The following is a 57,671-nucleotide window of genomic DNA, read 5'->3' on the forward strand; positions in this document are numbered from 1 at the left end:
CCGTCGATCTCGCATGTCTGCCGCAAGCTCGGGATCAATCGCCAGCAGTTCAACAAATATCTCTCGGGGCGCATCGTGCCTTCCGTGCACGTGCTCAAGCGCACGTCCGATTTCTTCGGCATCGACATCGACGAGATGTTCCTGTCGCCTGCCGAGTTGCGCAAGATCGTGGAAGGCCGGCAGGAAGGTAGCGACCGGCGCAGCGAAGCGAGCGGCCGAAATCCGCTCGACACCATCCTTGCCCTCGCCCGCTCGGACATCGGCCTGCTGAAGAAATATGAAGGCTATTATTTCCGCTACAACTACAGCTTCGACGGGTCCGGGCGTGTCATCCGCAGCCTGTTCTCCATCTATGAGCGGGACGGCGTTTTCTTCACCAAGCTGCTGGAGCGCATCCAGCACAGGTCCAACGGCTCGCAACGCCTCACCACGCTGAAATATGACGGCGTGATGATCGCGCTCTCCGGATGCCTCTTCAACGTCGAATATGAGCGCATCATGAAGGGCTGCGTCGGCCATGCCGCGTTTTCATGCCAGCGCCGGCCGGGTCAGCGCTTCCTGACCGGGATACAGAGTTCCTACAGCACGTCGAGCGGCAAGCCGACCGCCTCGCGGGTCGTGCTGGAGCGCATCACGCGCGAGATGCCGTTTCGCGAAATGATCTCCAGATGCGGCACCTTCCTCGTCGGCGACGGCGAGATCGAGCAGGACATCCTACCCCTGATCGGCAACCAGATCGGCGCCGCCGAAAGCGTGCTGACCGATTTCACTTTCTAGATCGCTTCAACGATCCGTCCATTTGTTTTTTTTCGAACAGGAACCGGTTGCCAATTCTCGATCCGTCCATGGTTGCGGGGGAGGGTGAAAGCCTGTGCCCATTGAAAAGAGAAGAATTAAATGCAGGATTACCGCAATATTTTTGCACTGACCTCGGTGCCGACATCCAATGGACATTGATCGCGCGCGAACATTCCTGGAGATCGTCCATACCGGCAGCTTCCTGAACGCAGCCGACCGGTTGCACGTCACCCAGACCACGGTGAGCGCCCGTGTGCGCACATTGGAAGAGGAGTTGGGCCGGCAGCTCTTCATCCGCAATCGCAACGGGGCGCAGCTCACCGCCGCCGGACGCGAGTTCGAGCGTTTCGCGCAATCCTTCGTGCAAATCTGGGAACGGGCGCGCCAGCAGCTCGCCATTCCTTCCGGGCACACCAGCGTCGTGGCCCTGGGAGGAGAGCTGAGCCTCTGGAACCCGCTTCTGCTCGACTGGCTGGTATGGATGCGCAGGTCGAAACCGGAAATCGCCATTCATGCGCGGGTCGGGGTTCCGGACCAGCTTGTCGACCAGTTGCGCACCGGCGTTCTCGACATCGCCGTGCTTTACGCGCCGACGCTGCTTCCCGGCTTCCGCGTCGAGCTTCTGCAAGAAGAACAGCTCGTGCTGGTGAGGACGCCCGGCAAGCGGGACGAGACGCAGACCGCTCCGGACTACGTCCATGTCGATTGGGGGCCTGTTTTTGCCGCCCAACAGGGCACGGCGCAGGTCGCGGCGGGCGCGGCCGGGCTGACGGTCGGTCTCGGGCCACTCGGCCTCAGCTACATCCTGCGGGCCGGCGGCATGGGTTACTTCCGCAAAGGCGCCGTCGCCCCCCACATAGAAGCGGGAGAGCTGGAACTCGTGGCGGGCGCGCCGGAATTCACCTATCCCGCCTATGCTGTCTATGCTGAAGCGGACCAGGGCCGCGCCGACGTGCAGAATGCCCTGGCCGGTCTCAAGCACGTCGTGAAATGATGGAGCGGGCCTCGGAACCGGCGCTCGTCACCCCTTCACTCTTCTCGCTTCGGGATCGTAGAACGGCTCAAGCCGGATGCGGGCCGGCGTGCGCTCGGTAGCCACGACCAGTTCGTAGTCGCCGCCGGCGAGGAAGTCGTCGGTCACCCCGTCGGCCTTGCGCACATAGCCGTAGCCGATGCTCTTGCCGAGCGTGTAGCCGTAGCCACCGCTGGTGAGATAGCCGACGGGTTCGCCGTTGCGCAATATGGTCTCGCGGCCGAGCAGCACGATGTCGGGATCGTCCACGGTGAAGCCGGCAAAGCGCTTCGCGGGCAAGGCCCCATTGGCCTTTTCCAGCGCGCGGCGGCCGAGGAAATCGACGTTCGTGCACAGCTTCACCGCCCAGCCTAGGCCGGCTTCCAGCGGCGTGTCGTTGGGCGTGATGTCGGAGCCCCAGGCGCGGTAGCCTTTCTCGAGCCTGAGCGATTCCAGCGCGCGATAGCCCACAGGACGAATGCCGAAAGGCACGCCCGCCGCCATCAGCGCGTCGAAGACGTCGCCTGCCGCCGCGATCGGCATGTGCAGTTCCCAGCCCAGTTCGCCGACATAGGTGACGCGCAGCGCGCGCACGACATGGCCGGCAATGACGATCTCGCGCGCATGGCCGAAGGGGAAGCCGGCATTGGACACGTCCGCATCCGTGACGGCGGCCAGCACGTCGCGTGCGCGCGGGCCCATCAGCGACAGCGTTCCGAAATCCTCCGTCACGTCGGCGAGCGTGGCGTCCAGCCCCGCCGCGACATGGTCGCGGATCCAGGAAAGATCGTGCGTGCGGAAGCCGGTGCCGGTGACGATATAGAATTTTTCGTCGGCCAGCCGCGCCACCGTCAGGTCGGCCTCGATGCCGCCGCGCGTGTTCAGAAGCTGGGTGTAGGTCAGCCGGCCGACCGGCTTGTTGACGTCGTTGGCGCAAATCCAGTCCAGCGCGCGCACCGCGTCCGGCCCGCTCATCTCGTATTTGGCGAAGGAGGACTGGTCGAACAGGCCGACCGCCTCGCGCACGTGGGCGTGCTCCGCGCCCACCGCCTCGAACCAGTTCTGCCGGCCCATGGAATAGCGGTCGCGAGCCTCCGCGCCTTCGGGCGCAAACCAGTTCGGCCGCTCCCAGCCGAGCTTGGAACCGAACACGGCGCGGTGCTTCTTCAGCCGCTCGTAGAGCGGCGAGACGATGCGCGGGCGGCCGCTCTCATACTCCTCGTGCGGAAAAGCCACGGTGTAGTGCTTGCCATAGGCTTCCAGCGTGCGGTCGCACACCCATTTGCGGTCGTGGTGCAGATCGGAGAAGCGGCGGATGTCCACCGTCCACAGATCGAGCGGCGCCTCGCCCTTCACCACCCATTCGGCCAGCACCCAGCCGGCGCCGCCGCCGGAGGCTATGCCGAAGGCGTTGAAGCCTGCGCCGACGAACATGTTCTCGCATTCCGGCGCGGCGCCGAGGATGAAATTGCCGTCGGGCGTGAAGCTCTCGGGACCGTTGATCATGCGCTTGACCCCGGCGTGCTCCAGCGCCGGCACGCGCGCGATCGCCTGGTTCATATGCTGCTCGAAATGGTCGAAATCGTCGTCGAACAGGCGGAACTCCCATTCGTCGGGTACATCATGACCAGGCGTATCCGGGAACCAGGCCTGCGGGTTCGGTTCGTAGCCGCCCATGACGAGGCCGCCGACCTCCTCCTTGAAATAGGTGCGCCGGTCGGGATCGCGGATGGTCGGCGCGTCGGCGGCGAGCCCGTCGATCTTCTCGGTGATGATGTACTGGTGCTTGACCGGTTGCAGCGGCACGCTGACGCCGGCAAGGGCGCCCACCTGCCTCGCCCATTGGCCGGCGCAGTTCACCACCTTCTCGCAGACTATGACGCCACGGTCGGTGCGCACGGCGACGATGCGGCCGTCCTTCATGTCGAAGCCGGTGACGCGCACGTTCTCGAACAGCTTCGCGCCGTGCATGCGTGCGCCCCTGGCCAGCGACTGGGTGATGTCTGAGGGGCTGGCCTGTCCGTCGGTCGGCAGCCAGCTCGCGCCGACAAGGTCGCCCACCTCCATCAGCGGCCACATGCGCTTGACCTCTTGGGGCGAGATCAGGTGCATTTCCATGCCGAAGCTGCGGGCGGTGGTGGCCAGGCGCTTGAACTCGGTCCAGCGGTCCTCATTGGTGGCGAGCCGCAGGCACCCGGTCATCTTCCAGCCCGTGGCAAGACCCGTCTCGGCTTCCAGTCCCTTGTAGAGCTCGACCGAGTATTTCAGCACGCGCGTGATCGACGCGGACGAACGCAACTGCCCCACCAGCCCAGCCGCATGCCATGTCGAACCGGAGGTGATGGCGCCCTGCTCCAGCAGCACCACGTCGGCCTTGTGGTCGCGCGCCAGATGATAGGCAGTGGAGCAGCCGATGATGCCGCCGCCGATGACGACGACCGTGGCATGGGTGGGCAGGGTCATGATGCCGTTGTCCCGTATTTCGTCCTGTAGCGCTCCAGCGCCTCGCCGAGCCGCGAAAGGTTCTCGGCGGTGTAGGCCACATAGTCGGCCCCCGGAGCCTTGAGATGCAGTTCGGAAATCATGCTCCACATGGCTTCGCGCAGCAGCGAGGCGCATTGCATGGCGGCGTGCGAGCGGCGGATCTGGTCATCCGGCGCGAAACCCAGATAGGCGCCCAGCAGCCGCTGCGATTCGTCCTCCGACATGCCGGCGTTGGAGGCGACGCCGGCAAGATCGAACATGGAGGTGTTGAAGCCGGCATATTCGAAGTCGATCAGCCAGAGCTTGTCGCCGTCGTCGATGAAATTGGCCGGCAGCAGGTCGTTATGGCCGAAGACGATGGGCAGCAGCGCCTGCGCCCGCTCCAGTTCGTCGGCGAGCGCCAGGTAGCGCGGAAGCTCCGCAATCATGCGGCTGCCGCATGCCTCCAATGTGCGGGCATAATCGCGGATGACGTGGAACACCCAGAACATGAAGCCGGGGCCCGAGACATGGTTCGGCATCTCGCGGTGGAAGGCGCGCATCAGATGCGCAATGCGCTCGATATTGGCGCGCACATCCGATCCGGCGAAGGTCCTGCCGTCGATGAACGCACCCACGGTGATGCCCGGCTCGGCATATTCCACCGCCGGACCGAAACCGGCGGCATGGGCTGCGCGCGCCGTCATCAGTTCCCGTTCGCGGAAGACATGATGGAAGGGAAAATCCCTGCCGATCCGCACCACATGCGAGCCGGCGGCGTCCCTGACCAGGAAATTCTCGTTGCTCAGACCGCCGTTCAGCGGCGCTATGTCGATGCCGCCGTTCCAGCACGGCAGCGCGCGGATGCGATCACAGGACGTCATGGTGTTTCGCCTCCGAGGCAACCCGCAAGCTCCGTGGCGGGGCAAAGGTGAACCGGAGCAAAGCCGGCCAGCATTCAGGAGACCTTGCGGCGGGACAGATGACGATTCCGCCGTTCCAAAAGAGCATAATCCGCGTAGGCATGGAAGCTGTCTTCACCCACAACCGCTGGCGGCCGAATGCACGGTTCGAGTTCTCCCGCGCAATCCCCCGAGGCCTGCGATGTGCTGGTGCGAAATCTCAAACGCTGCCAGGAGGCCGGGCAGCGCGTCCTTGTTGAACTGCGGATTGGCCCTCGACATCGGAACTCCCTGCACGCAACAGCCCGCGAACACCTCAATACGTCTTTCCAGACGAGGGCCACATTCTAGGCGACCGCTTTTCGATGATGCAAGCGAGGTCGCCTCATGTGCTATCGGATCAGCGCTGTGCCTGGACTTCTTCTATGCCGCGCTTGAAGGGGGTGGCCTTGCGCGGTTCCGGCGGGATGGAGGAAATCAGCCGCGACACTTCCAGGAGTTGCGGCGCCAGTTCCTGCTCCATGCGCGGCAGGCTCCACCGGCTGCTCGGCGCGGACATGTTGATGACGGCGGCCGGCTGGCCGTGGTGGTCGCGGATGGCGATGCCGATGCCGAGATCGCCCTGATAATATTCGCCATTGGCAGTGGCGTAGCCGTCCTGCCGCGCCTTCTCCACTAGGTCGAGCAGTTCCTGCCTGTCCACCACCGTGGTCGGGGTGAATTTCTCCAGTTGCGAGCGATCGATCATCTCGGCGGCCTGCTCCTGTGACAGGGCAGCGAGATAGGCGCGCCCGGCGGAGGTGCAGAACATGGGCAGCCTGCGGCCGATCGGCATATAGACGGGCATGTAGTGGAAGCCGGGGAAGCGGCCGACATAGACCATGTCCGTGTCGTCCGGCTCGGAGATGTTGATGTTCTCGCCGCACTTGCGGTTGAGTTCCAGCAGATAGGGGCTGGCGCGCTCCAGGATCGGATCGATCAGCAGATAGCGATAGCCCAGCTCGATGACCTTCGGGGTCAGGGAGTAGCGCTTACTATCCGGATCTTTGCGCAGATAGCCGAGCGTCTCCAGCGTGAAGGCGAAGCGCTGCACCGCGCTTTTGCTCATACCGGTCTCTGCGGCCAGCTCCGGAAGATTCATCTCCCTGCGGCCGGGCCTGAAGGCCAGGATAACCGCCAGCCCCTTGGCGAAGGACTGAATATAGAGACGGCTTTGCTGGTCTTCTTCTTTGGACGTCACCTTGGAATCCATTTGCTCTCTCGAAGGCTTCCGCAGGGTAGCTCCGAACTACAAAGCCTGCATTTGACTAGCCAAGATGATTGTCGCCGACGGTCGGTTTTTTGACCGTTCTTGAATCATCTAACGAGCTTGACATTGCGCTGTCAACGATTTAACCATCTCTAAATGCGATTTAGATAAATCGCTATGCGATATACAAAAGGCGAAAATGCAATCTGAGGGAGGAATCAGTGCACTATTCGCGCAGGAGTTTTCTGGCACAGGCCGCCGGCCTGGCCACGGCCCTCACTTTGCAGAAGATGGCGTCGGCGCAGGCCGCCACTGGTGGCGTTCTGAACATCGGCAGCCAGAGCATGCGTACGCTCAACCCCGCGATCCAGCCCGGCAACGCCACCGGCGTGCCCGGCACGCAGCTTTTCGCCGGCCTCGTCCAGCTTGACCGCGCCTTCGCGCCCGTTCCCTATCTGGCCAAGAGCTGGGAGGTCTCGAAGGACGGCCTGGAGTACCGGTTCAACCTGGTGGACAACGCCGTCTTCCACGACGGCAAGCCGATCAAGGCGAGCGACGTCGTCTTTTCGCTGGAAACAGTGAAGGCCTCGCACCCGCTGATGTCGGTCACCTACGGCGCGATCCTGGAAAGCGTGAAGGCACTGGACGACCATACTATCTCGATCCGTGTCAAGAAGCCCTTCGTCGGTCTGTTCGGCCTGCTGACGCCCGCCCTCACCCCCATCATGCCCGAACACGTCTTCGGCAAGAATGCCGGCGCCATCCAGACCAATCCGGCCAACAACGCGCCGATCGGCTCCGGCCCCTACAAATTCGTGGAATGGCGTCAGGGCGAGCATCTGATCCTCGAGCGCCATGCCGAATTCTTCCGTTCTGGTCAGCCGCATTTCGACCGGTTGGTGTTCAAGCTGATCGAGGACTCGCTGACCAAGGCGCTTTCCATGGAAAAGGGCGACATCGACTACCTGCCCTTCTCGTTCCTGCGGGTGAACGACCTCAAACGGCTGTCGGAGAACGAGGCGCTTGTCGTCACAAGCAAGGGTTATGAAGCGCTGGGGCCGGTCAATTATCTGGAACTGAACCTGCGCGAGGCACCGTTCAACGACATACGCGTACGCCAGGCCATCGCGCATGCCATCGACAAGGACTTCATCTCCAAGACGTTGCACAAGGGCATGTCGCGGCCGCTCGACGGTCCGCTCCACAGCGGCAGCGCCTATTTCGCAAGAGATGCGCTGACCCGCTATCCGTTCGATCTCAACAAGGCCAACCAGCTTCTCGACGAGGCGGGGCTCGTGCGCAAGAGCGGCGACATCCGTATCCAGCTCACGCTCGACGTGCCGACGTTCGAGCCGGACTCCATGCAACTGGTGGCGGACTACCTGAAGTCGCAGCTGCGCCGGGTCGGCATCGACGTGCAGATCCGCAAGAGCACCGACCTTGCCGACTGGTCGAGCAAGGTCGGCCAGTGGAACTACCAGATGACCATGAATTCGACCTGGAACTGGTCCGATCCGGTGGTCGGGGTCAATCGCTCCTTCCTGTCCTCCAACATCAAGAAGCAGACCTGGACGAACACCGAAGGCTATTCGAACCCGAAGGTGGACGAACTGCTGACGAAGGCCGCGACCGAGAACGACCCGGCACGGCGCAAGGAGATGTATGCCGAGTTCCAGAAGATCGTCAGCGAGGATCTGGCCTTCATCTGGACGAACGAGGGCATCTACACGACCGTCTACAACAAGAAGCTCGCCAACGTTTCGCTGAGCGTGTTCGGCGCCCTGGCGCCGTTCGACGAGATCCGCCTCGCCTGACGCGCAGGCGGAAAACGAACTTTTCGCCCGCCGCCTCAACCGGCGGCGGGATCGAAGAAACATGCAGACCAACCGCCCCATAGCGAGCTTCCAATGATCTCTCTTTCCGCAGACGTCGGCGGCACCTTCACGGACGTCGTGCTTGCCGACAGCGCCAGCGGCAGGACTTTCGCCGACAAGGTGCTCACCACGCCCGGCACAAGCGACGCGATCGTCGCCGGCATATTGCGGCTCACCGGGTGGGCCGGCGTGAAACCGTCGGACATCGACATCTTCGTGCATGGCTTCACCATCGCCACCAACGTCTGGCTGACGCGCAGCGGCGCGCGCGTGGTGCTGGCTGTCACGCAAGGCTTCCGCGACGTGCTCGAGATAGCTACCCAGCGTCGCGGCCTGCCCTATTCGCTGACCCAGACACGCACCATGCCGCTGGTTCCGCGATCGCGCGTCATCGAGGTCGATGAACGACTGGACGCCTTCGGCGGCGTCGCTGCGGCGCTTTCGGAGCAGGAAGCGGAGCGCACGGTGGAGGCGATCCTGGCGCTGAAGCCAGAGGCGGTCGCGATCAGCCTGCTGTTCAGCCACCTGAACCCAGCCCACGAACAGCTTCTCGCCCGCGCGCTGAAGAGCAGGGCCCCCGACCTGCCGGTCTATTGCAGCTCGGTCATCAACCCCCAGATCGAGGAATATCCGCGCACCAACACCACCGTCACGGCGGCTTATGTCGGCCCGGCGGTGGACGAGTACATCCGCAAGCTGGAGACCGCTCTACCCGCCATTGGCATGATGGCACCGGTGCTCCTGATGCGCAGCGACGGCGGGGTCTCGACCATCCAGGCGGCGCGCGACAACCCCGCCACCATGCTCCTGTCCGGCCCGGCCGGCGGCGTCGTCGCCGGTTGCGCCATCAGTCGCGACCACGCGACGCCCAACATCATCACCTTCGACATGGGCGGCACCTCGGCCGACTTCTCGCTGATTGCCGAAGGCGCTGCCGTGACCGCCAACGAACGCCTAATCAACGGCGAGGTGCTGAGGCTGACGACGCTGGACATCCCGACCATCTCGGCCGGCGGCGGTTCGATCGGTTCGGTCGATCTCGGCGGTGCGATCCGCGTCGGGCCGGCTTCGGCGGGCTCGGTGCCGGGTCCGGCCTGCTATGGACGCGGCGGCACGCTACCAACCCTGACCGATGCGGCGCTGGTTCTCGGCTTGCTCGACGCCGACGAATATCTCGGTGGCGAAATGCGGCTAGACACCGGCAAGGCAAAGCATGCCATCAAAGCTGCCATCGCCGACCGGCTCTCGATCAGCGTGGAGGATGCGGCCTATGCGATGATCACCATTGCCAATGCGCAGATGGCGCAGGCCATCCGCAGCCTTTCGGTCGAACGCGGCCACGATCTGCGCGAATTTTCCCTGCTCGCCTTCGGCGGCGCGGGATCGATTTTCGCGCCTTTCCTGGCCGAGGACCTCGAAATGCGCGACATCGTAATTCCTTCGCGGCCCGGCGTCTTCTCGGCCTCCGGCCTGCTGCTCAGCGATATCCGCTATACTTTCCAGACCCCTTTCCTGGCGCAACTCGACGCCGTCGATCACGACGCCCTCGACAGCGCCGGCAGCGGTATGCGCGAACTGGCCCGGCAGGCGTTCGAGCGGGACGGCGTGGCGGCGCAGGACCGCCAGATCCGCTATCTCGCAGACCTGCGCTATGTCGGCCAGGTGCACGAACTGACCTTGCCCATCGAACATGATAACGGCGCGATCCGCTGGAACGCGGGACAACTCGCAGAGCAATTCAGCCGGGCGCATGAGCGAGCCTACGGTTTCGCCGACGGTTCGATCCCTTGCGAGGTGGTCAATCTCAGGCTGGAAGGCGTCGGCAACGTCGCGAAGCCGAAAACCGAGAACTCCCTGTCTGAGGTGCGCGAGACTCCCGTGAAGCCCGGCCGGCGCAGCGTCTATCTGGGACCGGCGCTCGGCTACCGCGAGGTAAACGTGTATCGCCGCAACAGCCTTCACGAAGGCGACCGGCTGACGGGACCGGCCGTCATCAACCAGCCGGACACCACCATCTTCGTGCTTCCGACACAGGAGGCGCAAGTGGGCCGCGACGGCGTGCTGCGCATCATCGCGATAGCGGAGGAGAACTGAAATGTCCAAAGTCGCCGACATCATCGACCGCGACGTCTTCCAGTACCAGTTGGCGGCCATTGCCGAAGAAATGTCGGCCGCGCTGCGGCGCTCCGCCTTCTCGCCGATCATCTGGGACATGCTCGACTATTCCTGCGCGCTCGTCGTTCCGCATGGCGAGATGCTGGCACAGGCCGACACCATTCCGGCCCAGCTTGGCATCCTGACCTACGCGCTCCGGGGCATCGTCAAGGAGATCCCGCTGGAGAGCTGGCGACCCGGTGACGTGCTGGTCTGCAACGATCCGTATCGCGGCTGCACCCACACTCCGGACATCGTATTGCTGAGTCCCGTCTTCCACGGCGACGAGTTGATCGCCATTACCGCGACGGTCGCCCATCATGTCGATATCGGCGGCAAGCTGCCCAGCACCACCGCGCCCGACAATCTCGAATTGTTCGCAGAAGGTTTGATCTTCCCGCCGATGCATCTGGTGCGCGAGGGCGTGCAGAACGAAACCGCGTTCCGGTTCATTTCCGCCAACGTGCGCAACCCGCGCGCCTGCACAGGCGACATCAGGGCACAGATTGCCGGCTGCCGCACGGGCGAACGCCGCGTCGCCAAGCTGCTGGAACGCTACGGCGTCGAACGTTTCAAGGCGCTCGCGAGCGAATGCCTCGCCTATGGCGAGCGCTTCATGCGCAACGCCATCGCCGCGATCCCGGACGTGACGCGTTCCGCCGAGATATGGATCGAGGACGACGTGTCCAGCAAGGCGCCGGTCAGGCTGGCGGTGACGGTCGCCATCCGTGGAGACGAGATCGAGGTCGATTTTTCCGGAACGGACATGCAGCGCCGCAACGCCCTGAACTGTCCCGCCGCCTCCACCTGCTCGATGACGCTCTATGCCATCCGCTGCGTGATCGGCATGGAGACGCTGAGCAATGGCGGCTGCAACCGGCCGATCTCGATCAAGGTGCCGGCCGGCAGCTTCCTCAACCCGCACCGGCCCGCAGCAGTCGGCAACCGCCACTATGCGCAGCAGGCCGTAGCCGACGTGGTGCTGAAGGCACTGGCCGACCTGGTTCCGGAGCGCTCTGCCGCCGGCTGCCACATCTCCTTTCCGTCATTCCGTGCCGGCGGCTTCGACACCCGCAAGGAGGTGGCCGAACGCTACGGCGAAGCGCGCTATTTCATCGTGCACGACATCATCGGCGGCGGCATGGGCGGTCACGCCAGCGGCGACGGGCTGCAGGCCGTCGACACACATGGCGGCAATTGCGGCCTGCTATCGGCAGAAGTGTTCGAGACCACCAGCCCCGTCCGCATCCGTCGCTCGGAACTGATCGAAACGTCCGGGGGAACCGGCGAACACCGGGGCGGACTCGCCATGCGGCGCGACTACGAGTTGCTTGCCGACGATCTGATGGTCAGCGTGTTCTTCCAGCAGGGTAACGACCGGACCGCGCCCTGGGGCTTCGAGGGCGGCGGCCCCGGGCGGCCGGCCGGCGCCGTGTTGAACCCCGGCGCGGCAAGCGAACGGCGCCTGACGTCTAAGGAAATCGGCCTGCCGCTCCGTGCCGGCGACGTCGTGCGGCTGGAAAGCGCCGGCGGCGGTGGCTGGGGCGAGCCCGCGCGGCGCGACCCGAGCCTCGCCGCCCGGGACGCAGACGAACGTTACGCCTGACGAGTAGAAGACGATGAGCATCAATCCGCCGGTCTTCGAAAATCCCGCGAGGGACAGTTTCGAAACCTCGCTCTGGCACCAGACAGCAATCGTCGCGCCACGATATCCAACCTTGCGGGGTGCGCACAAGGCCGGCGTCGTCATCGTCGGCAGCGGCTATACAGGCCTTTCGGCGGCGATCGACCTTGCCGGGCAAGGCAGCGACGTCGTCGTTCTGGATGCCCGCGAGCCAGGATTTGGCGCCTCGGGCCGCAATGGTGGCCAGGTGATCCCGGCGTTCAAATACGACCCCGACGGCATCGCCAAGGTCTATGGCGACGAGTTGGGGGAGACCGTGCTGGATATGGTTTCCAAAACCGCCGACGTGGTCTTCGACCTTGTGCGCCGGTTCGACATCGCCTGCGATCTCCGGCAGACGGGCTGGATCCAAGCCGCCCACGGCGAAAGCGGCTGCGACACCATAAGGTCGCGCCAGCGCCAGTGGCAGAGCCGCGGCGCGCCGGTCGAGCTTCTCGAAACCGATGCGCTAAAACGTCTGGCCGGCACCGGCCTCTATCCGCTCGGCCTGCTGTTCCGTAACGGCGGCACGGTCCAGCCACTCAGCTACGCGCGCGGCATGGCGATCGCGGCCGCGTCGCTCGGGGCTCGGGTATTCTCCGATTCACAGGTGCGGTCGATCAAGCGTGACGCGTCCGGCTGGAAAGTGGCCACGAAAGACGGCTCGGTTCTGGCCAACAAGGTGGTTATCGCAACGAACGGCTACAACACGCCCATCTGGCCGGGGCTGCGGCAATCGGTGGTGCCGCTCTATTCGATGCAGATCGCCTCGAAGCCGTTACCGGAAGAGCTGCGCCGCCAGGTGCTGCCCGTGGTGGAATCCATGGCCGACACGCGCCGGCTGGTGTGGTATTTTCGCAAGGACCGCGACCATCGCTTCATCATCGGCTCCCGCGGCCCGTTTAAAGCGCTTCCCAGCGAACGCGATGTCCAGTCGTTGGTCGAGGCCGCCTGCACGCTGTTTCCGATGCTGCGCGGCACGCAGTTCCCCTATCGCTGGGCCGGGCGCGTCGCCATGACCACCGACCAAATCCCGCATCTGCATCAGCTCGCGCCCGGCGTCTTCAGCGCTCTGGGCTGCAACGGGCGCGGCGTCGGCATGGGAACGATGATGGGCAAGATCCTGGCCGCCGCTTGCCTCGGTGCGGACAGCCGCTCGTTGCCCTACCCCGTTTCGGACCTTCACCCGATCCCCTTTCACGCCTTCCACCGTGTCGGCGTGCACGCGATGATCACCTATTACCGCATGCTGGACCAGTTCTCCTGAACTGTTCGGAGAGTTCATTCGAGGAAGCCATGACAAGCGCCGCCGCCCACAGAACAGCCGATCCCCGCACAGGCCGCAGCCTCGAACTCAAGGATCCCGCGTTGCTTCGAGACCGCTGCTTCATCGGCGGGGATTGGGTGAAGGCGGATGGCGGAAAGCGTTTCGACGTGCGCGACCCCTTCAACGGCGATCTGGTGAGCACGGTGCCGGACGTCGGCCGACGGCAGGTGCAGCAGGCCATCGAGGCGGCCCAGGCCGCATGGCCGGCGTGGCGTGTCCTTACGGGTAAGCAGCGCGCCGCGACCTTGAAGAAATGGGCCGACCTGATGCAGGAAAACCGCGAGGATCTGGCGCGCCTGCTCACCGCCGAACAGGGCAAGCCGCTGAAGGAGGCGCGCGGCGAGATCGACTATGCGGCGTCCTTCCTCGAATGGTTCTCCGAGGAGGCCAAGCGCGTCTATGGCGACACCATCCCCGCCCCGCATGCCGGCCAGCGCATCGTCGTCATCAAGCAGCCGATCGGTGTCTGCGCCGCCATCACGCCCTGGAACTTTCCGTCGGCCATGATCACGCGCAAGGCCGGAGCCGCTCTGGCCGGCGGCAGTCCGATGGTCGTGAAGCCGGCTGAGCAGACGCCGCTTTCGGCGCTGGCGCTCGCCGTTTTGGCTGAACGGGCAGGCGTGCCCGCCGGCATCTTCAGCGTCGTCACCTCCTCGGACCCGAAGGAGGTGGGTGCCGAACTCACCGGCAATCCCATCGTGCGCAAGCTGTCCTTCACCGGGTCCACCGAGGTCGGCAAGATCCTGATGCGGCAGTGCTCCGATACGGTCAAGCGCGTGTCGCTGGAGCTGGGCGGCAACGCGCCCTTCATCGTCTTCGACGATGCCGACCTCGACGCCGCGGTCGAGGGCCTGATGGCATCAAAGTTCCGCAATGCCGGCCAGACCTGCGTGTGCGCCAACCGCGTCTACGTGCAAAGCAGTGTCTACGCCGACTTCGCCGGCAGGCTGGCCAAGCGGGTCCGGGAACTGCGGGTCGGCGCCGGCACAGATCCGGATGTCGATCAGGGTCCGCTGATAGACGAGGCCGCCGTGGCCAAGGTCGAAGCGCATCTCGGCGACGCCCAGGCCAAGGGAGCGACGATTGCCACGGGCGGCAAGCGTCATGCGCTGGGCGGCACGTTCTTCGAACCGACCATACTCACCGGCGCTACGGATGAAATGCTGGTCTCGTCGGAAGAGACGTTCGGCCCGGTGGCACCGCTGTTCTCCTTCGAGGACGAGGCTGAAGTGATCGGCCGGGCGAACGCTACGCCGTTCGGGCTCTGCGGCTATTTCTACGGGCGCGATATCGGACGCGTCTGGCGGGTCGCCGAGGCGCTGGAATCCGGCATCGTTGGCGTCAACACCGGCATCATTTCCACCGATGTTGCGCCTTTCGGGGGCGTCAAGGAATCGGGCCTCGGCCGAGAAGGCTCGAAATACGGCGTCGAGGACTATCTCGAGGTCAAATATATCTGCCTCGCCGGGATCGGGAACTGATCTCCGAGACCCGGACACACGGCAGGGAGGAGCTGTGCATGTCGAGAACGCTGATGGCTGTTGCCGGTAGGATCGCAGGCGCGTGCCTGCTGATCCTGGCCGTGGTGACGCTGAACTTCACGCTCATCAAGCTTGCGCCCGGCGATCCGGTCGAAGCCATCGCCGGCGCGGCCGGGGGCATGAGCGAGGAGTTGCGGGCGCAAATCCGTGCTACCTACGGGCTGGACCGGAGTTTCCTCGAGCAGCTTGTGGCCTACCTGAAGCAGATATTCTCCGGCAATCTGGGCTTTTCCTACTACTTCAACCAGCCTGTGTCGGAACTCATCCTCCAGCGGTTGCCCGCGACCATGCTGTTGGTGTTCAGCGCGCTGGTCATCTCCGTCGTGCTCGGGGTCCTGCTCGGCGTGCTGGCAGCGCGCAAGCCGGACGGACTTCTCAGCCAGTCGGTCACGGTGCTTTCGCTCGTGGGCTACGCGGCGCCGGTATTCTGGACGGGCATCCTGCTGACCATATTGTTCGCCTCCACGATCCCGATCTTTCCGATCTCGGGCATGCGCGACGCCGGCATGGAGGGCGGCATGCTGGATTCGACGCTCGACGTGCTGTGGCATCTCGTGCTGCCGGCAATCACACTCGGTATCGTTTATCTTGCCCAGTACAGCCGGCTGACGCGGGCCAGCATGCTGGAGGTTCTCGGCGCGGACTATATCCGCACCGCCCGCGCCAAGGGCGTCGGCGAGTTCGCGCTCCTGTCCCGCCATGCGCTGCGCAACGCCATGCTTCCGGTCGTGACCATGATCGGCATGCAGTTCGGCAACATGATCGCGGGTGCCGTGCTGGTGGAGACCGTGTTCAACTGGCCGGGACTCGGGCGGCTGGCGTTCGATTCCATCCTGCGGCGCGACTATCCAACGATCCTGGCAATACTCGCCTGCTCGGCGGCGCTGACCATCGTGGCGAACGCTCTCACCGATCTTCTCTATCAGCGCATCGATCCGCGCATGAAGGAAGGAAGATGACGCAGTTTATCCAACAGGAGAGCGCACTGGCCGCGCCCTTGCAAGCGGCGGCCGGGGAAACGAAGGCGATCCATCCGTTCCGCGAGACGCTGATCCTTTTCGTCTCGAACCCTTCGGCGCTGGTCGGGACGGTGATCCTGGCGTTCATCCTGGCCGTTTCGCTGATCGGCCCGCTGGTGATGAACGCCGACCCCTTCGCCATGGCCGGCGCGCCGATGGAGCCGCCAGACCTGTTCGGCGACTATCCTTTCGGCACGGACTATCTCGGGCATGACGTGCTGACCGGCATCGTCTATGGCGGGCGTCCTACGCTTGCGGTCGGCGCCATCGCGGCCGGCTTGAGCCTTGTCATAGGCATCGGCATCGGCGCGCTGGCCGGCTATTTCGGCGGCATGGTCGACCGCCTTCTGATGAAGGTCACGGAATTCTTCCAGGTGCTTCCGGCGCTGCTGTTCGCCATGGTGCTGGTCACGCTGTTCTCCTCGTCGCTGTGGACGGTGGCCTTGGCCATCGGCCTGGCGAGCTGGCCTTCGGTCGCGCGGCTGACGCGCGCAGAATTCAAGCGCATCCGGAAACTGGATTATGTGACGGCCGACCGCGCCATCGGCGCGACCGACAGCCGGCTGATTTGGCTGGTGGTCCTGCCGAACGCCATGCCGCCGCTGATCGTCTCGGCGGCGCTCAGCATCGGCATTGCCATCCTGCTCTCTGCCGGTCTCAATTTCCTCGGCCTCGGCGACGCCAACACCATGACCTGGGGCCTGATGATCGGCACCAGCCGCGACTACATCCTGGACGCCTGGTGGTCCGTGACGATCCCCGGCGCGGCGATCTTCCTCACCGTTCTGGCCATCAGCCTGATCGGCGACGGCCTCAACGACGCTCTCAACCCCAAGCTCAGGGAAAGGTGAGGCAACATGCAGAACCATTCCAAGCAGGCACCGACAGACACCACATTGGACGTGTGCAACCTGAACGTCGCGCTGAAGGGACGCTACGGCACGATTAGGGTGCTCAACGATGTCAGCTTCTCGATCGGCAAGGGAGGCACGCTGGGCGTGGTCGGCGAATCCGGCTGCGGCAAGAGCATGACCTTGCTGGCCATCATGCGGCTGTTGCCATCGCAGGCTGCTATCTCGTCGGGCTCGATACGCTTCGACGGAGAGGATATTGCGACGGCCTCCGAGGCGCGCATGCGGCAAATCCGCGGCAACCGCGTGTCGATGATCTTCCAGGAGCCTATGACGGCGCTCAATCCGGTGTTCACCGTGGGCGAGCAGATCGGCGAAGCGCTCAGACTGCACCTCGACATTTCCCGCAGGGCCGCCCGCGACCGAGCGATCGAGCTGCTGGACGCCGTGCGCATACCCGCCCCGCACCGCTGTATCGACGACTATCCGCATCAGTTCTCGGGCGGCATGCGCCAGCGCGTCGTCATCGCCATGGCCATCGCCTGCGAGCCGGCGCTCATCCTTGCCGACGAACCCACGACCGCGCTGGACGTGACGGTTCAGGCCCAGATCTTCTACCAGTTGCAGGAATTGCAGCGGCGGCTGGACGCTTCGATGGTTCTGGTCACGCACGACATGGGCGTGATCAACGAGATGACCCAGCGCGTGGTCGTGATGTATGGCGGCATGTCGATCGAAGCCGGCGACACCGCCGAGATCATGCAGAACCCGGCCCATCCCTACACGCAGGGCCTTATCGCCTGTCTTCCCGAACTCGGACGCACGTCGAAGCAGTCCGCAAAGGTCTTGCCTGAGATCGCCGGCGTGGTGCCGCCGCTGCACGAACTCGGCGCCGGATGTCCGTTCGCTGCCCGTTGCGGGAAAGCCATGCCGCACTGCTTCACGCGCACGCCCCCGGCTACCCGCCTCGGCGAGGCGCATGATGTGGCCTGCTGGCTCTATTCACCGCTGGAGGCCGCGGCATGAGCCCGTTGCTACGAGTCCGCGACCTGAACGTCCATTTCACGCGCAGGCGCCTCAACCCGTTCGTACCGCCGTTGAAGGTACCCGCCGTCAATGGCGTTTCCTTCGACATCGAGCGCGGCCGCACGCTCGGTCTGGTCGGCGAGAGCGGCTCGGGCAAATCCACGACGGCCCTGGCGGTGATGCGGTTGGTGGAAGCCACTTCCGGCTCGATCCGCCTGGACGGACAGGATATCGCAGCACTGAAGGGCGACGCGTTGCGGCGCAGTCGGGCCGACTACCAGATCATCTTCCAGGATCCCTATTCGTCGCTCAATCCGCGCATGCGCATGGGCGACATCGTGCGCGCGCCGCTCGACCGGCTGGGCCGGGGAACGCCCGCGGAGCGGGACGAGAAGGTGAGCGCGCTTCTGAAAGGCGTCGGCCTGCGTCCGGACCAGCGGCTCCTGTTCCCGCACCAGTTCTCCGGCGGGCAGCGGCAGCGCATCAACATCGCCCGGGCGCTGGCCAGCGAGCCGAAGTTGATAGTGTGCGACGAACCGGTCTCAGCGCTCGACGTCGCGGTGCGCGCGCAGACGCTCAACCTGTTGCGCCGACTGCAGGACGAGTTGGCGCTGACCTATCTGTTCATCTCGCACGACATGGCTGTGGTCGAATATATGTGTGACGACATAGCAGTGATGTATCTGGGCAAGATCGTGGAGCAGGCGCCGGCCGAAGCGTTTTTCGCCGAACCGCTGCATCCCTATAGCTGGGCACTGATGTCGGCGGTGCCGCGCATGGCCGCGGGCACGACGCGACAGGCGCGCACGGTGGTGCTTCAGGGAGACCCGCCGGATCCCGCCAATCCGCCGGCGGGCTGCCATTTCTCCGCCCGATGCCCCTTTGCCGAGCCGAGATGCCGGCAGCAGGAGCCGGCCATGCGCAGCGTCGGCCCGCAGGGCAGGCTTGTCGCCTGCCATCTGGTCAGCGGTTCCGGCACGCCGCCGCAGGCCATGGCCCGACCGATCAACGAGGCTCTTAAAACATGACCGCAACGATTGGAGACACCGCCATTCCGGCGCTCGGGTTCGGCACCTGGACGCTGAAGGGCGACGATTGCGCCGAGCTGGTCGAGCAGGCGCTTAGGACCGGCTATCGTTCGATCGACACGGCCGCGAAATACGGAAACGAGGAGGCTGTGGGGGCAGGACTGAAAGCCTCCGGCGTCGGCCGTGACGAGATGTTTGTCACCACCAAGGTGTGGTGGACGGATCTGGCGCCCGCCGCTCTGGAGCGCTCGGCCGAAGCCAGCCTGAAACGGCTCGACCTCGATCATGTCGATCTGTTGCTGATCCATTGGCCCAATCCGAGGATCGCGCTGAAAGACACTGTAGAAGCGCTGAACACGGTGCTGCGCCGCGGATTGACGCGCCATATCGGGCTTGCCAACTTCACCACCGGCCTCATGCGGCAGGCGCTGGCGTTTTCGGAAGCGCCCCTGATCTGCAATCAGGTCGAGTATCATCCCTATCTCGACCAGAGGAAGGTGCATGACGCCTGCCGGGCGGCCGGCATAGCGATGGTTTCCTATTGCCCTCTCTATCGCGGCGGCCCCCTGTTCGAGGAAAGGGCCGTCATCGAGGCTGCCACCCGTCATGGCAGGACACCGGCGCAAATCGTGCTCCGCTGGCACGTCCAGCAGGACGGCGTCGGCGCCATCCCGCGCACCAGCCGCAGGGAGCGGCTGGCAGAGAACGCGCAGATCTTCGATTTTTCCCTTTCGGAAGCCGAAATGGCGACGATCGGCGCGCTCCGGACGCAAAACCAGCGCCTCTGCGATTTCGATTTCGCGCCTGACTGGGACAGGCCCTGAAAGCGGTTGCCGCCCGTGCAAGGCCGGTCTGTCAAGAAGATCAGTTCGATCGGCGCTTTACAGACAGAGATTGGCCTTCCGATAGAGCATCGGGCTTGCGGCGTGCAGCCATCCGGCGTGCCGCTTCGGTTCAGGCCAGCTTCAGCGTGATGATGCCGCCCGCGATCAGCACCACGCCCAGGATGCGCATGAACGTGCCGGGATCGCCAAAGGCATAGATGCCGACAATGAAGGTGCCCACGGCGCCGATGCCGGTCCAGACGGCATAAGCAGTGCCGATGGGAATGAAGCGCTGGGCGATGAGCAGCAGCGCGCCGCTCAGCGCCATCGACACCACGGCGAAACCGATCCATTTCGTCTGGAGTCCCTCATCGGTCATGCCGAGTTTCAGTCCTATCGGCCAGCCGATCTCACAGATGCCGGCGAGAAAGAGATAAAACCATGCCATTGCTGTTTTCCTCCTGCGGGAGGTCAGCTTAGGGCGATTCCCGGTTGCGCGAGAACCGCCAATGCGCGTCGTCATTGCATGACCGACTGAACCCGCGACGGCAAGACGCCTCAACTGCGGAACAAAATCTGCTGTGCTGGTCTTGCCGAGAGCGGGCGGCCGATTCAGCGGATCAGATCGGACGCTTTCGCCGCCAGCACCTGCAGCAGATCACCCGGCCGCATCCGGATCTGCAATCCCCGCTGGCCGCCATTGAGATAGACCCGGTCTTCAAGCGTAGCCATCTCCTCCACCGCCGTCGGCACCGGCCGCCGCTGGCCGAAGGGGCTGATGCCGCCCACCTTGTAGCCGCTCAGCCGCTCGGCGTCGGCGGGCTTCATCATCTGCGCGGATTTTCCGCCAAAGGTTACAGCTACCTTCTTCATGTTCACTTCCTGGTCGGATGGCACCACCACGCAGGCCGGCTTGCCGTCCACTTCCACCATCAGCGTCTTCAGCACGGCCGAGGCCGGCACGCCCATGGCCTCGGCCGCCTGCAGACCCACCCGCTCGGCGCCGGCGTCGTATTCGTAGCTTGCCAGTTCGAAGAAGATGCCGGCTTTGGTCAGCGCGAGCGTGGCGGGCGTGGTTCTGGACATGCCTTTCCTGTAGCAGAGCGGACGGCGGCCGCAACGGCTGCGCTCACCGACAGGTCACTGCAGCGCCGGCAACACCGATATCAGGCGCCGAATAAGCGGCGGTCTCAATAGATGGGTTCGTGCAGGCTTGCCTCGATGCCGGGAAACTCCAGATGCACGGGATCGATCAGCACATTCCTGTCCAGCCGCGGAAGGCACCAGCAGCACCAGGCTGCGGCGCCCCAGGCACCATTTTTCGCCGAAGACCTTGCTGTCGGCGGCAGGCATGGCGTCTCAGCCCGGCAGGTCGGCCGGCGAGATCACCTCATAGCTCGCGCCGCGCGGCACGGTGACGTGCACATGATGCTGGTTGGGCGGCAAGCGACCACTGCCATGCACCAGCTTTTCCAGGAGCGCGGTAGAGTTCCAACCACTGGCGAGCATGGACCCGGCGAAAGCCGGGTCATACTCAGACCTGCCCTATTGGTTGATCTCGGGCTCGACCAGACGCGCCAGGTTGCGCAGCGAGTCCTGCCAGCCGAGATAGCAGGCTTCGGCCGGAATGAGGTCCGGAATGCCCGCCTGCTCGATATTCAGTTCCGTGCCGACCGAGACTTTCTTCAGCGACACGGTCACCACGATCTCGCCGGCCAGGTTGGGGTCGTCGAACTTGTCCGTGTAGCGCAGGCGTTCGCCCGGAACGAGCTCGACATAGGAGCCGCCGAAGGAATGGCTGTTGCCGGTCGTGAAATTGCGGAACGACATCCGGAACGTGCCGCCCACCTCCGGCTCCAGATGATGGACCGTGCAGGTGAAGCCGTTGGGCGGAAGCCATTTGGCCAACGCATCGGCCTCGAGGAACGCGCGATAGACTTTTTCGGGGCTGGTCGCCAGAACGCGGTGCAGGCGTACGGTGCTGGGCATATCGTTCATCCTTGCTGCTGGTTTTCGTCAATGCTTCCAGGACGAGCGCAACTTCGCCAATCCGACATGGCGTCCGGATTTTTTTTAAGTTGCGGCAGCTATCTGTAGCAGACTTGACCAGTTCCGGACCATCAAGGCTCCTGTCGGCCGCTACAGGGGCACTATCATGACCAGCAGCTATGGATTGGGCCTGGTCATCCCGTCGAGCGCAGCTTGCCGAACATGCGACCTTCGCCCTCCCCTGCCCGCAATCTGCGGCGCAGCAGCATGCCGCCGAAGAACGCCGAATACCCCAAGAAAGCCAACGCCCATGACCCCGCCGATGCCTCCATCAATATGGCCTGTTCGGGATGAAAAGCGGCGCATATGCGCAGGATGGCGGCAAGCAGGACGCCGCCGAAGACCATGCATCCATCTATTCCGGCGTGCAGTTCGCGGCCGGTGTGCCCGAGCGTGGCGCGCACCATGACGGCCAGCGTCATGCAGCCGATGGCGCCGGCACTGAGCGCATGCACAGCAGCCGCCACAGGTATGTCGGCCGGGAAGATGCTGGCCAGTCCGGCAAGGAAAAGCCCGATCGGCACGAAGGCGTAAGCCAGGTGCAGGATGAACACGAGCGGATCGCGCAGGGTACGATCACCCGCCCATCTGGCCAACCGAGCCCCGTTGAACAGGGCCGCAACGATCAGCATCGCGCCCGTGCCGGATCGGTCCGGCAGAAAGGCCCATGCCACCAGCGCCACGGCTGAAAGCCCGATCGCCACAGCATCGAAGCGGGCGAAGGGAACGGGCAGGCGCCCCGGATTCTCCCGGACCAGCCAATTGCGGGTGAAGCTCGGTATGATGCGCCCGCCGATGATCGTGATGAGCAGGATCGCGGCACCGATGCCGAGGCGGCGGCTCACGTCCGACAGGCCCTGGTAATGCGCCTCGATATGGAACAGCAGATTGGCGGCAAACAACACGCTGACCGGCGCCAGCACCTTGAGATTGCGCCAGTTGCGGCCGACACAGATCTCCGTGGCGGCGGAGGCCGCGACCGCGAGCAGGAAGGCGCTGTCGATGACAGCGGCCGCAACCCAGCCGATCTGCACCGAAAAGAACACCGCAAGGCGCCCCGCGAGCCAAAGCAAGGCAAGGCCCAGCAATGGTGCGCCCTGCACCGGCAAGCGGCCGGTCCAGTTCGGAATCGCCGTCAGCAGGAACCCCGTGACGATCGCGGCCAAATAGCCGAACAGCATCTCATGGATATGCCAGTCGACCGGCGCGAAACTGCTCGCCGTGTCGAGCAAACCATAGAAAACGGGCAACCAGAACAGGATCGAAACGCCGGCATGGAGCGCGCCGAGCAGGAAGAAGGGCCGGAAACCGTAAGAAAGGATCGCCGGGTAGTTGCCCGGCCGCGTGCGCGGGATAGCCATGTCGTTATTACCCTGTTGCTGCTCGAATGAACGCGCCGGCAGGCATGTTGCCCGGCGGCATATCAAGCCGATTGCGGCTCAGTTGCCGGCCCGGACCTGGCCACGTATTTCATGATCTGCCTTTCTGTCGACAACAGCATTGTTTCGCTTCCATAGGGATGGCGGCCGCCTCGCCGCACCGGTTTCATCGCCGGTTGTCTGCGGGATCGACGAAACCGAGACTTTCCCCGGTCGCGGCGTTCATCATCTGTGGCGTCCAAGGCGGTTCGTAGGTCAGATGGACGTCCACGAATTCTACGCCCGGCACGCTCCAGGCAGCGTCCCGCGCCCCTTCCTTCAGATAGTTGGTCGCGGGGCAGCCCCGTGTCGTGGTGGTCATCACGATATTGACCACGCCGCCGTCGTTGACCAGGACGGCATAGACCAGGCCCAGGTCGACGATGTTGTGGCCAAGCTCCGGATCGATCACGAGCCGAAGCGCGTCCTTGATCTTCTCGTCGTCGAGACTCCACGCTGCTTCGACAGCCATGTCTTGGTTTCCCTGTAAAGGGCGGCGGCGGGTCGCGCCGGCATCCGATAAAAGATGTATCCTATATGAATCTTTTTAGCACGCTTCGTCGCTGCCGTCGGGTGTTTTCGGCACATACTTTGATCCTGAGCAAATTTTTCCCACGCGATCCCGCCTAACGTGGGACCCGTCGAAGACAGGCGGGGGGCGGGCTGGCGGCAGGAATGGAGACCCAGGTCGCCGACTTGCCCGGCACCACCTGCCGCCAACTCCGGCGCACCGTTCCGATGGCCGAGGGGAAAGCGAAGTCATGACGCGGATCGCCATCCTGACCATATCGGACCGGGCCAGCCGCGGCGAATATGAAGACCTTGGCGGCCCCGCTATCGAGCGCTGGCTACGACAGGCCGTGGCGACGCCATTCGACTTCGTCCTTCAACTGGTTCCCGACGGCGTCGAGAGTGTCCGCGATGCCCTGACCGAGCTTTGCGACCGTCATGGCGCCGATCTCATCCTGACCACCGGCGGAGCCGGGCCGGCGCCTCGCGACCTCGTACCCGAGGCGATGCGCCAGGTCATCAGCAGGGAATTGCCCGGATTTGGCGAACTTATGCGGCGAGCCAGTCTGGAACAGGTCCCGACCGCGATCCTTTCGCGGCAGTCAGCCGGCATACGTGGCCGCACCCTGATCATAAACCTGCCCGGGAGGCCATCGGCCATCGATGTCTGTCTGGGCGCCGTTTTTCCCGCCGTGCCCTACTGCCTCGAACTGATCGGCGCCGGGCGGATCGAGATGTCGGTCCGGTTCAAAGCCGCCAGGTCGCCCTTGGCGACGGGCATCCGTATGGCTACCTGCTAGAGCGCCTTCGAGACCAAAACGGGCGTTCGTGCGGGAATATGCCGCCATTTCCCCTCATGCGACAACAGATAGGCCTCGAGGCCCTCGCTGTTGCCGATCACAGTTGCGACGGTGGCGGTGTCCATCAGGTTGAAGGCAGTGGAAAAGGCATCGGCGATCGTCGCCTGCCCGGCCGCCACGGTGACACTTGCGTGACGCTGCGGCGTCGCACCGCTGCGCGGATCGATGATATGGCTGAACTTGCCTTCGCTGTCGAAGCGGAAGCCGTAGGGGCTTGAGGTGGCGACCGCGCGATCCTCAACTTCCAGCACCTTCAGGACGGTCTCCGCATGCAGCGGATCGGAAATGCCGACGCGCCATGGCCGGCCGCCCGGTGCTGAGCCGATGGCCCGGCTTTCGCCCATATCGACCATGGAGCGCTCGATACCGCCGGCCTTCAAAAGCTCCACTACCCTGTCGGTGACATAACCCTGCGCGATGCCGTTGAGCGTCAGCGCGGCACCCCGGACCGGCAGTTCGATCCGTTCGGGCGAACAGACGAGGCGGTCGAGCCCGACGCGGCCGAGGCGTTCGCCCACGATTTTTGCCGAGGGTCCGGTCTCGGAAGCGCCGGGCGTCGAGAAATGGCGGCTGTAGGCCTCCCATAGAGGCTGGACCGTGGGATCGAAGGCGCCTCCGGTGAGCGCCCAGACCTTGCGGCTCTGCTGCAATATGTCCACCAGTTCCTTGGGCGGGGCGACGAGAAAACCTTGCCGGTTGAGCCGCGTCAGGTCCGAATCTTCGCGGTAGAGGCTGAAAATGCGCTCCAGCCGACGCACCTCGGCCACCGTCGCCGCCACCAGCCCCTGCGCCTTGGCGCGATCGGGGTGATGGATGACCAGCGAGGCCTGCGCGCCCATCGCCTCACCCTGCCAGGTCACCGCCTCGAGCGCCGCCCTGCCATAGAGCGGCAGCAGCGCCATACCGGCCGCGGCTGCGCTGATGCCGATCATGCGGCGTCTGGTGATCGTCTCGAGAACCATGTCATTCGACCTCCCCGGAAGGTGCTTGGGTATCGCCTCCGGCCTGCTGCGCCAGAATGTAGTCGCGCGGCACCTCGGCAAAGCGCACGACCCTGCCACCGTGGTCCTTGGCAAAAAGCTTTGCCGCTTCTTCGATGGAAAAGGGTATGGCTTCGGCCGCGCCCATGCCGCCCTTCCGGTCGCTGCCGACGACGAAGAACGCCTGCCGCGCGTCGATCCAGTTGTCTGCGCCGGGCTTTTCCCAGGTCGGGGCCTTGGCCATATCGGAGACATAGATCGCCCTGATGTCCTTGGGCTCCTCCGGCAGCATGGTGAAGGCAATGGCGTCGCGCGCGGAAGAGAACCAGATCGGCTCGTCGTATTTGGCGAGGATGATCTGCCCTTTCGGGCCGGGATGTTCGAGGATGTTCATGCCGCAATAGCGGCCCATCGCCTCCTCGGTCATTGCAAAAGGCGCCGGCGGTGCATCCGTCTGGCGCTGGCAGGCGGCAAGCGCCAGCAGAGCGGCAAGCAGAGCGATCGTCGCGTGGAACCTCACAGCTCCCTCCGAGAAAAGACGAGCGCGGCCGCAGCCATCGGCGCAGCAACCCATGCCGCAAGCGCCCCGAGCAGGACGGCCGGCGCCAATGTCGCGTTCTGCACCGTGCCGGCCATGCCCGATGCGGCGGCGATTTCGCCGGAACCGGCAAGATTGAGCAGCCGGTAAGCGTCGGTCGGATTGAACAGAAGCAGGGCGTCCAGCACGCCGCCGCCGACGAGACGCCCCTGATCGGCGACCAGAAGCCCGAGCAGCGCCATGTCGTAGATGACCACGAAGACCAGCCATATGCCGATGGCGATGCCGCCGGCCGTGCCGCGATCGCCGACCAGCGCACTGACGAGGTAGCCGATCGCCACGAATACCGCACCGAGCAGCACGGACGAACCCGTCATTGTGGCGAAGGCTGCCCAGCTTCCACCACCGGACACCTTGCCGGTGGCCACCATCGCGAGCGCTGCAAGGCCGTAGCCGACGCAGGTGGCGAAGGCCAGGATGGCAAGATGACCGAGGAACTTGCCGAACAGCACCTGGCTGCGCCGGACCGGATAGGAAAGCAGCAGGGTCATGGTGCCGCGCTCGATCTCGCCGACGATGGCGTCGTGCGAGATGAGCAGCGCGATCAGCGGCACGATGAAGATGGTGAGACTGGCCAGGCTGACGACCACCACGTCGAGCGCGCCGGCGCCGACCGTGCCGGTGGGGGCACTGCCGAGAAAGGCGAGCGTGAGCGCCAGCGCCGCCAGCAGTCCCGTCGCGGCGAGCACCCAGCGGTTGCGCAAACCCTCGCGCACTTCCTTGGCGGCCAGCAGAAGGATCGTGTTCATTTGGAAGTCCTCGCGGCGAGGAAATGGGCGTAGAGTTCGTCGAGCCCGGGCGGCACCATCTCGAGATCCTCGAACGGCGCGCCCTCGGCGGTTGCCCGCCGCAGGAAGGCGGCCTTGTCCTCCGGCGTCGCGTCGATCTCGATGATATGACCGTTGATCTGCGTCAGCTTCGCGGGCTTGCCTATCCATTCGCGCAGGCGCCCGGCGCCACCCTCGCAAGTCTTCAGGCGGATCTTCGTCGGCAACCGGGCGATGTGGCGCAATTCGTCCAGCGTGCCGTCGGCGATCTTGCGGCCCTCGTTCAGGATGATGACGCGGCTGGCATTGCCTTCCAGTTCGCTCAGCGCATGGGAGGACAACAGCACCGTCGTCCCCTGCGCCTGCATCTCGCGCACGATGGCATAAAATTGCTGGCGCAGTTCGGGATCGAGACCGGTGGTCGGCTCGTCCAGCAGAAGCACCACCGGTGCGCCGATCATCGCCTGCGCCAGCCCCAGTCGCTGGCGCATGCCCTTGGAATAGGTGCCGATGCGCCGGTCGGCGGCATGGGCGAGGCCGATCCGCTCCAGAAGCGCATCCTCCTCGCTCGGCTTGCCGCCCTTCAGCCGGACGTAGAAGCGCAGGGTCTCGCGGCCCGTCAGCGCGGGGTTGAAGGATACGGTCTCCGGCAGATAGCCGAGCCGGCGGCGTACGGAGGCATTGCCTGCCGCCGGGTCCTGGCCCAGCACCGCGACCGAACCGGCGGTTGGCCGGGCCAGGCCCAGCATGAGCTTTATCAGCGTGGTCTTGCCGGCGCCGTTATGGCCGACCAGCGCGACCACCTCGCCCGGTCCCGCCGAGAAGGAGACCCCGTCAACGGCCTTGACCTGGCCGTAGTGGCGGGCGACCGACTTCAGTTCGACGTCGAAGCTCATGGCTTTTCCATTTCCTTGGCGGCGCCGGGCTTCATCAGCGGATGGCTGTCCACCACGCCGCCGGGGAATACGGCCGGGAAGCGCGCCTGCGCCCAGCGGATGATCTGCACGGCCGGACTGTTGACCAGCACCTTGGCTGACGGCGCCTCCCACAGCACCTTGTCGATGAGGTCGTTGGGCCGGTAGGGGTTGTCGGCAATGCCGTCGCCGTCGAGGTCGAAGGCGGGGTTGTCGCTCCAGTAGTTGCCGCGTCCGCCGCTGGACCAGTCGAGCGAACGTGTGCCGACATATTTGACCTGGTTGCGGTTGCGCACGAAGGCGTTGCCGCTCATGGCGTTGCCTTCGGAGCCGGCTGTGAAATGCACGCCGATCTCGCAGCCCTCGAAGGTATTGCCTCCGAAGCGGTTCCTGTTGGCGTTGTAGATGAAGACGCATTTTTCCGGGCCGATGCGCGTGGCCGTGTCCGATGCCGCCGGCGCGCCTTCGCCTGCAACCGGCATGTCGGTGTCTTCTGAAAAACGCTGGCCGTTGCTGCTCCAGCGCCCGGCCGGCTGCGGCCCGCCGCGCACGATATTGCCGCTGATCTCGGAGCCGTTGGCATAGTTGAACAGCATGCCGTTGTCGCGGTCATGGTCCGAGACGTTGCCGGTGACCTTGAGCCGGTCGGAATACATGATCGCATAGCCGACGACATTGCCGGTGGAGACGTTGTCGGCGATCACGCTGTCGTTGGTGTACATATAATGGACGGCGAAGCGCAGGTTGCGGAAGACGTTGCCGCGGAACTCGTTCTTCTTGCTGGTGTTGGCGAATATGCCGTCGCGGCCGAAACTGATGTCGTTGTCGAGCACCTTGGCGCCGGGCGCGTTCCATACCGACACGCCGCTGCCGGAGCGGCTTATGCGGCCTTCGCGCAGACCCTCGATATGGTTGTTGCGCGCCACCGCGTCGCGCGCGCCGTGCAGATAGATGCCGTAGAGATTGCCGAGGATCCTGTTGTCGGCGATCGATGCGCGCGCAGCCGCCTCGGTAGCGAACACGCCTGCATCCATGGCGTCGAGGTCCATGCCCGAACCCTCGATGGTGAGGCCGCGCACGGCGGTGTCGGGCGCCTGCAACGTGACGACGCTGCCCTGCCCGCCGCCCTTCAGCACCGCGCCCGGCTCTCCCAGCAGCGTCAGCGGCTTGGCGATGGTCACCGGCCCGCGATGCTCGCCCGCAGCAAGACGCAGCACGTCGCCCGGAGCCGCGGCATCCACCACGGCTTGCAGGGGCTGCGGCCCGGCCGGAACGGCGATCTCCGCCGCGCCGGCAAGGCGCGCGGAAACGGCGGCAAGAAGCGCCGCCATTCCCGTGGTTGCAATATGGAACGGACGGGCCACGTCCTAGACGCCCTGCGGCTCGACGAACATGCGGCCCTGCATCTCCATGTGCATGGCGTGGCAGAACCATGAGCAGTAGTACCAGTAGACGCCGGGCTTGCTGGCCGTGAACGTCACCGAAGCCGTGGCGTGCGGCGCCACCTCCATGTTGATGCCGTAGTTGATGATGGCGAAGCCGTGCGTCAGGTCCTCCACCTCGTCGATATTGGTGATGTAGACGGTGACCTCGTCGCCTTGCTTGACGGTAAAACTCTCCAGCCCGAAGGCCGGCGCCGATGACGTCATGTAGACGCGCACCTTGTTGCCGTCGCGGATCACCTCGCTGTCGACCATCAGGTCGATGCCATCGGCCTTCGCCTGCTTGACCGCATCCTCGAAGAACGGATCGGCCCGGTCCCATATGCTGACCGGGTTGATCTTCGAGCGATGGACGAGGGTCGCGTCATGCGGCTCGGCGAAGCTCGGGCCGTCATGCACCAGCACCATCTGGTCGCCGGAGATGTCGATGAGCTGGTCGTTCTCGGGTTTCAGCGGGCCGACGTTGAGATAGCGGTCCTTCGAGAACTTGTTCAGCGAGATCAGCCACTTGCCGTCGGCCTCCTTGGTCTGGCCCATGGAGGAATGGTTGTGGCCGGGCTGGTAATGGACGTCCAGCTTCTGCCGGATCGGGTCGACCTTCTCGCCGGCGAAGGAGCGCTTGGCGTCCTCGATGTTCCACTTGCAGATCTGGCTGTCGATGAACAGCGTGGTGTAGGCGTTGCCGCGGCCGTCATAGGCCGTGTGCAACGGCCCGAGACCCAGTTCCGGCTCGGCCACGACCGTGTCGCGTGGCTTGATCTTGTCGTCGAAGAGATCGTCGAACTTGCGCACGTCGAACACCGTCACCGTCGGCGACAGCTTGCCGTTGGCCACGACATGGATGCCGTCCGGCGCGGTGTTGATGCCGTGCGGGCTGTTGGCCACCGGCACGTAGCGGGTGTAGGGAGAACCGTGGCGCCCGTCGATCACAGGCACCCCGCCCATCTCCTTGAAGTCGCCCTTCTTCACCGCCTCCTCGATACGCTTGAGGTTGAAGATGACGACCCAGTCCTGCTCCTTGGCCATCATCTCGGCCAGGTTCACGCCCTCCTCGGAATTGTAGCAGGTGGAGAAGGCGTATTTGCCCTGGTAGTCGGCATCGACGTTGTCGAGATTGCCGTCCACCATCACCTGCCAGGCGATCTTCATGGTCTCGCCGTCCACGGCGGTGAAGATGGAGTGATACTGCTTGGAGTCGTCGAGGATCTTGCCGTCGTTGGGGATCGGCACGCGGTCCTCGCCGTTGCAGAACACGTAGCCGGTCTTGGGATATTTCTGCACGCGCAGGCCATGAACCGTGTGCTGGTTCGGCAGTTGGATGATCTTGTCGCACTTCATCACGTCGAGGCGGATGCGGGCGACGCGTGTGTTGGCCTTGTCGTTGACGAACAGGTAGCGGCCGTCATATGTGCCTTCCGTCTGGGACGGATGCGGGTGGTGCAGGTCGCCATTGTGATAGATGCCGCCGCGATCCTTCAGGAACTCCTTCGTTTCCGGCAGGAGCCCTTCGGTCAGCACCTTACGGCTTTCATTGGTCTCGCCCCAGCCGGTGGCGCTGCAACGGTTGAAGACCGGGATGCGCATCAGTTCGCGCATGGAGGGCGCACCGACGATGCGCACCTCGCCGGTCTGGCCGCTGGAGAAGAACACGTAATATTCGTCCAACTCGCCCGGCTTGACCTCGAATTCCTGCTTGCCGGCAGCCGCAGCCTTGGAAACCACGCCGCCGTTGAGCGCCAGCCCGCCGCCGACCCCCGCCGCACCCGCCGCGGCCATGGCGGCGGTGGTGCCCAGCAATTGGCGTCTGCTCAGGATGGTCTTCCTGTCCTGATCGTCTTGCGACATGGTCCTTCTCCTTCGTGTTGGCGTGTCAGCCTGTTGCACTGGTGTCTTTTTCGGGCGCTTTCACCGGCGCGCCCTTGTGGGTGATGACGGGCGGCTTGGCCGGGCCCTTGCCCGGTCCGCGCGTGGCGGGCGAGGACAGCGCCTCGAATTTCTCCCGCTTCAGCCGCACCTGGATCATGTGCGGGCAGCGGTGATCGTCGTGATAGAGTTCCTGGCAGTGCATGCAGTAGATGCACTCGTTGACGTTGATCTGCCCTTCGGGATGGATCGCCTCGACCGGGCATTCCTTGGCGCAGCGCTGACAGGGCGAGCCGCATTCGGGATAGCGCTTGAGCCATTCGAACATGCGGATGCGGCCGGGAATGGCGAGTGCCGCGCCCAGCGGGCACAGATAGCGGCAGTAGAAGCGCTCGATGAACAGCCCCGCTACCAGCAGCGCCACGGCAAAGACCACGAAAGGCCATTGACGCGCGAATTTCAGGATGATGGCGGTCTTGAACGGCTCGATCTCGGCATAGGTCTCTGCCAGCGCGACTGAATAGAGCGACAGGCCGAACAGGCCGAGGAAGATCATGTATTTGACCGGCCACAGCCGTTCGTGCAGTCCGAAGGGCAGCTTGACCTGCGGCACCTTGAGCCACTGGGCGAGATTGTTGGTCAGCTCCTGCAAGGCGCCGAACGGGCACAGCCAGCCGCAGAACGGCCCCCTGCCCCAGAACAGAAGCCCCGCCGCCACGGCCGCCCACAGGACGAAGATCAGCGGCGCGGAGAGGAAGAACTCCCAGCTGAAGCCGGTGACCAGCGAATTGACGAAGGTCAGCACGTTGACCACGGAAAGCTGGGCGTTGGCGTACCAGCCGAGCCAGACAAGCGTGAACAGGAGGTAGCCCCGCCTGACCCAGGCAAACAGGCGCGGCCGCCTGACCAGCCAGCTCTGGAAGAAGAAGATGGCCGTCAGCACCAGCAGCGCGACCACGGTGATGCCGATCTGGACCGCGTTCAGCTTCCAGATCTTCACCCAGAGCGGCTCCTCGTCCGTCAAACCCTGCGCGGCAAGCGTCCCCGCCGCCTGTTGCCCGGACGCGGCCGTGGGCGCCGCAGGCTCGATGGCCGGGGCTGGCGCCGCCTTGAGGTAACGCTCGGGCAGGCTGTAGCCGAGATTGAAGGGCAAGGTCGCCTTGTCGCGCGCGCCATAGCTGCGCTGGACGAGCAGTTGCAGTTCCCACGGCTCGGAAAGGTCGAGCGAAAACTCTTCCGGCACGGTGAACAGCGCGATCTCGCGCAGATGCGGCGCGCCCTGGGCGGCGAGGTCGCCGAGACGCGTGTGGTTGCGGTCGCGGAAGCGCACGCCCTGGCCGTCCTGCATCAGCTCGATGCGGTCGAAGATGCCGCCGCGCACATAGCCGGAGCCCTTGAAGGAATAGGCGCCGTCGCCAGCCACCACGATCGCCTGCTGGCCCGGCTTGAGCTTGCCCTGCAGCCTTTCGTAGACCGTATCGCCCAGCAGGCTTCGGCCAATCGCCGGCACGCTGACGGGCGCGACATAGAGGTCGATGAAGCGGTCGTCGGGATTGCCCGTCTCGGGCCGGTCGGCTGCCTGCTTCTGGCCGGCATCGGCGAAGGCCTTGGTCACCTCGCCCACACTCAGGCGCAGGCTGCGCACCGAACCGTCGCCGACCAGCGTGTTCCAGTCGAGGATCTGCGACACCGCGGTGTCCACGGTCCTCGCCGGCGCGGCGGGCGCGCCGCCGCCCGACACCGTCGTTCCCAGACGCCCGTTGCGGATGAGCTTCACGGCCGAGCGCACGACGCTGTCGCTCATCACCAGCACCGTCACCGTCGCACCGCTGACGATGTCGACCTGCGGGATCTGCTCCTGCCCGGCCGCCACCTTGCCGAGATCCTTGCCGATCAGGGAATTGAGGGCGGCGACGACCTTTTCCTGCGGAATGCCGATGAGGACGATGGGTTCCTTGTGCTCGACCAGCTTGATGCCGCGGATGACGCCCTTCGGATCGATGCCGACGAGAATGCGGATCGGCTTGCCGGAATAGCCGACCGCACTGGTGTAGTCGGTGTTGAGATAGGCGAAGCCGACCGCCTTGCCGCCGGACAGGACGGGCACGAGCGGCGGGTTGCCCTGCGCCTCGCCATAGGCGTCCGCGCCCTGGATCAGCTCGTTCGGCTGTGTGCCGGAAAGAAAGTGCTGGAGGCTTTCGTCGGCCCGTCCCTGCACCGCCGACAGGAAAAGCAGCGCCAGCGCGGCCAATGCGAACGCCAGCACGCGCGGCAGCGTGGCCCCGGCTAGGCCCGGTACTGCGGTGTCGGCCCCGCGCATGGACGTGCTCTTCGACATGTGCCCCTTTCCCCGGGTCCTTCCCGAGGCGCCCGTGGCGGGAACATGTCGTCTCTTTCGGCCGAGGCTTCTTTGATGCGCCTCAAATAAACTCCCGCTGACATCCGTATATTAGCGGGCAAAACCGGAGTAGCCGCCTCATGCCGCGCCTGACGTTCGAGCCGTCCGTACCGATTCGCTCGATGGATGAACTTCTGGCCGTCGCCCTGGCGATGGAGAAGGAGTCCGCCGACAGATACGCCGATCTGGCTGAACGCATGCGCGCGGCCGATCGGCCGGAACTCGCTGAAGTGTTCGATCGGCTGGTGAGCGAGGAAGCGGGCCATATGGATATGGTCGTGGACTGGTCGCAGCAGGTCCATCACCGGGTACCGGAGGTGCTTCCGGCTGAAATCCTTCCGCAGGGCGTTTTCGACGAGGAGGGCATAGGTCTCGTCTCGCCCGAACTGGTGGACGCCTATCGCTCGCTGGCCATCGCGGTGCGCAACGAGGAGCGGGCCTTCGCCTTCTGGTCCTATGTCGCGGCCCATGGCGCGTCGCCGGACATCCGGCAGGCCGCCGAACGAATGGCGCGCGAGGAGCTGGAGCATGCCAAGACGCTTCGGCGAGAGCGTCGCAAAGCGTTTTTCGAAGGGCGGAACATCGGCGCGGCAATCCGGGAGCCCTACGATCTGCCCAGCCTGGAAATGGAGGTTTGCAAGCGCCTCGAGGAATATGCCGACATGAATGCCAGGCAAGACGAATACCGCTCTCTCGCCTTCGAGGCCCGCACGCTTTCTCTCGACCTCGCCTCGGACCCGCTCCAGGATCCGGCGCCCATCGGCCCCCCGCCGCCCCGGTCGCTGGATGCGCTGTGCGAATGGCTAGCGGACCATTACATCGAGGCCGGCGAGCACCTGCTTTCGCAGGCCGCGCGGGAACGCGCACAGGCACTGGCTACCCTTGCCGTAAAGCGCCTCGCCATCGTCCGGGAACTTGAAACCGGAAGAACGGGAAACTGACCGTCCGTGTCTTCGGCACAACCGCTATGACCGCCGTGCCTGGGTGGCCGGAAGGGGCGCCTTCGCTTGCGCCCCCGCTCACATGGTCCTTGTCCAGAGCTTCCTGATGCCGGCCAGTATCGAGGGCCGGTCACGCACCAGGCGGATGCCCAGATTGTCGGGCGCAAGGCCGGCGGCGCAGCCGCCGCTCCTGCCGTCGCGGATGAAATTCGACATGTAGCCGCGATGGCTTCCGGCCACGACCCGCACGCCGCAATTCTCGGTGCTCTGCTCAACGGCTCCGTCGCGCGCGAGCCTCGCACGCACGTAACATGTCGTCGTCCATTCCCAGACGTTGCCGGCCATGTCGGCGAGGTTCTTGCTGTTCAGGCCGAAATGCCCGAGCGGCTTCGGCTCGGTGTCGCGTGCGCCCGGGCCGGCCTCCGCCCGATAACGGGCCAGCCACCGCGCGGCGGGGTTGTCTTCATCCCCGCGCGGTCCCAACGCATCGTCCTTCAGCCGCTCTGCCGCGGCGAAAGCCCATTCCTCGTCGGTCGGCAGCCGCCAGCTTTGGCCGGTCCTCGCCGATAGCCAGCCGGCATAGGCGACGGCGTCGCGGTAGCTGACACCAGTCACCGGCATCTCGCCGGAAACGTTCCGCCGTGCATCGGCCGCCTCGCATGCACCATCCGCCACGCAGCGCCCGTAACCGGCTGTGCTGACCTGATGTTTCATCATCTCGAAACCGCTGCTGAACGTCACGACCCTCTGCGGGGCATCCACGGGCAGGTCCGCCTTCAGATATTCTCCGGGCAGGCGAAACGCGAAAGAGCCCGGCGCCACCGTAACGGTCTCGACCTGTTCGGCCGGCCGCTCGGCCGGCTGCCTGGCGACCGCACCGGCGGCAAGAACCAACGCTGCCGCTGTTGCTGCCACGGTCGCGGGAATCATCAGCTTCATGATCGCACCCTCCAGAAAAAAGGCCCGCCGGGAACCGGCGGGCCGCTCGTCGACATCTGCGAACGTCGCCCGTCAGTAGGCCGTGATCGGAGCCGGAGCCTTCACCTGCGCCATCAGGTCGTTGTCCCACTCCCCGTCGACCATGATGTGGGCGGTGGCACCGAGCTCGGCCGCCTCGATGAGGTTGTGGTTGACATAGGCGTAGATGCCTGGCTGCCGGAAGGTATAGAGCGCGGCCGCGGCCGAGCCGCCGCGTACGAACCAGGTTTCCAGGTCCTTGGCCGGCGGGTTGTGGAACTTGCCCATTTCCCAGACATGGTCGCCATGGCCGCCGATCAGGTGCGGACGCGTGTCGCGATTGGCCTGCGAATGCACGATCAGCACCGTCTCGCCGACATTGGCCTTGAGCGCGTTATCGCCAGTCAGCGCGCCGACCTTGCCGTTGAAGACGACATGGGTGGGGACCAGCCCGCGCATCACCTTCAGCGTATCGTCATAGGCCTCGCCGAGAGACGCATATTTCCTGAAACCGCCCTTCTCGTCGCGCGGAATGTAGAAATCGTTCTCGCCGACATAGAAGATGCGGTCATATTTCAGACGTTTGCCGTTCTCGTCCCTCAGGCCGTCGCGTGGCAGCACCATGATGGTGCCGCTCATGCCCGACACCACATGCCAGGGGATCATGCCCGCCGGCGCGCAATGGTAGACGAAGGTGCCGGCGCGCGTGGCCTTGAAGCGCAGGGTCGCCTGCTCGCCCGGATTGACTTCGGTCAGCTTGGCGCCACCCAGGGCGCCAGTCGCGGCGTGGAAATCGACGTTGTGCGGCATTTCGTTGGTTTCGGGGTTGACCAGCGTCAGCTCGACATAGTCGCCCTCGTGCACCACCATCATGGGCGCAGGGATCGAGCCGTTATAGGTCATCGCCTGCAGGGTCGTGCCCTCGTCGTCGATGACCATGGGCTGCTCCTTGATCGTCAGCTCGAACTCGACCACCTTCGGACCACCGGTCGCAACCTGCTCATGATCGTGCACGAAAGGCGGTGCGACCAGAGCGACCTTCTCGCGCGGCAGCCTGCTGACGTCGACAGGCAGCGGGCGCGCATTTGCCGGCACTGCCGACATCGCGGTCAGGATCGCGGCCGTCGCCGCCCCGGTTACCGTTCCTAGAAGCGCTTCGCGTCTCGTAAGCATCTTCAAATCTCCTTTATGAAGTTGCCTGTTTCCATGGCCGAGACACTAGGACGACCGTCGCCTTTCTTCTTTGTTGCACCGCAACATATTTTGTGCGCGGCGGTGCGGACGCAGCCGGTTCCGGCAAGTTCGAGCGCGAGAAAGTGTGGCAGGTCGCGCTGCTTGCGGCAAAAGCCGTACGTATGACATGGTGCCTTCGGGAAGCCCGATAGACCGGGATTGGTCCCAGGGGTTCTTTAAAGCCGGGGAAACACGCCATGAGTCGTCTCGACCGCTCGCTGATCGCCGCCTTGCCGCCGTTCCAGGGGCTTGACCCGGTCGAGCTTGACCGCGTGGTCGGACAGGCGCGCTCGCTGCGCATTGCAAGAGACCAACTGGTCTTCGAGCAGGAGCAGGATGCGCATTCCTTCTTTCTGCTGCTGGATGGCCATGTCCGCGTCGTCAAGACGACCCCGGAAGGCCAGGAAGTCATCGTCCGCTACATCAGCCCCGGCGAATTGATGGGCATTGCCAGCGCCATCGGCCGAACCACCTATCCGGCCACTGCCGTTGCCGTGGTCGATTGCGTGGTGCTGGCATGGCCCGGCAACCTGTGGTCGGAATTCGCTTCCGCCTATCCGAGTTTCGGCACCAACACCTACAAGACCGTCGGCAGCCGGCTGCAGGACGCCCACGAGCGCGTTGTCGAAATGTCGACCGAACAGGTCGATCGGCGTGTCGCCCATGCCTTGCTCAAATTGGTGAACCAGAGCGGAAAGCAGACCGACGAGGGCCTGCTGATAGACTTTCCGCTGTCGCGCCAGGACATCGCCGAGATGACAGGCACGACGCTGCACACGGTGAGCCGCCTTCTCACGGCCTGGGAGGAAAAAGGCCTGGTCAAGAGCGGGCGCCAGAGAGTCACCGTCGTGGAACCGCACCGCCTGCTCATGCTCGCCGAAGGCCGGCTGCAGAAGGCCTGACGGCCTCGCCCAGGGGCCTCGGAATTATAGAGCCCGTCAGCCGCGCCGGATAACGACGCGATAGTGGCCTTCAGGCTCCAACGCCCCGCGCCAGCGGTGGCCGCGGGCCTCCAGTTCCTCGAACAGGAAAACCGGCTCGCGCGGCAGCAGCGCCGCCAGCGTCTGGCCGGGCGACAGCGCCTCTAGCCCTTCGAGCGTCTTCACCATCGGCTCGGGCGGTTCGAGATCGCGGTTGTCGATCTCCGCGACCGGCTCAGGCCAGATTTCGTCAGCGGAACCGGCCTTGCCGGGTTCCGACGCCGCGGCGGCATCCGGTTCTCCGCCGACAGGGGTGAAGATCACCTCCCAGTCGCCGGCGCCGATCTCGCGCGCCGATGCCTCGAAGCCGAGATTGCCCAGCACCTGGAACAGCGGAATCGGCTTGAAGGTAGCCAGCAGACGCAGGCTCTGGCCGGGAGCGAGCGCGTTCACCGCAGCCATGATGGCGCTGAACGGCTCCCCGCCCGCACGCAATATCGGCCTGGCATCGACATCGTAGTAAGGCGCGGTCATTGTTTTCTCCGGGTCTCGTCATCCATGCAGGGTTGGCAGGAAAAGGCGCGGCCGGGACGCGCCATCCGGCAGGCGCTTGCCCGACGGCACGTTATCCAGGCGGCGCGCCAGGATCAGTTCGGCCACGATGGCCAGCGTCGCGAGCAAGGTCGCGGTGGACGCGACACGAAACAGGTCCGGCGCGTCGGCGAGCAGGGCCGCCGTGCCGGTAAGCACGCCAAGGAAATAAAGCCCGAACCAGATGCGGTCGCGCCGCTCGACCACCAGGTCCTGCACGCGCGGCGTAGGCTTCTTGCCCATGACCGGTCCGTAGCATTCCAGCCAGGTCAGGAACGGCACGATCTTGTAGAGCTGCGAAAGCCCCAGCCCGGTCAGCCATCCGAACGCGACCAGATAGATCAGCGCGCCTATATGCTGTCCAAGCCTTCCGGCGGCGAGCAAGCCGACCAGCAGGGCCGCCGACAACAAGAGCGCCAAAAAGGCCCCCTGGGCCGAACGGCTGTTCAGTTCGATGGTGCGGCGCTTCCGCTGCCGATAGAAAAAGACGAGGTCGAGGCAATAGAAGCCGAGGCAACCCACCGCGAACACCACGGCCAGTACGATGGCCGGGTTGGCCGCGCTGGAAAATCCTGCCTGCTCCAGCAAGGCAGCGACCGGCGCAGTCAGGGCAACCACAAGCAGGGCAGCAGCCCCGCTCCACAAGGCGACCCTGCTGCTGGCACGCTCGCGATCCGGCGACAGCATGAACATGGGCAGCAACCGGTAGGAGACGCCGACCGCCGTAAAGCTCAGCCATCCGCCGAGGCCAATGGCGATATGGACCGGAAGCGCCTCAGTGCGGACGTCGATACCGGCCGGCGCAGGGAGAAATCCTGAAAGCAGCAGCGCAAAAAATCCGCCAAGAATGGCCGTGACCAGCACGCAAACCAGACCGATCGCGACGAATTGCGCGGGAAGCGGCAGGGTCGGGCGCCACAGCGTGGCGGCGAGCACCACGACGACCATCAGGAAACCTGTCGGCAGGAGGACGCCTGCCAGAGCAAGCAGGGGGATGTCCGTATCGAGCATGCCCGCCAATTGCAGGAATCCCGCCAGAAGGGAGGCGAGCCCGGCCAGGAGGCAGACCAGGGCAGGCAGGACCAGCCATTCTCCGCGCAGCGGCTGCGCGATCAGGACCGGCACGAACTGGAACAGGGCGCCGCACAATAGGAGACTGAGCCAGCCGATCGTCACCATATGCACGACGACCAGCGTTTCGGGCGCCTCCGCCGCGGTAGCGGGAAAGCCGAAGCCGGCGACCATCAATACCTGCGCGCCAACGAGGAAGACCACGGCCGCGGCAAAATAAGACATTGTCCAACGCGAAAGCGCTGTGCCCGTCATGTCATTTCCCCACGGCACACCGGCGACGGGTTCGCCTGAAAAAAGATTTCATCACGCAGATATTCATTCGACGGTCCCTGTCGGGCGACTCGGGCGTAAGCCTACCCGGCCTGCCCTTGCGGAACTTTGTCCAAAGACAAACTGTGCTGCGAGTGAGGCGTGTCCGGCTTCACTTGATCTGGATTTTGCGGGTGTGTCGTTCGGAGCCGGCCTCGAAGATCCGTGTCGGCGTCACGCCGCCGGTCCCACAGGCTGCGCTGATATTCCTCCCGGAGCGGGTGCGGCGCTGCCGCCTACCCGGACCAATATTACCGCTGTCCGTCGAACCGTTCAGGCAAGATCTTTCCGGGGTTCATGATGTTCTTCGGGTCGAGTGCGGCTTTGATGGCGGCCATGACATCCAGCGCCTGGCCCATCTCACGCTCCATATAGGCACGCTTGCCCTGCCCCACCCCATGCTCGCCCGTGCAGGTTCCCTCCATGGACAGGGCTAGCTCGTTCAGCCAGCCGACATAGGATTTGGCCGCGGCCAGTTCGCCGGGATCTTGCGGGTCGAGAAGGATGAGGTTGTGGAAATTGCCGTCGCCGATATGGCCGGCGATCGGCGCGAGCAGGCCGAGCGATTCCGCCCGCCCGGTCGCGGCGGCGATACATTCGGCCAGTCGCGAGATCGGCACGCAGACATCGGTGCTGATGCCCTTGGCACCGGGCCGCAGGCCCAGCACCGCCCAGAACACGTCGTGGCGCGCCCGCCACAGGCGGGTCCGTTCCTCCGGATCGACCGTCCAGTCCAGCGCGGTCGCACCGAAGTCGCCGGCCAGCTCGCCGAAACGCCGCGACTGCTCGGCGACGCTGTCGGGGCTGCCATGGAATTCCGCCAGAAGCAACGGCGTCTCCGGCAGGTCCTGCCCGGAATAACGGTTCACTGCCTTCACCGTCATGGCATCCAGCAACTCGATCCGCGCGAAAGACAGGCCGAACTGGAGCCCCCCGATAACGGCATTGCAAGCATTCTCGATGGTGGCGAAACTGCAACGCGCCGCCGAGACAGCTTCCGGAATGCCCCGCAGCCGCACCGTCAGCTCCGTGATGATGCCGAGCGTGCCTTCCGAGCCGACCAGCAGCCTGGTCAGGTCGTAGCCCGCTGCGCTCTTGCGCGCGCGATGTCCGGTTCGGATCACCCGGCCGTCGGGCATGACTGCTTCGACAGAAAGCACCGCATCCTTCATCGTGCCGTAGAGCACCGCCGTCGTGCCCGACGCGCGCGTGGCCGCCATTCCGCCAAGCGTCGCGTTCGCGCCCGGATCAAGTGGAAAGAAGAGGCCGGTGTCGCGCAGATATTCGTTCAGCCGTTCGCGAGTCACTCCCGGTTGCACCACGCAATCCATGTCCTCGGTATTCACCGCAACAATACGGTCCATGCGCGACAGGTCGACGGATACGCCGCCTCGCGGCGCATTGAGCTGACCCTCGAGAGAACTGCCCGCCCCGAAGGCTATGACCGGCACGCCTGCTTCACCGCACAGCGAGACGGTCTCCGACACCTCGGCGGTATTCTCGGGAAAGATCACCGCGTCCGGCGGCTGCGTCGCGATCCAGCTGGCGGTCGATCCGTGCTGGGCCCGGATGGCCGACCCGCTCTGGAACCGCTCCCCGAAGCGGACCAGCAAGGTTTGGGCCAGAGCCTCCGGAAGCGCGCCAGCCGCCATCGTCATCCACCTGTCGCCGCCCGAGCGGCGGCGAGCACCGTGCCGGCATGGACCAGTTCCGTCGCCGCCTGCATGCGCGGGTAGAGCACCTTGTCCTTCTCCAGATGGTCGATGGAGCGGCCATCGGTGGCGGCGCTGGCGCGCAGCATCTCCAGCACCGACCGGCTTGCCGCCGAAAGCGCCTCGCGACCCTGCTTGCGCTCGGCCAGCCGCAACTCCAGCGCCTGCGCGGCCATCAACACCTCGATGCCGACGACGTTTTCGATGTTCCTCACGATCTGCCGCGCATGCCGCCCGGCATTATTGGCCATGGAGACATGGTCTTCCTGGTTCGAGCAGGTGGGAATGGAATCGACGCTGTCGGGGTGCGCCAGCGTCTTGCAGTCCGACACCAGCGCGGCCGCCAGATATTGCGGAAGCATGTAGCCGCAATCCATGCCGACATGCTCGCTTGCCACCAGCATGTCGGGAAGGCCACGGTTGAGCGTGCCGTCATTGAGCCGGAACAGCCGCCTTTCAGCGATATTGCCGATCTCGGTCACCACGATCGACAGGAAGTCCGCGGCGAAGGCGACATATTCGGCGTGGAAGTTGCCGCCTGACAACGCCTTCAGGCTGCGCCCCGGCAGGCGGTCCGCGAAGATCAGCGGGTTGTCGGTGGCCGCGTTCATCTCGGTTTCGACGATGCCCCGCACGAATTTCAAAGTGTCGCGCACGGGCCCGAGCACCTGCGGCACGCAGCGCAGGGAATAGGCATCCTGCGGCGGCTGGCGCACGGGGTCCTTGCCGATCCCGCCGTCGATGAGGGCGCTGCCTTCCAGCAGCCGGCGGATATTAGCCGCGCATTCGATCTGGCCGGCATGACCCCGAGCCTCATGCAATTCCGGAATGAAGGCGTCGCCGAAACCCATCAGCGCTTCGATGGACATGGCCGCCGCCACCTCGGCGGTGGCCAGCAGCGTCTCGGCGTCGGCCAGCGCAAGTGCGGTCTGAGCGGTCGAGAAGGAAGTGCCGTTGAGCAGCGCCAGCCCTTCCTTCGACCCCAGCACCAGACGCTCTATGCCCGCTGCCTTCATGGCCGCGACGCCCGACATCAGCTCGCCCTTGTACCAGGCTTGCCCACTGTCGATCTCGGATTCGCCCGCCTCGTCACGCGACATGACCAGCGCCATATGCGCCAACGGAATGAGATCGCCGCTGGCGCCGAGCGAGCCATATTCCGGCACCGCCGGGATCACCCCGCGCTCAAGCATGGCCAGGATGGTTTCCACCACTTCACCGCGCAAGGCCGAATAGCCGCGCGTCAGGCTGGCGGCACGAATGAGCATGGCGGCGCGCACCACCTCCTCATCGAACAGGCGGCCGACGCCGGCCGAATTCGACACGACAAGCCGACGCGAGAGATCACGCGCCTGCGCCGAGGTCTTGAACGCCTGCCGTCCCGACAGCGAGCCGAAACCGGTGTTGATGGAATAGATCGCCTGCGTCGGCTCGCCTCGATCCATCTGCGCCGACAGTCCGGAGACCCATTCCTCGCTGACACGCATGGCCTCGCGCGCGGCATCGGTGAGCGCGACCGCACGGCCATGGCGTGCCACGTCGATCATGTCGTCCAGGCTGATCGGGCCCTGCCCGAGATGCAAAGGCTTCGTCATTTTCCTCACCTTCCTCCGGCGCTGGCAGCCTATCGCCTGTCCGCAGCCCTCTTCCATCCCGCGACCGCTGCAAGCAGGGCCTCGGTATCCGCAGCCGTGCCCGTGGTGATGCGCACGCCTTCGCCGGGAAAGCAGCGCACGGCTATGCATGCCTCTCGAAGATATCCGGTCAGGGCCTCGGCCTCGGCGCCGACCGCCAGCCAGATGAAATTCGCTTGCGAGGCTGCGACCGGCAGCCCCATGGTCACGAGACCCTCGCTCATACGATGGCGCTGGTCGATGCCGACGGCCACGCGTCTGGCCACCACGTCTTCCTCTCCCAGCGCGGCGAGGGCCGCCGCCAGCGCCGGTGCCGGCAAGGGAAAAGGCGGTGCCACCGCATTGACCGCTGCGATGATGCCGGGATCGGCGAGGCAATAGCCGACGCGCATGCCGGCAAGGCCCCAAGCCTTGGAGAAGGTGCGCAGCACGGCAAGGTTCGGATGTCGTGCAAGACGCCGCGCCGGCGAGGCCGCGACAGTGGCGGCGTCGGCGGCATAGTCGGCATAGGCCTCGTCCAGTATCACGAGCGTTTCAACCGGCAAGGCATCCAGCAGCGCATCCAGTTCGGCAGCCGCAAGCCCGATGCCGGTCGGATTGTTGGGATTGCACAGCAGCACCACCCGCGCGCCTTCCCTGCAGGCATCGAGCATGGCTGCCGCGTTCAGGCGGTGGTCGCCATCGAGCGGCACTTCGACCAGACGCGCGCCCGCGCCGCCGACGATGATGGGATAGGCCTCGTAGGAACGCCAGGGCGTGACAACCCTGTCTCCGGGATCGCAATAGGCGCGAATGAGCTGGTCCAGCAGAACAATGGAGCCGGCCGACACCGCGACCGCATCAGCCGGTACGCCGTGCCGTTTCGCCAGCACCTCAGCGAGCGTTTCCCCCCGAAGATCCGGATAGCGGTGCGCGCCCGCGATTGCCGCCGCCGCCGCAGCCTGGACCGCCGGGCTCGGCGCATCCGGCGCTTCGTTGGAACCAAGCCGGTGGGCGAAAGGAACGGCCTGCCCGGCACGGCCCTTTCCATAGCTCGGCAATCCGGCAAGCCTGCGACTAGGCCGCGGTACGCGAAACGTCCGATCGTCCATCCCAGACGGCATCACGCCACCATATTGTACTTAGTTGTATATGCAACATCAGCATCTTCATAAGGCACTGCTTTGTCAAGACGAAGAAGCGGGTTGCGACAGCCGGATCACAGCCGGGAACCGCGGATGGACGAATTGCTGCCGCGCCTAGTGCGGCACGGACATGCGGCCGGCAAGGCTGAAGCGGGGGCCGGGATGCAGGAGACGCGCGCTGGTTGCAATCATTCCGCGCGACCATGTGCGGCGGCGCAGCAGCAGCACCGCTTCGCCCTGCTGCATCTCGAGGAGCTTGCAACTGACGTCATCGGCCAGAACCGCCTGGATGATATGTTCGACTTCCTCCAGAGGCCCCATCGTCATCAGATGGGCATGGGGCGTGATCCTGGTGAAATCCTGCTCCATGTAGTCCGGTGAAAATTGAGGATTTACGTAACGATCCTCGACCTGCAAAGGCTTGCCGTTTTCCCTGTGAACAAGAATGGAGTGGAAAACGATCGATCCGGGAATAACGTTCATTTCGGTGGCAATGGAAAGGTCGCTGTTTACCGCCTCTATCTTGATGATGTCTGTCGTGTGTAGGTTTCCGCGCGCCTCTATCTCGGAATGAATATTGCGCAACTCAAGGAAGGTAGACTGGCTGCGTCGCGGTGCGACGAACGTTCCCGCTCCTTGCCGCCGCACCAGGACACCTTCGGCGGAGAGGTCGCGCAGGGCGATGTGTATGGTCATGCGCGAGGCGCCGAACTGCTCGGCCAGGCGTGATTCAGAGGGGATACGATAGCCTTCCGGCCACTCACCTGAATTGACCTTCTCCAGGACATGGTTGCGCACCTGCTGGCCCAGCGAAACACCGATTCCGTTGCTTTCAGACGCGTTCCTTTTCAAGGCGCTGGTCATCTTCCTGTTCATGTCCGCCTGCCAATCTGCCTGCATAGAACGCGTTCCACACGTTAATGCAAGCTGTCACCCCAATCGGATCAAAACTCGCCTTGCGTCCGCAAACGCTCTTGACAAAGCTGTTTCTCACATATGTACATAGTTGTCTATACGTGTTCAGGGCGCCAGCTTCACCGAGGAGGATACGATGGACAAGCCTGAGATACTCTATTCCGTTCGCGCGATGGGAGGAAACAACCTGCGCTGCAAGGGCTGGAAACAGGAAGGTATCCTGCGCATGCTCGAGAACAATATGGAAAATGCCGAGCATCCGGAAGAGCTGGTCATCTATGGCGGCATCGGCAAGTGCGCCCGCAACTGGGAAAGCTATCACGCCATCGTCAGGTCGCTGGAGAATCTGGAAAACGACGAGACGCTCGTCGTCCAGTCGGGCATGCCGGTGGCGATCTTCAGGACCAACGCGTTGGCGCCGCGGGTGGTGATGGCCACCACCAACATCATGAAGGCGACCTGGCCGATCTTCTACGACCTCCAGGACAAGAACCTCACGATCTTCGCGCAATACACCGCCGCCCCGTGGGAATATATCGGCACCCAGGGCGTCATCCAGGGCACGTTCCAGACCCTCGTGGCCATCCGTGACCAGAAATTCGGCGGCGACATGCGTGGGCGCATCCTGCTCACCGCCGGCATGGGCGGCATGGGCGGCAACCAGCCGCGCGCCATGACCATGCTGGGCGGCGTGTGCATCTGCGCCGACGTGGACGAAAAGGTCATGAAGCACCGGCTCGAGGTCGGCTATTGCGATGTCATCGTGCATGATTTCGACGAAGCCGTACGCCTGGCGAAGCAGGCAGCCGCGGAAAAACGCCCGCTGGGCATCGCCCTGTTCGGCAATGCCGTGGACGTGCTGCGCAAGGCCCGAGACTCCGGCTTCATGCCCGACATCATCACCGACATGACGCCGGCGCATGATCCGCTCTCCTATATCCCGGCAGAGCTGACCGTCGACGAAGCGCGTGAACTGCGCAAGGCGAACCGCGACGAATATTTCAGGCGCGCGGGCGCCTCGATGGTGGACCAGCTCACCATCATGAACGAGTTCTACGACAAGGGCGTGCAGGTGTTCGAATATGGCAACTCGCTGCGCAAGGAGAGCCGCGACGCAGGCATGAAGCCGGAGGACGCCATGAAGATCCCCGGCTTCGTCGCCGCCTATATCCGTCCGCTGTTCTGCGAAGGCCGCGGGCCGTTCCGCTGGATCTGCCTGTCGCGCGATCCGGAGGATTTGGCCAAGCTGGACGATCTCGTCGAGGAACTGTTCGCCGACGATGCCCTGGTGACCGGCTGGATCAGGCTCGCCCGCAAGCATATCCCCATCGAAGGCCTGCCGGCGCGCATCTGCTATCTCGGTTTCGGTCAGCGCAAGGCATTCGGCATGCGTGTCAACGAAATGGTGCGCTCGGGCGAGCTGAAGGGTCCGGTGGCCTTCTCGCGCGACAATCTGGACTCGGGCTCGATCGTCAACCCGACCTTCGAATCCGAGCGCATGAAGGACGGCAGCGACCTGATCTCCGACTGGCCCTATCTCAACGCCCTGCTGAACGTGGCGGCCGGCGCCGATCTGGTCGCGATCCAGGAGAACTATTCCATGGGCGAGGCGGTGCATACCGGCGTGACCATGATTGCGGACGGTTCCGCCGAAGCGGATGTGCGGCTGGCGGCGTGCCTGACCACCGACTCGGGCATCGGCGTGGTGCGCCACGCACAGGCGGGCTACGACATCGCCCGCAAGGCGGCGGCCGAACGCTTCGCCAAGGACGGCGTGCAGGTGCCGCTGTGGTGGAGCCCGAAAGCCACCTTCGGACCCGACAGCGTCGCGTCCTGATCACCGTCAAGCGGAGCAGTTGCGCAGAGAAAAAGGCGTTTCCGCTACATGGGCGGAAACGCTTCAGGGAGGACCGACATGAGCAAGATCACGGCCCTTGTCGAGAGCGCCGGTCAGGTACTGACCTGCGCGAGCGATGCGCCGGATCTCGTCGGCGCCCGCTCCGATGCCGTGGTGGCGATCAGCGGAAACGCGATCGCCGCCATCGGAACGCCTTCCGAAATCGCCGCAGCGCACGATCTCATCGGAGCGGAGCGCATCGACGCCCGCGGCGGGCTGGTGATGCCCGGCTTCGTCGATTGCCACACACATCTGGTCTTCCACAAATCCCGCGTCGAGGAATATGCCCAGAAGGTGCGCGGCCGCAACGCGGCCGAGATCAGGGCCATAGGCATTCCCGTGGGCATCACCGCGACGGCGAGGATGATGCGGGAAGCTTCGAAGGACCAACTCGTCGAAAGCGCGACGGAACGGCTCCGGCACATGCTGTCCTTCGGCACAACGACGGTCGAAAGCAAGAGCGGCTACGGGCTGAACACCGCCACTGAAATCAAGATGCTGGAGGTCAACCACCTGCTCGATCAGCACCAGCCGATCGAAGTCGTGTCCACCTTCCTCGGGGCGCACGAATTCCCCGACGACAAGAGCCGGGACGCCTATATCGCGGAGATCCTCGAGGAGATGATCCCCGAGGTCGGCCGGCGCGGCCTCGCCGAATTCAACGACGTCTATTGCGACGATGGCTATTACACGGTGGAGGAGTCGCGCACGATCCTCGAGCGCGGCTGGGCGCATGGGCTCGACGTCAAGATCCATACGGACGCCTATTCCCACATCGGCGGCTCGACGCTCGCGGCCGAGCTGAAGGCTGTGTCGGCAGACCACATGAACTACACCGCCCCGGAGGAATACGCGGCGCTGCGCGAGGCCGGCGTGGTCTCGGTGGTCATGCCCGCGCTGGACTTCGCCGTCGGCCACTCGCGCCCCTTCGATGCGCGTTCCATGCTCGACGCCGGCATGACGCTGGCGCTCGCCACCGACATGTGTCCGGGCTGCTGGCTGGAATCGATGCCTTTCGTCATCCAGCTCGCCTGCCGTCTCTACAAGTTCAGTCCGGCCGAGGCGATCCGCGCCGGCACGCTCCATGCCGCCCATGCGCTCAAGCGCGGCGACCGCATCGGCTCGCTCGAGCCCGGCAAGCAGGCCGACATCGCGATCTTCCCTTACGAACGCTACGAGGACATGGCCTACCGGCTGGGACGCGGGCGCGCGCGGCTGGTGATGAAGGCCGGCAAGATCGTGTTCGACGGGCGGGACGAGGTCGCGTGATGCCGTAGCAACGAGCCATCGGACAGCGGCGCCGACAGCATCCGGCGCTGGCCGGAAAAACAAGCAGGGGGAAACCATGTCCATCATCTACGAGGTAGAACATCTGCATCAGCCCGATGGCTGGCTCTCCCCCGGTTATGTCGAGATCGACGGCGGCGTCATCAGCTCGGTCTCGGCACAAAGGCCGGACGGTGAGATCACCGAGCGCCTGCGCGGCTTCGGCGTTCCGGGCCTGTCGAACCTGCATTCCCACGCTTTCCAGCGGGCACTGGCGGGGCGAACGGAATTCGTCACCACGGCACGGGCCGAGGACAATCTGTGGACCTGGCGCAAGGAAATGTACCGCATGGTCGATCGCCTCACGCCCGAGGCGTACGAGGCCATCGCCGCGCAGGTCTATCTCGAGATGCTGCAATTCGGCATGACGGCCGTCTGCGAATTCCACTATGTCCACCATCTGGCCGGCGGCGCGGCACATGCCAATCCGGCCGAGATGTCCGACCGGCTGATCTCGGCGGCCATGCGAACCGGCCTCGGCATGACAATCCTGCCGGTGCTTTATGCCCATGGCGGCATCGGCAAGCCGCTGGAGGCCACGCAAAAGCGCTTCGCCCATTCCGTCGATGCCTATCTGAAGCTCATCGAGACGCTGCGTGGCCGCCGTGCGGGCAATTCAAATCTGCGCGTCGGCGTGGCGCTGCATTCGCTGCGCGCCGTCACGCCCGACGAGGTGCGCGCGACCCTGGCCGCGATGAAGACGATCGATCCGCAGGCGCGGCTGCATATCCATGTTTCGGAAACCACCCATGAGGTGGCCGAGGTCGAGGCGGGGCTCGGCGCGCGCCCGGTGCAATGGCTCATCGACAATGTCGGTCTCTCGCCGGACTGGTGCCTTGTCCATGCCACTCATCTCGACAATTCCGAGATCGCCGGGCTGGCCGCCAGCGGTGCGGTGGCCGGCATCTGTCCGCTCACCGAGGCAACCATGGGTGACGGCTTCTTCCCTCTGGTGGAATATCATGCAGCCGGCGGCGCCTTCGGCATCGGTACCGACAGCCATTACTGCACGTCCACGGCAGAGGAACTGCGCATGCTGGAATGCGGCAAACGCCTGGAACTGCGGCGCCGCAACGTAATCGCACGGCCCGATGCGGCCCACCCCGAGCACGAGGTGCACACCGGGCGCGTGCTGTTCGACGCAGCCTTGGCGGGCGGCGAACAGGCTTCGGCGCAAGGCGGCGGCGCACTGGTCGCCGGCCGGCGCGCCGATCTGGTCATGCTCGACCCTGACAGCAATCCACTGCTCGGCCACGGCCCGCAAACGGTGTTGGACGCCTGGCTCTTGAGTGGCACGCAGAATCCGGTGCGCGACGTCATGGTTGCCGGCAAGTGGGTGATCCGCGACCGCCACCATCGGCAGGAAGCCGCCGTGCGGGACGACTACCGGCGAACCATGGCGGCGCTGGCCGGATGAAAATGGTATAGGCGACTTTCGATGACATCCTGTCCGCCCAGCTGCCGGAGACACATGAAAGCCTGCCTCCGGCAAAGCGTACGAACAGCGGTTTATCGAGCCCGGGCAGCCGAATCGAGCTTGACAATGACGGCTCCGCCAACTTGTATATGTAAGTATATATCTATTGCCATTGATTGGCGCCGTCGCAGCGGCGCTGTGGAGGAATCGGTGGGAAAAACTCGCGCCACGCCATTGTGCTCCGGTAACCGGCCCAAGCAAGCCGGATCGCGAGGCCGGGCGGGCCGGGACCTTCTGCGCGTGCCGACAAGGGGGTAACGCCGGCCGGACCATGTCCGGGCGGACGGAATAAGCGTGCGTGTTTCAAGGTTTTTTCAACGTCGCCATCGCGACAAGATTGGGAGTGAAGACATGAGCATTGGACGTTTTGGTCGGGTTCGGCTCGCCTCGGGCGCCGCGGCCGCGCTGTTGCTGGTGGGGTCGATGCTTGCAGGGCCGGCCGTCGCCGGGTCCGACATTTCCACCAAGATGGACGCGAAACTCAACGCGATGCTGCCGGCCAAGCTGAAGGAGGCGGGCAAGATCCGCGTCGCCAGCAATGTCGAATATCCGCCTTTCGAATATTACGACACCGACAACACCACCATCATCGGTCTCGACAAGGACCTGGCCGAGGCGATCGGCCAGAAGCTCGGCGTCAAGCTCGAATTCGAGAATATGAGCTTCGACGCCATTATTCCCGCCCTTGCCGCCAACCGTTACGACATGGCGATGTCTGCGATGACCGACACCGAGGAGCGGCGCAAGAAGGTCGATTTCGTCGACTACTTCACGTCCGGCGGCGGCTTCCTGGTCAAGAAAGGCAACCCCAAGAAGATCCACAGCCTTGCCGACATCTGCGGCGTCACCGCCGCCATCGACAAGGGCACGACGGAAATCGAGGACGCCAAGAAGGCCTCCGAGGACTGTGCCAAGGCCGGCAAGCCGGAGGTCAATGCAAAGGTGCTGCCCGGCACCAGCAAGATCGTGCTTGCCTTGCAGTCGGGGCGCGCCGACGTTGCCATGATCGACACCTCCGCCGGCGCCTATATCGCGCAGCAGCACAAGGGCGCCTTCGAGGTGCCAGGCACTTCCTACGCGCCGCGCCCCTACGGGCTGGTGCTGCCCAAGGGTTCCGACGACCTGGCCAAGGCCATGCAGGCCACCGTGCAGGCCCTGATCGACGAAGGCACCTACGGCAAGATCCTGGCGAAATGGGGCCAGGAGGTCGGCGCTATCAAGCAAGCTACGATCAACGACGGCAAGTAGGAGTCGAACCGCCACCCGGCAGCCAAGATCTGGGAGTCCGCCATGTCCGTCAAGGAGACCAGTTCCACAGGAACAAGCGCCGATCCCACGATCGACCTGGTCATCAGGCCGGCCAGGCATCCGGGGCGCTGGGTGGCCGTCGCCTTCGTCGCGCTGCTCGCGGCGATGACGGTGCATACGCTCCTCACCAACCCGCGCTTCGAATGGTCCGTTGTGGGGCAATACTTCGCCTCGGACACCATCTTGCTGGGAGTGCGGCGCACGCTCGAGCTGACGGCCATCGCCATGGTGATGGGCGTCGTGCTCGGCGTGCTGCTCGCCGTCATGCGCCTGTCTCCCAACCCGATCCTATCGGGTTTTTCATGGCTGTTCGTGTGGTTTTTCCGCGGCTCGCCGCTGCTGGTGCAATTGCTTCTGTGGTACAACCTCTCGGCGCTGTTCCCGAATATTTCGCTCGGCATTCCCTTCATCGGGCCGGACTTCGTCCAGCTCGACGCCAATGCGCTGATCACGCCCTATATCGCGGCCATTCTGGGCCTCGGCCTGAACGAGGCCGCCTACAGCGCCGAGATCATCCGCGCCGGCATCATCTCCATCGACCACGGCCAGACCGAGGCGGCCCAGTCCATCGGCATGTCGCGCGGGCGGCTCTTGCGGCGCGTGGTGCTGCCGCAGGCGATGCGCGTCATCATTCCGCCGCTCGGCAACGACACCATCAACATGCTCAAGATGTCGGCGCTGGTCAGCATCATCGCGGTGCCGGAGCTGCTCTTCGCGGCGCAGACCATCTATACGCGCACGTTCGAGACGATCCCGCTGCTCATGGTCGCCGTGATCTGGTATCTGCTCATCGTCTCGGTGCTGAGCGTCATCCAGTACTATATCGAGCGCCACTATGCCCGGGGCGGCAGCCGCAGCCTGCCTCTCACGCCGCTCCAAAGCGTCCGCATGTTCTTCGGCCTGTCCCGCGCCCGTCCGCTCGACGCCGGCGAGAAAAGGAGCGCGCCATGACATTTCAGCCGAAGCCTCCGGCCAAGGTGATGGTTCAGGCGACCAACGTGCGCAAGTCCTTCGGCGCGCTCGAGGTGCTCAAGGGGATCAACCTGTCCCTTTCCAACGGACAGGTGATGTGCCTGCTCGGCCAGTCGGGCTCGGGAAAGAGCACTTTCCTGCGTTGCATCAACCACCTGGAACGGATCGACCATGGCCGCATCCGTGTTGACGGCGAGTTGATCGGCTACAAGGAAGGCAACGGCTATTTGCAGGAAATGCACGAACATGAGATCGCGCGCCAGCGCATCCATATCGGCATGGTGTTCCAGCACTTCAACCTGTTCCCGCACATGACCGTGCTCCAGAACGTCATCGAGGGGCCGATCGGCGTGAAGCGCGAGCCCCGCGCTGAAGTGATCGAACGGGCGCGCGCCATCCTGAAACGGGTAGGCCTTGCCGAGAAGATCGGTGCCTATCCGCGCCAGCTCTCGGGCGGACAGCAGCAGCGCGTCGCGATCGCGCGTGCGCTGGCCATGCGGCCTAAGCTGATCCTGTTCGACGAGCCGACCAGCGCCCTGGACCCCGAACTGGTCTCCGACGTGCTGGACGTCATGCGCGACCTCGCCGAAAGCGGCATGACGATGATCGTCGTGACGCACGAGATCGCCTTTGCCCGCGAAGTGTCGGACCATGTGGTTTTCATGGCCGGGGGCGAGATCGTCGAGGAGGGAAAGCCGGCGGACGTCTTGGGCAACCCCTCGCATCCGCAGACGCAGGCCTTTCTCGCCAAGGTGCTTTGAAGTGTGCGATCCCGGGCCTTGACCGATCGGCGGGCTCGGCCCGGCTGGGTCTCGCCGATTGGCTTTCCGGCTCCAGCAAGGCTATCCTGCCGATTGGCCGACAGGCGCCGAGTGGTGGTGCGCGTGCGAGAGCAAGAAAGCCTATGGCGAGCACATTTTCCTGGCTGAACGAACCTGCCTCATGGTCCGGCGATGTGGCGGAACTGCGCCTGAAGACAGGACACGAGACCGATTTCTGGCGCGAGACCTTCTACGGCTTCACCCGCGACAACGGCCATGCCTACCTGCGACCGGTGTCGGGCGACTTTACAGCGTCGGTCACGATCGCCGGGGACTATGAGGCGCTTTACGACCAAGCCGGGCTGTTCCTGCGGCTCGACGCCGAAAACTGGATCAAGGCCGGCATCGAATATACCGACGGACTGATGCATTTTTCGGTCGTGGTCACCCGCGGCACGTCGGATTGGTCCGTCATCCCGCTGGCCGACGCCAGGCCGAGCGATCGTGTCGCGGTGCGGCTGACACGCCATGACGATGCCGTGCGCGTACAGTTCTCGGTCGGCGGAGCTCCCTGGCAGATGGCTCGGCTTTGCCCCTTCCCGACGGCGGAGGCCCGCATCGGCATGATGGCCTGCTCACCGCAACGCGAAGGATTTTCGGCTGTCTTCACCGGTTTCTCGGTCTCCGACCCGATCCCGCGCGATCTGCATGCAAGTTGAGCGACCGCGGCGGCGCCCGAGTTTCAGGCCGTCGCGCTGAGCGGCACGCTGATCGGCCGGCAGGAATTGCGCACCATCAGCCGGCCCTTCAGCACCAGCTTGCGCGGCGGCGTCTCTCGATTGCCGTGCAGCCGGTTCAGCAACAGATTCGCCGCCTGTTCGCCGATGGCCTGCACCGGTTGCGCAACGGTGGTGAGTTGCGGGCTAAACACGTCGGCCCATGGGAAGTCGTCGAAACAGGCGACCGACACGTCTTGGGGACAGGCCAGGCCTATGTCGCGGATCGCCTTCATCGCGCCGACCACCATCGGGTTGTTGGCGGAGAAGATGGCGCTCGGCCTGTCATGGCGGGAAAGAAGCTGCATGGTGGCGTTGTAACCGTCGGCCTCGTGGAAATTGCCGAAGCGCACGAGACTCTCGTCCACCGCAAGGCCCGCCTCCCGCAGCGCATCGCCATAACCCGCCATGCGCTCCTGCATGGGCGAGATGCCGAAAGGCCCGGAGATGTAGCCGATGCGGCGGTGGCCCAGGCTGAGAAGATAGGAAATGGCGTCGAACACCGCCTGACGGTTGTCCAGCACCACGCTGTCGGTGTCCACGCCTTCGCATACGCGGTCGAGCAGCACTACCGGCACGCTGGTGCGTTCCACCACTTCCTTCAGGAAAGCGCCCTCCCCGACGCGGGCCACGATCAGCCCGTCGACCATGCGGTCGAGCAGCAGCCTGATCTGGTCGTCCTGATTGGACAGGTCCTCGTCGGTGCAGCAGAGCATCACGGCATAGCCGGCGCGATCGAAGGCCTGCTGGATCACCGACACGACGTCGGTGAAGAAGGGGTTGGTAATATGCGGCACGGTGAGCCCGATCGTGCGCGTCGTGCCGATCTTCAGGCTGCGGGCGATGGCGTTTCGCTTGTAGCCGATGTCATGGATCGCCTTGCCGATGCGGGCGCTGAGCTCCGGACTGACGGTCGCGCTGCCGTTGATATAGGCCGAGACGGTGGCTACGGAAACGCGCGCGGCCTCCGCCACATGCAGCATGGTCGGCGCGTCGGATCGGCGCGGTTTGCGGGGTCGCTGTTCAGCCATTTTCGAAACGTTTTGACGCTCGCATGGCCATAACACCTACGGAATTTCGCGCTCTTTCGCAAGAATTGAATGGAGCCGGCGGTTCAGGCCCGCATGCTCGCTTGACTCTTTCGAAACGTTTAGATTAGCCTTCAAGCCACAATGACAGCAACGGAAGGGAGACCGCTCCTGTCATGGCGCATGGCGATTCCATTACCGGAGCGAACGCGCGGACATGTTCCGCCGCGATCCTCGTCGCCGAGCACGTCTCCAAGACGTTCGGCGGCATCGCGGCCCTCACGGATGTTCGCTTCGACCTGCGACCCGGCGAAGTGCACGCACTGATGGGAGAGAACGGCGCCGGCAAATCGACGCTGATGAAGATCCTGTCCGGCGTCCACACCGGCTACGAAGGGACCATCACCCTCGACGGGCGGCCGACGACCTTCGCCGGGGTGCGCGAGGCCGAGGATGCCGGTATCGCCATCATCCATCAGGAATTGAACCTCGTTCCCGAGCTCAGCGTTGCCGAGAACATCTTTCTCGGCCGCGAGAAGCTGATCGGCGGCCTGATCGTGGATCGCAGGGCGAGTTTCGCCGCCGCCCGCGCGCTGCTGTCGCGGCTCGGCATCGACCTCGATCCGGAAGCCAGGGTCGGCGGGCTGCGCGTGGGTGAGCAGCAGCTCGTCGAAATCGCCAAGGCGCTGTCCAAGTCGGCGCGCATCCTCATCATGGACGAGCCCACCTCGGCGCTATCGCCGGCCGAGTGCGAGCGCCTGTTCCGCATCATCCGCCAGCTTGCGGCGGACGGCGTGGCGATCGTCTATATTTCGCACCGCATCGATGAGGTCATGCATCTGGCCGAACGCGTCACGGTGTTTCGCGACGGTCGCCATGTGATGACGAAGCACATGGCCGGCACCGACGAGAACGCCATCATATCCGCCATGGTGGGCCGGGCGCTCCTCGACACCTCCCATGAAGTGCGAGCCATTCCCGGCGGTGATACCGTGCTCTCGGTCGAAAGGCTTTCGCTGTCGAGACCGGACCGCTCCGGCTGGCGCACGCTTCTCGACGGCGTGAGTTTCGATCTCGCGGCCGGAGAGGTCCTGGGCATAGGGGGACTGCTCGGCTCGGGTCGCACCGAGATCCTGGAAACCATCTTCGGCTGCGCGGAAGGCCGTACGGGCGGCGAGATCAGGCTCGACGGCGCCCCGGTCGAGATCCGCTCGCCCCGCGAGGCGCGCAGGCTCGGCATCGCTTTGGTGACGGAAGACCGCAAGGCAGAGGGATTGCATCTCGGCGCCTCCATCACGGACAACATCGCCTTGCCGCTGGTAAGCGCGCTCTCCCGTTTCGGGTTGCGCTCCATGTCCGGCGAAAAGGCACTGGCCGGTGACGCCGTAAAGGCGCTCGTGATACGCTGCGCAAGCATAGAGCAGCCCGCCGGCACGCTTTCGGGCGGCAACCAGCAGAAGGTGGTGATCGGCAAATGGCTGGCGACGCGTCCGCGCGTGCTGCTCCTGGACGAGCCGACGCGCGGCATCGATGTCGGCGCCAAGCGCGAGATCTACGACCTGATCTTCCGGCTGGCAGGCGAAGGGCTTGCCATCGTGGTGGTGTCTTCCGAGATGCCGGAACTGCTCCACCTCTCCGACCGTATCCTGGTCATGACCGAGGGGCGGCAGGCAGGGCTGCTGGCACGGGCCGAGGCCAGCGAGGAACGCATCATGCAGCTGGCCGCGCCGCGGCGCGGAGACGCAAGGACGGCCGCATGAGCGCGCTCAGGCTCATCTCGCGCACCAAGCTCTACTGGGGCCTGATCGCCATCTTCCTGATCGGCGTGCTGAGTTCGCCGGTCAGTTCCAAAGGCACCAACATCTTCCTGTCCTACGGCAATCTGCTCGACGTGCTGCGGCAGGTTTCCATCACCGGCCTGATCGCCACCGGCATGACCGCCGTCATCATCACCGGCGGCATCGATCTCTCAGTGGGGTCGCTGATGGCGATCTGCTCGGTGGTCTGCGCCATGCTGCTCACCGTGCCCGGCGGCACTCCCGCCGCCTGGATGGCCGTGCCGGCGGTCGGGTTGGTGGCGCTGTTCCTCGGCGCGGCCGTCGTCCGCTTCGTTTTCGCCAATCTGGCCAAGTCGCGGGCGGGCAGCGGCTTCCACGGCGTGGTGCGGCTCGACCTGTTGCGCGGCACGGTCATGCCGGCCGTCGCGGGCATTGTCCTGTGCGCGCTCTCGCTGTGGTATCTGCTGCCGCAGGTGGAAGCCAAGTTCGGCGTGCTCGGCGTGCTGATCGCCGCGCCCTGCGTCGGCCTGCTGTTCGGGGCGCTGAACGGCGTCATCATCGTCGGCGGCCGGCTGCAACCTTTCATCGTCACGCTGGCCATGATGGTGACGGCGCTCGGCGTCGCGCGGCTGACTGCCGGCCAGAACAACGCGGTGCTGCCCGTATACACCGGTTCCAACGCCACGGAAGAGTTCGAGGTGCTGCGCTCGCTCGCCTTCGGCATCGTGCCGATGCCGGGCCTGTTCTTCCTTGGCGCCATCATCATCTACGGTGCGGTGCTGCGCCTCACCCCCTTCGGCCGCTATGTCTACGCCATCGGCGGCAACGAGGAGGCGGCACGGCTTTCCGGCATTGCGGCGGGGCGCGTCAAGATCGCCACTTACGCCGTCTCGGGCCTGCTCGCCGGCATCGCCGCCGTGCTCTATGTGGCGCAGTACCGCCAGGGCAAGCCGGATGCCGGCGCGGGACTGGAACTGGACGCCATTGCCGCCGTCGTCATCGGCGGCACCAGCCTGATGGGCGGACGGGGAAGCCTCGCCGGCACGCTGTGCGGCGTGCTGATCTTCGGCCTGCTCTCCAACATCCTGCAGCTCCACAACATCAACTCCAATCTCCAGCTCGTGCTCAAGGGCATGATCATCGTCGGCACGGTGCTGGTGCAGGAGCGCAATGCGGGCGAACTGTTTTCCCATCTGCGCCTGACCGAGCGCGGCAGGCGCCCACCCAAACGTCCGCGCCGGGGCGGACGTCGCCGGAAACCCGGTCTCGAAACATCGGAGGAAACGCGAATGAAACGCCGTGACATGCTCGGGCTGGCAGCCCTCACCGCAGCGCTTATCGCGACGAGCGCGCTGTCGCCTACCAGCGCGCTCGCGCAGGAAAAGAAATGGACCATCGGTTTCAGCCA

48 protein-coding genes and 3 pseudogenes (2 of these 51 cut by a window edge) are annotated in these 57,671 nt (G+C 64.8%); 26 read left to right on the forward strand and 25 right to left on the reverse strand.

Annotated features, from left to right (window positions below):
- On the forward strand, positions 1-777 hold the 3' portion of the coding sequence (locus tag QU595_RS23970) for a helix-turn-helix transcriptional regulator (RefSeq protein ID WP_315926707.1). The gene continues 105 nt to the left of window position 1, outside the view; the window shows 777 of its 882 coding nt (coding positions 106-882); its start codon lies beyond the left edge, outside the window; the stop codon is at positions 775-777.
- Between the two features lie 169 nt (positions 778-946).
- Positions 947-1,792 (forward strand): LysR family transcriptional regulator, encoded by an 846-nt coding sequence (locus tag QU595_RS23975; protein ID WP_315926709.1) that lies wholly within the window; start codon positions 947-949, stop codon positions 1,790-1,792.
- A gap of 27 nt (positions 1,793-1,819) precedes the next feature.
- Here QU595_RS23975 and QU595_RS23980 read toward each other — a convergent pair whose 3' ends face one another.
- The 3 genes from QU595_RS23980 to QU595_RS23990 all read right to left on the reverse strand — a co-directional run bounded on the left by QU595_RS23980 (position 1,820) and on the right by QU595_RS23990 (position 6,427).
- Positions 1,820-4,273, reverse strand: a complete 2,454-nt coding sequence (locus QU595_RS23980) for an FAD-dependent oxidoreductase (protein WP_315926711.1) — start codon at positions 4,271-4,273, stop codon at positions 1,820-1,822.
- Positions 4,270-5,157 (reverse strand): choline kinase family protein, encoded by an 888-nt coding sequence (locus tag QU595_RS23985; protein WP_315926713.1) that lies wholly within the window; start codon positions 5,155-5,157, stop codon positions 4,270-4,272. Before QU595_RS23985 ends, QU595_RS23980 begins: the two co-directional genes overlap by 4 nt.
- A 418-nt stretch (positions 5,158-5,575) precedes the next feature.
- The gene (locus QU595_RS23990; RefSeq protein ID WP_315926714.1) at positions 5,576-6,427 is read right to left on the reverse strand and encodes an IclR family transcriptional regulator; all 852 of its coding nucleotides are present in this window, start codon (positions 6,425-6,427) and stop codon (positions 5,576-5,578) included.
- 218 nt (positions 6,428-6,645) lie between these two features.
- Between QU595_RS23990 and QU595_RS23995 the strand changes: the two genes are divergently transcribed.
- The 10 genes from QU595_RS23995 to QU595_RS24040 all read left to right on the forward strand — a co-directional run bounded on the left by QU595_RS23995 (position 6,646) and on the right by QU595_RS24040 (position 19,731).
- Complete coding sequence (locus QU595_RS23995) at positions 6,646-8,238, forward strand: ABC transporter substrate-binding protein (protein ID WP_315926716.1); 1,593 nt, start codon at positions 6,646-6,648, stop codon at positions 8,236-8,238.
- A 93-nt stretch (positions 8,239-8,331) separates the two neighbouring features.
- Positions 8,332-10,392: a hydantoinase/oxoprolinase family protein gene (locus tag QU595_RS24000; protein ID WP_315926718.1), complete on the forward strand. Its 2,061-nt coding sequence runs from the start codon at positions 8,332-8,334 to the stop codon at positions 10,390-10,392.
- A gap of 1 nt (position 10,393) precedes the next feature.
- Positions 10,394-12,058: a hydantoinase B/oxoprolinase family protein gene (locus QU595_RS24005; protein ID WP_315926720.1), complete on the forward strand. Its 1,665-nt coding sequence runs from the start codon at positions 10,394-10,396 to the stop codon at positions 12,056-12,058.
- Positions 12,059-12,071: 13 nt separating this feature from the next.
- Positions 12,072-13,382, forward strand: coding sequence for an FAD-binding oxidoreductase (locus QU595_RS24010; protein ID WP_315926722.1), 1,311 nt, complete (start codon positions 12,072-12,074; stop codon positions 13,380-13,382).
- 29 nt (positions 13,383-13,411) lie between these two features.
- On the forward strand, positions 13,412-14,923 hold the full coding sequence (locus QU595_RS24015; RefSeq protein ID WP_315926724.1) for an NAD-dependent succinate-semialdehyde dehydrogenase: 1,512 nt from the start codon (positions 13,412-13,414) through the stop codon (positions 14,921-14,923).
- Between the two features lie 38 nt (positions 14,924-14,961).
- Entirely contained in the window at positions 14,962-15,942 is a 981-nt protein-coding gene (locus QU595_RS24020; protein ID WP_315926726.1) for an ABC transporter permease, read from the forward strand.
- Positions 15,939-16,853: an ABC transporter permease gene (locus tag QU595_RS24025; protein ID WP_315926728.1), complete on the forward strand. Its 915-nt coding sequence runs from the start codon at positions 15,939-15,941 to the stop codon at positions 16,851-16,853. The genes QU595_RS24020 and QU595_RS24025 overlap by 4 nt, the downstream gene beginning before the upstream one ends.
- A gap of 6 nt (positions 16,854-16,859) precedes the next feature.
- Positions 16,860-17,879 (forward strand): ABC transporter ATP-binding protein, encoded by a 1,020-nt coding sequence (locus tag QU595_RS24030; protein WP_315926730.1) that lies wholly within the window; start codon positions 16,860-16,862, stop codon positions 17,877-17,879.
- Positions 17,876-18,907, forward strand: coding sequence for an oligopeptide/dipeptide ABC transporter ATP-binding protein (locus QU595_RS24035; RefSeq protein ID WP_315926732.1), 1,032 nt, complete (start codon positions 17,876-17,878; stop codon positions 18,905-18,907). Before QU595_RS24030 ends, QU595_RS24035 begins: the two co-directional genes overlap by 4 nt.
- Entirely contained in the window at positions 18,904-19,731 is an 828-nt protein-coding gene (locus tag QU595_RS24040; protein ID WP_315926734.1) for an aldo/keto reductase, read from the forward strand. The genes QU595_RS24035 and QU595_RS24040 overlap by 4 nt, the downstream gene beginning before the upstream one ends.
- Before the next feature lie 130 nt (positions 19,732-19,861).
- On the opposite strand, the gene QU595_RS24045 is transcribed toward QU595_RS24040, so the two are convergent.
- The 6 genes and pseudogenes from QU595_RS24045 to QU595_RS24070 form a co-directional block, all read right to left on the reverse strand.
- Entirely contained in the window at positions 19,862-20,179 is a 318-nt protein-coding gene (locus QU595_RS24045; RefSeq protein WP_315926736.1) for a multidrug efflux SMR transporter, read from the reverse strand.
- Between the two features lie 164 nt (positions 20,180-20,343).
- Positions 20,344-20,817, reverse strand: coding sequence for a Cys-tRNA(Pro) deacylase (gene ybaK, locus QU595_RS24050; protein WP_315926738.1), 474 nt, complete (start codon positions 20,815-20,817; stop codon positions 20,344-20,346).
- Positions 20,818-20,921: 104 nt separating this feature from the next.
- Positions 20,922-21,246 (reverse strand): annotated as a pseudogene (locus QU595_RS24055) (hypothetical protein); the annotation flags it as partial.
- Between the two features lie 30 nt (positions 21,247-21,276).
- On the reverse strand, positions 21,277-21,720 hold the full coding sequence (locus QU595_RS24060; RefSeq protein WP_315926740.1) for an SRPBCC family protein: 444 nt from the start codon (positions 21,718-21,720) through the stop codon (positions 21,277-21,279).
- Between the two features lie 194 nt (positions 21,721-21,914).
- Positions 21,915-23,141 (reverse strand): NnrS family protein, encoded by a 1,227-nt coding sequence (locus tag QU595_RS24065; protein ID WP_315926742.1) that lies wholly within the window; start codon positions 23,139-23,141, stop codon positions 21,915-21,917.
- A gap of 184 nt (positions 23,142-23,325) precedes the next feature.
- Positions 23,326-23,670 carry a metal-sulfur cluster assembly factor gene (locus QU595_RS24070; RefSeq protein ID WP_315926744.1) on the reverse strand — a complete coding sequence of 115 codons (345 nt, stop codon included), beginning with the start codon at positions 23,668-23,670 and terminating at the stop codon, positions 23,326-23,328.
- A 289-nt stretch (positions 23,671-23,959) separates the two neighbouring features.
- On the opposite strand from QU595_RS24070, the gene mog reads away from it, so the two are divergent.
- Complete coding sequence (gene mog / locus QU595_RS24075; RefSeq protein ID WP_315926746.1) at positions 23,960-24,508, forward strand: molybdopterin adenylyltransferase; 549 nt, start codon at positions 23,960-23,962, stop codon at positions 24,506-24,508.
- Here mog and QU595_RS24080 read toward each other — a convergent pair.
- From QU595_RS24080 to QU595_RS24110, 7 genes are read right to left on the reverse strand one after another with little or no spacing between them, the layout of a single operon-like run.
- The gene (locus tag QU595_RS24080; protein WP_315926748.1) at positions 24,505-25,530 is read right to left on the reverse strand and encodes an FAD:protein FMN transferase; all 1,026 of its coding nucleotides are present in this window, start codon (positions 25,528-25,530) and stop codon (positions 24,505-24,507) included. The two genes, mog and QU595_RS24080, sit on opposite strands and share 4 nt — an antisense overlap.
- 1 nt (position 25,531) lies before the next feature.
- Positions 25,532-26,068: a nitrous oxide reductase accessory protein NosL gene (locus tag QU595_RS24085; protein ID WP_315926750.1), complete on the reverse strand. Its 537-nt coding sequence runs from the start codon at positions 26,066-26,068 to the stop codon at positions 25,532-25,534.
- The gene (locus QU595_RS24090; RefSeq protein ID WP_315926752.1) at positions 26,065-26,895 is read right to left on the reverse strand and encodes an ABC transporter permease subunit; all 831 of its coding nucleotides are present in this window, start codon (positions 26,893-26,895) and stop codon (positions 26,065-26,067) included. The genes QU595_RS24085 and QU595_RS24090 overlap by 4 nt, the downstream gene beginning before the upstream one ends.
- On the reverse strand, positions 26,892-27,809 hold the full coding sequence (locus QU595_RS24095) for an ABC transporter ATP-binding protein (protein ID WP_315926754.1): 918 nt from the start codon (positions 27,807-27,809) through the stop codon (positions 26,892-26,894). The genes QU595_RS24090 and QU595_RS24095 overlap by 4 nt, the downstream gene beginning before the upstream one ends.
- Positions 27,806-29,158 (reverse strand): nitrous oxide reductase family maturation protein NosD, encoded by a 1,353-nt coding sequence (locus QU595_RS24100; RefSeq protein ID WP_315926756.1) that lies wholly within the window; start codon positions 29,156-29,158, stop codon positions 27,806-27,808. The genes QU595_RS24095 and QU595_RS24100 overlap by 4 nt, the downstream gene beginning before the upstream one ends.
- Before the next feature lie 36 nt (positions 29,159-29,194).
- Positions 29,195-31,114, reverse strand: coding sequence for a TAT-dependent nitrous-oxide reductase (nosZ, locus tag QU595_RS24105; RefSeq protein WP_315926758.1), 1,920 nt, complete (start codon positions 31,112-31,114; stop codon positions 29,195-29,197).
- A 25-nt stretch (positions 31,115-31,139) separates the two neighbouring features.
- Positions 31,140-33,470 (reverse strand): 4Fe-4S binding protein, encoded by a 2,331-nt coding sequence (locus tag QU595_RS24110; protein ID WP_410000560.1) that lies wholly within the window; start codon positions 33,468-33,470, stop codon positions 31,140-31,142.
- 140 nt (positions 33,471-33,610) lie between these two features.
- Here QU595_RS24110 and QU595_RS24115 point away from each other — a divergent pair, with 140 nt between their 5' ends.
- Positions 33,611-34,471 (forward strand): ferritin family protein, encoded by an 861-nt coding sequence (locus QU595_RS24115; protein WP_315926760.1) that lies wholly within the window; start codon positions 33,611-33,613, stop codon positions 34,469-34,471.
- A 78-nt stretch (positions 34,472-34,549) separates the two neighbouring features.
- On the opposite strand, the gene QU595_RS24120 is transcribed toward QU595_RS24115, so the two are convergent.
- Both QU595_RS24120 and nirK read right to left on the reverse strand, forming a co-directional pair.
- Entirely contained in the window at positions 34,550-35,410 is an 861-nt protein-coding gene (locus tag QU595_RS24120) for an SUMF1/EgtB/PvdO family nonheme iron enzyme (RefSeq protein ID WP_315926762.1), read from the reverse strand.
- 72 nt (positions 35,411-35,482) lie between these two features.
- Positions 35,483-36,601 (reverse strand): copper-containing nitrite reductase, encoded by a 1,119-nt coding sequence (nirK, locus tag QU595_RS24125; protein WP_315926764.1) that lies wholly within the window; start codon positions 36,599-36,601, stop codon positions 35,483-35,485.
- A gap of 257 nt (positions 36,602-36,858) precedes the next feature.
- Between nirK and QU595_RS24130 the strand changes: the two genes are divergently transcribed.
- Positions 36,859-37,563, forward strand: a complete 705-nt coding sequence (locus QU595_RS24130; protein ID WP_315926766.1) for a Crp/Fnr family transcriptional regulator — start codon at positions 36,859-36,861, stop codon at positions 37,561-37,563.
- Positions 37,564-37,599: 36 nt separating this feature from the next.
- On the opposite strand, the gene QU595_RS24135 is transcribed toward QU595_RS24130, so the two are convergent.
- The 6 genes from QU595_RS24135 to hutC form a co-directional block, all read right to left on the reverse strand.
- Positions 37,600-38,115 (reverse strand): DUF2249 domain-containing protein, encoded by a 516-nt coding sequence (locus tag QU595_RS24135; protein WP_315926768.1) that lies wholly within the window; start codon positions 38,113-38,115, stop codon positions 37,600-37,602.
- Between the two features lie 18 nt (positions 38,116-38,133).
- Positions 38,134-39,498 (reverse strand): hypothetical protein, encoded by a 1,365-nt coding sequence (locus QU595_RS24140; protein ID WP_315926770.1) that lies wholly within the window; start codon positions 39,496-39,498, stop codon positions 38,134-38,136.
- Positions 39,499-39,806: 308 nt separating this feature from the next.
- Entirely contained in the window at positions 39,807-41,213 is a 1,407-nt protein-coding gene (locus tag QU595_RS24145) for an FAD-binding oxidoreductase (RefSeq protein WP_315926772.1), read from the reverse strand.
- The gene (hutH, locus tag QU595_RS24150; RefSeq protein WP_315926773.1) at positions 41,210-42,862 is read right to left on the reverse strand and encodes a histidine ammonia-lyase; all 1,653 of its coding nucleotides are present in this window, start codon (positions 42,860-42,862) and stop codon (positions 41,210-41,212) included. The genes QU595_RS24145 and hutH overlap by 4 nt, the downstream gene beginning before the upstream one ends.
- A gap of 29 nt (positions 42,863-42,891) precedes the next feature.
- Positions 42,892-43,941: an aminotransferase class I/II-fold pyridoxal phosphate-dependent enzyme gene (locus QU595_RS24155; protein ID WP_315926775.1), complete on the reverse strand. Its 1,050-nt coding sequence runs from the start codon at positions 43,939-43,941 to the stop codon at positions 42,892-42,894.
- A 198-nt stretch (positions 43,942-44,139) separates the two neighbouring features.
- Positions 44,140-44,925 carry a histidine utilization repressor gene (hutC, locus tag QU595_RS24160; protein ID WP_315926777.1) on the reverse strand — a complete coding sequence of 262 codons (786 nt, stop codon included), beginning with the start codon at positions 44,923-44,925 and terminating at the stop codon, positions 44,140-44,142.
- Positions 44,926-45,076: 151 nt separating this feature from the next.
- On the opposite strand from hutC, the gene QU595_RS24165 reads away from it, so the two are divergent.
- The 7 genes from QU595_RS24165 (at position 45,077) to QU595_RS24195 (ending at position 53,400) form a co-directional block, all read left to right on the forward strand.
- Positions 45,077-46,777, forward strand: coding sequence for a urocanate hydratase (locus QU595_RS24165; protein WP_315926779.1), 1,701 nt, complete (start codon positions 45,077-45,079; stop codon positions 46,775-46,777).
- A gap of 78 nt (positions 46,778-46,855) precedes the next feature.
- Positions 46,856-48,106, forward strand: a complete 1,251-nt coding sequence (hutI, locus tag QU595_RS24170) for an imidazolonepropionase (RefSeq protein ID WP_315926780.1) — start codon at positions 46,856-46,858, stop codon at positions 48,104-48,106.
- Between the two features lie 76 nt (positions 48,107-48,182).
- Positions 48,183-49,580, forward strand: coding sequence for a formimidoylglutamate deiminase (locus QU595_RS24175; protein ID WP_315926782.1), 1,398 nt, complete (start codon positions 48,183-48,185; stop codon positions 49,578-49,580).
- A gap of 411 nt (positions 49,581-49,991) precedes the next feature.
- Entirely contained in the window at positions 49,992-50,888 is an 897-nt protein-coding gene (locus QU595_RS24180) for an ABC transporter substrate-binding protein (RefSeq protein WP_315926784.1), read from the forward strand.
- A gap of 42 nt (positions 50,889-50,930) precedes the next feature.
- Complete coding sequence (locus QU595_RS24185; protein WP_315926786.1) at positions 50,931-51,899, forward strand: amino acid ABC transporter permease; 969 nt, start codon at positions 50,931-50,933, stop codon at positions 51,897-51,899.
- Positions 51,896-52,681 carry an amino acid ABC transporter ATP-binding protein gene (locus tag QU595_RS24190; RefSeq protein ID WP_315926788.1) on the forward strand — a complete coding sequence of 262 codons (786 nt, stop codon included), beginning with the start codon at positions 51,896-51,898 and terminating at the stop codon, positions 52,679-52,681. Before QU595_RS24185 ends, QU595_RS24190 begins: the two co-directional genes overlap by 4 nt.
- Positions 52,682-52,824: 143 nt before the next feature.
- Positions 52,825-53,400, forward strand: a complete 576-nt coding sequence (locus tag QU595_RS24195) for a DUF1349 domain-containing protein (protein ID WP_315926790.1) — start codon at positions 52,825-52,827, stop codon at positions 53,398-53,400.
- A gap of 23 nt (positions 53,401-53,423) precedes the next feature.
- Here the strand turns inward: QU595_RS24195 and QU595_RS24200 are convergent, their stop codons facing one another.
- A complete protein-coding gene (locus QU595_RS24200; protein WP_315926911.1) occupies positions 53,424-54,440 on the reverse strand; it encodes a LacI family DNA-binding transcriptional regulator in 1,017 nt (338 codons plus the stop codon).
- 314 nt (positions 54,441-54,754) lie between these two features.
- Here QU595_RS24200 and QU595_RS30235 point away from each other — a divergent pair.
- From QU595_RS30235 to QU595_RS24215, 4 genes and pseudogenes are all read left to right on the forward strand, one after another.
- Positions 54,755-55,156: pseudogene (locus QU595_RS30235) on the forward strand (ATP-binding cassette domain-containing protein); the annotation flags it as partial.
- Positions 55,136-56,245, forward strand: coding sequence for a sugar ABC transporter ATP-binding protein (locus QU595_RS24205; protein ID WP_410000563.1), 1,110 nt, complete (start codon positions 55,136-55,138; stop codon positions 56,243-56,245). The pseudogene QU595_RS30235 and the gene QU595_RS24205, both read left to right, overlap by 21 nt.
- A pseudogene (locus QU595_RS24210) lies at positions 56,242-57,566 on the forward strand (ABC transporter permease). Before QU595_RS24205 ends, QU595_RS24210 begins: the two are co-directional and overlap by 4 nt.
- On the forward strand, positions 57,553-57,671 hold the 5' end (the start) of the coding sequence (locus tag QU595_RS24215; RefSeq protein WP_315926795.1) for a substrate-binding domain-containing protein. Its footprint extends 853 nt past the window's final position; the window shows 119 of its 972 coding nt (coding positions 1-119); it begins with the start codon at positions 57,553-57,555; its stop codon lies off the right edge, out of view. Before QU595_RS24210 ends, QU595_RS24215 begins: the two are co-directional and overlap by 14 nt.

This window comes from Mesorhizobium sp. SP-1A (genome assembly GCF_032460275.1).
In the GTDB taxonomy this organism is placed as follows: domain Bacteria; phylum Pseudomonadota; class Alphaproteobacteria; order Rhizobiales; family Rhizobiaceae; genus Mesorhizobium.

Coding starts and splice junctions, on each gene's coding strand:
- QU595_RS23975 (WP_315926709.1), top strand. CDS start 947: ATGGACATTGATCGCGCGCGAACATTCCTGGAGATCGTCCATACCGGC.
- QU595_RS23980 (WP_315926711.1), bottom strand. CDS start 4,273: ATGACCCTGCCCACCCATGCCACGGTCGTCGTCATCGGCGGCGGCATC.
- QU595_RS23985 (WP_315926713.1), bottom strand. CDS start 5,157: ATGACGTCCTGTGATCGCATCCGCGCGCTGCCGTGCTGGAACGGCGGC.
- QU595_RS23990 (WP_315926714.1), bottom strand. CDS start 6,427: ATGGATTCCAAGGTGACGTCCAAAGAAGAAGACCAGCAAAGCCGTCTC.
- QU595_RS24000 (WP_315926718.1), top strand. CDS start 8,332: ATGATCTCTCTTTCCGCAGACGTCGGCGGCACCTTCACGGACGTCGTG.
- QU595_RS24005 (WP_315926720.1), top strand. CDS start 10,394: ATGTCCAAAGTCGCCGACATCATCGACCGCGACGTCTTCCAGTACCAG.
- QU595_RS24010 (WP_315926722.1), top strand. CDS start 12,072: ATGAGCATCAATCCGCCGGTCTTCGAAAATCCCGCGAGGGACAGTTTC.
- QU595_RS24015 (WP_315926724.1), top strand. CDS start 13,412: ATGACAAGCGCCGCCGCCCACAGAACAGCCGATCCCCGCACAGGCCGC.
- QU595_RS24020 (WP_315926726.1), top strand. CDS start 14,962: ATGTCGAGAACGCTGATGGCTGTTGCCGGTAGGATCGCAGGCGCGTGC.
- QU595_RS24025 (WP_315926728.1), top strand. CDS start 15,939: ATGACGCAGTTTATCCAACAGGAGAGCGCACTGGCCGCGCCCTTGCAA.
- QU595_RS24030 (WP_315926730.1), top strand. CDS start 16,860: ATGCAGAACCATTCCAAGCAGGCACCGACAGACACCACATTGGACGTG.
- QU595_RS24035 (WP_315926732.1), top strand. CDS start 17,876: ATGAGCCCGTTGCTACGAGTCCGCGACCTGAACGTCCATTTCACGCGC.
- QU595_RS24040 (WP_315926734.1), top strand. CDS start 18,904: ATGACCGCAACGATTGGAGACACCGCCATTCCGGCGCTCGGGTTCGGC.
- QU595_RS24045 (WP_315926736.1), bottom strand. CDS start 20,179: ATGGCATGGTTTTATCTCTTTCTCGCCGGCATCTGTGAGATCGGCTGG.
- ybaK (WP_315926738.1), bottom strand. CDS start 20,817: ATGTCCAGAACCACGCCCGCCACGCTCGCGCTGACCAAAGCCGGCATC.
- QU595_RS24060 (WP_315926740.1), bottom strand. CDS start 21,720: ATGCCCAGCACCGTACGCCTGCACCGCGTTCTGGCGACCAGCCCCGAA.
- QU595_RS24065 (WP_315926742.1), bottom strand. CDS start 23,141: ATGGCTATCCCGCGCACGCGGCCGGGCAACTACCCGGCGATCCTTTCT.
- QU595_RS24070 (WP_315926744.1), bottom strand. CDS start 23,670: ATGGCTGTCGAAGCAGCGTGGAGTCTCGACGACGAGAAGATCAAGGAC.
- mog (WP_315926746.1), top strand. CDS start 23,960: ATGACGCGGATCGCCATCCTGACCATATCGGACCGGGCCAGCCGCGGC.
- QU595_RS24080 (WP_315926748.1), bottom strand. CDS start 25,530: ATGGTTCTCGAGACGATCACCAGACGCCGCATGATCGGCATCAGCGCA.
- QU595_RS24090 (WP_315926752.1), bottom strand. CDS start 26,895: ATGAACACGATCCTTCTGCTGGCCGCCAAGGAAGTGCGCGAGGGTTTG.
- QU595_RS24095 (WP_315926754.1), bottom strand. CDS start 27,809: ATGAGCTTCGACGTCGAACTGAAGTCGGTCGCCCGCCACTACGGCCAG.
- QU595_RS24100 (WP_315926756.1), bottom strand. CDS start 29,158: ATGGCGGCGCTTCTTGCCGCCGTTTCCGCGCGCCTTGCCGGCGCGGCG.
- nosZ (WP_315926758.1), bottom strand. CDS start 31,114: ATGTCGCAAGACGATCAGGACAGGAAGACCATCCTGAGCAGACGCCAA.
- QU595_RS24110 (WP_410000560.1), bottom strand. CDS start 33,470: ATGTCGAAGAGCACGTCCATGCGCGGGGCCGACACCGCAGTACCGGGC.
- QU595_RS24115 (WP_315926760.1), top strand. CDS start 33,611: ATGCCGCGCCTGACGTTCGAGCCGTCCGTACCGATTCGCTCGATGGAT.
- QU595_RS24120 (WP_315926762.1), bottom strand. CDS start 35,410: ATGAAGCTGATGATTCCCGCGACCGTGGCAGCAACAGCGGCAGCGTTG.
- nirK (WP_315926764.1), bottom strand. CDS start 36,601: ATGCTTACGAGACGCGAAGCGCTTCTAGGAACGGTAACCGGGGCGGCG.
- QU595_RS24130 (WP_315926766.1), top strand. CDS start 36,859: ATGAGTCGTCTCGACCGCTCGCTGATCGCCGCCTTGCCGCCGTTCCAG.
- QU595_RS24135 (WP_315926768.1), bottom strand. CDS start 38,115: ATGACCGCGCCTTACTACGATGTCGATGCCAGGCCGATATTGCGTGCG.
- QU595_RS24140 (WP_315926770.1), bottom strand. CDS start 39,498: ATGACGGGCACAGCGCTTTCGCGTTGGACAATGTCTTATTTTGCCGCG.
- QU595_RS24145 (WP_315926772.1), bottom strand. CDS start 41,213: ATGACGATGGCGGCTGGCGCGCTTCCGGAGGCTCTGGCCCAAACCTTG.
- hutH (WP_315926773.1), bottom strand. CDS start 42,862: ATGACGAAGCCTTTGCATCTCGGGCAGGGCCCGATCAGCCTGGACGAC.
- hutC (WP_315926777.1), bottom strand. CDS start 44,925: ATGCAGGCAGATTGGCAGGCGGACATGAACAGGAAGATGACCAGCGCC.
- QU595_RS24165 (WP_315926779.1), top strand. CDS start 45,077: ATGGACAAGCCTGAGATACTCTATTCCGTTCGCGCGATGGGAGGAAAC.
- hutI (WP_315926780.1), top strand. CDS start 46,856: ATGAGCAAGATCACGGCCCTTGTCGAGAGCGCCGGTCAGGTACTGACC.
- QU595_RS24175 (WP_315926782.1), top strand. CDS start 48,183: ATGTCCATCATCTACGAGGTAGAACATCTGCATCAGCCCGATGGCTGG.
- QU595_RS24180 (WP_315926784.1), top strand. CDS start 49,992: ATGAGCATTGGACGTTTTGGTCGGGTTCGGCTCGCCTCGGGCGCCGCG.
- QU595_RS24185 (WP_315926786.1), top strand. CDS start 50,931: ATGTCCGTCAAGGAGACCAGTTCCACAGGAACAAGCGCCGATCCCACG.
- QU595_RS24190 (WP_315926788.1), top strand. CDS start 51,896: ATGACATTTCAGCCGAAGCCTCCGGCCAAGGTGATGGTTCAGGCGACC.
- QU595_RS24195 (WP_315926790.1), top strand. CDS start 52,825: ATGGCGAGCACATTTTCCTGGCTGAACGAACCTGCCTCATGGTCCGGC.
- QU595_RS24200 (WP_315926911.1), bottom strand. CDS start 54,440: ATGCTGCATGTGGCGGAGGCCGCGCGCGTTTCCGTAGCCACCGTCTCG.